Source organism: Mesorhizobium huakuii, assembly GCF_014189455.1.
Classification (GTDB): Bacteria; Pseudomonadota; Alphaproteobacteria; order Rhizobiales; family Rhizobiaceae; genus Mesorhizobium; species Mesorhizobium huakuii_A.
This window is the reverse complement of sequence record NZ_CP050297.1, coordinates 1-57671: the sequence shown is the minus strand read 5'-3', so window position 1 is coordinate 57671 and position 57671 is coordinate 1. Positions and strand designations below refer to the sequence as shown.

The window sequence follows — 57671 nt, the reverse complement described above, 5'->3', positions numbered from 1 at the left end:
AGTACGCCTCAGTGCCGTCGTTTCCCTTGCCAGGCAAGGCTACCTTTTCATACCCGCCATACTACTGTTTCCAGTCATTTGGGGCTTTAACGGACTGTTGGCCAGCCAGGCAGTTGCTGAGTTGGTGGCGGGGCTGATTGCTCTGTTTGTAATTCGCGGGCAGATCGGCGTTCTTAAAGGAATGCCCTCGCTGAGCTAGGGAATCGGGTCGACGCTGCTGACGTGAAGGGCGATCATTTCGGTTCTGCCCGCAGATCGTGGTTGAAGAGCCAGGTCGGCACCGTAAAGTTAACCGACGGCTGATGAAGATGTGCGAACATGGGCCATGTCAGAAGTTGCTCGTGATCCGCTTTATCGTCGCCACCGCTTTCCCGCCGAGATCATTGCGCACGCGGTATGGCTCTACTTTCGCTTTCCGCTCAGCCTGCGCATGGTTGAGGACATGTTGGCGGCCCGCGGCATCATCGTCACGCATCAGACCATTCGAAGCTGGGCGGAGAAATTCGGGCGGCATTTCGCCCGGGAGATCAAGCGACGGTCAGCCGGCTGCCTGGGCGACAAATGGCATCTCGACGAATGTGTGGTGGCCATCAATGGCAAGAAGCAGTGGCTCTGGCGTGCCGTCGATCAGGACGGCTTCGTCCTCGAAGTGCTGGTGCAAAGCCGCCGAAATGCCAAGGCGGCAAAGCGTCTGATGCGCAAGTTGCTGAAGGCTCAAGGGCGGACACCACGGGTCATGATCACCGACAAGCTCCGGTCCTATGATGCCGCCAGGCGCGACCTCATGCCCGGTGTCGAACACCGGTCGCACAAAGGCCTCAATAATCGAGCGGAAAATTCGCACCAGCCGACCCGACGACGCGAAAGGACCATGAAACGCTTCAAGTCGGCACGCCAGCTTCAGCGGTTCGTTTCCATCCATGATCCGATTGCCAACCTGTTCCACTTTCCCCGCAATACGCTGTCATCGGCTCAACATCGAGACCTGCGTAACGCCGCCATGCAAATCTGGAACAAAATCGCGTGTCTCGCCGCAGCGTGACAGCCGTCCCGGCCAGCTATCGCTGCATCAATCCGCTGATAACTTTACAGTGCCAGTTCTCCTCTTCGTAAGCGATGCGCCAAGGCACCTTTCCCGAAATAGTGCTCTATAGTAGATAGTAGGAAGCCGTTGGTCCGCGTCGCCGCCGATCACTGCGGATCGTCATAACGGGTGACGTAGTGGAGTTCGCGCAGGGCGGGGATGACGAGGGCGATGTCTTTGTAGGCCTCATGCTCGATGAAGCGCGCGGTCTCTGGCCCTGGCCTGGGCTTGCCGAGGACGGGCCGCCCCTTTTGTCGACGCAGTAGATCAGGATCGGCAGCAGCAGGCCGTGGTTGGGGTTGTCGAGGTCGAGTAGCCGTTTCCATTTTTTGATGTTGAGATTGATGGCCGCGTAGAACCCCTGGCACCACGGCCGCGGGTCGATGCCGCCGCTGGGCTTGGTGGCGAAACGGGGCGCATAATCCTGCGGTCTGTCGAAGAGCGTCTCGTTGATCCGGTTGTGGATCCTGGCGACGCTGGCAAACACGGCGTGATCGGTTGCAGATCCTTTGGCCAAGACGTCGCGCGGCAACCCCATGAGCGGGCACATCCAGTATTGCGGGTCCGGGAACCGCGGCCCGGTGACCGCCGCCGTTACGAAGCCATCCAGCGCCGACATCGTCCGCACCAGCGGGCGGGGGGCGGGTTTGATGGCCATCCAGGCCTCGAGCGCCTCGTCCGACAGCGCCATGTCATCGATTGCGCTCATGCCGCCAAGGAGAGCGGCATCGCTTGGCGGCGCACCCAATTCCACGGCATCAGCTCATCCCATCGCGAGGCTGGCCAGTCGTTCTGGATGCGCTCGGTGACATCGGCCATGTAGACTTCGGCATCGACGCCGCAGAGCTTGCAGGTCTCGATGATGCTGAGCATGACCGCTGACCGCTCCGCCGCGGCGAAGTTGCCCGAGAAAAGCCAGTTGCGTCGGCCGACTGTAAATCCACGAATGGCCCGCTCCGCGATCAGGTTGTCGGGCTCGAGCTGGCCATCGTAGAGGAAGCGATTGAACGCGCGCCATCGTCTGGTGCCATAGGCGAAGGCCTTCGCAATATCCGCATGGCGCGACAAACCGTTGCCCTGGCGCGTGAGCTGTCGTCGCAGCGCCCGGACCAGTGGTCGGGTCCGACTTCGTCGTGCGGCCAATCTCTCGGCGGGCGGGAGTCCCCGTATCTCTTCCTCGATCCGGTAGACCGCCTGGATACCGGCCATCGCCGTCGTGCTGAGCTCGGTCGGCTGGCTGTCGTGAACGTCGAATATCTTGCGACGCAGATGGGCCAGGCAGGCTGCTTCTCGAATGGCGCCGCCCTTGTAGAGCTGGTTATAGCCGCTGAATCCGTCGGCTTGGAGCGTGCCGGCAAATCCGGCGAGTTCGCTCATCACGCTCTCGCCGGCGCGGCCCATGGTGGCGCGATACCAGGCGATCGGCGGCTCCTTCGAACCCGAGTTGCGGTCGTCGGCGACATAAACCCAGAGCGCGCCCTTGTGTGTCTTGCCGGTGCCGGGCGCCAGGATCGGAAGCCGCGTGTCGTCGGTGTGAATCTTGCTGCGGGTACGGCCGATCTCACGGATGCGGTTGTAGATGGGATCGAGCAAAGCGGCGGCGTAGCCGGCGCTGCGCGCAAGCGTGGAACGCTCGATATCGACGCCCTTGGCGGCCATCATCTGTACCTGACGGTAGAAGGGCAGATGATAACCCCACTTGGCCATCATGATATGGGCGAGCGCAGCATAGCTGAGCTTACCGCGTGCAATGGCCTTGGCTGGTGCGGGCGCCTGGATGATTTTATCGCAGGTCCGGCAGCTGTACTTGGGTCTAATGGTCTCGATCACCTGCCAGGCCTGAGCCACCAGATCGAGCATCTCGTCGCCATCTTCGCCCATGGCGCGAAGATCGCCGCCGCAGCCCGGGCAACATGCGCAAGAGGGCTCGCGAACGACCCGCTTGCGCGGCAGGTTCGGGTTGAGCTTACGCACCGGCAACACCCGCACCTTGTCGCTGTCCGCGACGATAGGCAGTTCGAGATCGGGCACGCTGGCGGCGAAATCGGTCTCGAGATCTTCGAGTTCGAGCTGCATCTGGCCGAGCTTCTCGGAGGAGCGGCCGAAGGCCTTGCGGTTGAAGCGATCGATCCGCAGCTGCAGGCGCTGGATGCGAAGCGCGGCCTCGGCGCGCTCTCTTCGCAGCTGCTCATCCCGTTCGGCAATGGCGATGTCACGGGCACAAACCGCCGCCTCCAGAGTGGCGATCCGGGCGAGGAAATCAGCGATGGAGGGAGCTTGTTCCGACACCCAAATTACATACCCGAAAGACCTCGTCTACGGAAGCAAAATCGACACAAAATCAATGAGAACGGCCGAATTTAGCCGGCCAGACGTGGTCGATAAATCTTGTTCGGCCGGCGCCAATCGATCCCGTCCAAAAGTAGCGAAAGCTGTGCCTTAGTGAGCGACACGGTCACCTGATCCTTGGTGGTCGGCCAGGCGAAACAACCATCGGAAAGCCGTTTTGTAAAAGGCAGAACCCCTGGTCGTCATGCGCCAAAACCTTGATGATATGACCCTTGCGTCCACGGAAGCAGAAGATCGCGCCGGTATGCGGGTCGAGCGCGAGCACCTGCTGCACCATCCGCGCCAGGCTGTTGATCCCGCGGCGCATATCGGTCTCACCGCAGCACAAGTAAATCCGGTCGGTCGGCACCACTGTGATCAACTGGTCAACTCCGCCAGGACGATACGTAGCGCCGTCGGATCGACGGTCCCCTCGATCCGCAATCGCGCGCCGTTCGGAAAGGCCACGACGATCCTGCCGGCCGGGTCCGGGCAATCGGCGACGGGACGCTCGACCTCGGGCAGATCGTTCACTTCGATCCGCGCGAAAGTTGCCATCGCCTGATCGGCCTCGAGCTCGCCGCCGGCCATCTGCTTGCGCCAGGCATAGAGCTGTGACGGAGCTACGCCGAACGCCTCCGCGACCTCGGTCACCGACGACCCCGCCGCGCTCGCCAGATCGACCAACGCGCGCTTCTCAGTGCAACTCCACAGCCTTCGTTGCCGCACGCGCCCGCGCACCGTTGTAAGCTCTTCGGTCGCCGCGGCGCCGCTTAACTCGGCGACCATATCGCCCCTTGCATGTTCCAATGTCATGGCTCGAAAACTCCATGTTCATCGGCCTCTTGCAAGGTGCCTTGGCGCATCGCTTACTCCTCTTCCTCCCATTCGGCGTGATCAGATTGGCGCGAGTCTCCACCGACCAGATCGGCATCGGCGATATGCCACTTCTCGCCCCAGGCCGCGGCAATCGCCGCTTCCTGCCACGCCTGGTCGGGGCTGTCATTCTCCTGGAACAGGTAGAACAGCCGCATGTAGACCAGGCCGACCCGGTGGATGAGCGCGCCGGACTTCTGTTTCAGCTTCGTCAGCACATCGTCGAAGGCTTTCCTGTCGCCTTGTTCGAGCTCGACATTCTCGCTCGGCGACTCCGCCGCTACGTATTTTGCCAGGGAGGCGGCGGAAAGCGGCTCCAGCGCGAAGGGATAGGGGTCGAAACCTTCTTGCGGACTCTCGTCCTGGCGCCGAAGATAGGGCTCCAGACCAAGCAGCAGCCGTATGTTGGTCACCGTCAGAAGGTGGCCCATTTCCTCGACCGCTATGTCCCGCAGCAGCTTGTTGGGCTGTTGGCCAGCGGCAGATTGAACCGCGGCAAAACCGGCGTACAAGTACTGTACCATCAGCGAGTGCTCGATCTCGGCCGCCATGTCGAGCAACGCGCCAGCTTCCTGCAAGGCGTTCTGCGCACCGGGCACCTTCGGCAAATCATAGGCAATAACTGCGCGGCCGATCGCCGAAGTCGCGAGGCCTGGCGGCATTGCCAATTCGGGATGACTGCTTGTCGAGAGATTTTCGTTCCAGGAAGTCCTGGACGGAACCAATGCGTCCAGGGGAAACGTCTGAGAGCGTGAGCCACCGCTGCCCCATCGTACGCGCAGACGCCGCGACTGTTCCTGTCCCATACTTTCCCCTCTAAAAATATATTTACGATACAAACTCATCCATAGCAATCAACGCTTGGTAGGTACATCTATTCTCTGCGCATCGGAAAAACGCTTTTGTAGTGGCGGCAAACGGGCTGATTGAAGCGGCACCAACCTCAAGAGGCGTTCAAATCCAAGTGCCCAATGTTCTTGCGGCGGCAACCGTTTGGCAAGATGCACTTGCCCTCAAATCAGCCGTCGCTGTCTTTGGTTGATAAAGGCCGCGTGTCGCTGGGAACAGTTCTTGTTCCGACCCCATGATGTCCGGATCTGAGACGAAGTCATCGAGGACGGCGTTCCACTTTTCGGCCGAGCGGCGAGCATGGGGGAAGCATCTGTCTTAGCTCGAAGCCGGTGGTCAGGTCATCCCGCCAGCTGGCGCTCGCCCTCGGCGGCCAACCGCTGGACGACGGGCTGAAGGTTTTCGATAACGATGCGCGTAAGGAGTTCGATCTGGTGTTCCATGAAAAAGTGATCGCCGGCGCAAAAATGCGCCTTGAACTGCTTCGTGGTATGCTCTTTCCAGCCGATAATGTGGTCGCCCGTAACATAGGGGTCGATGCGGCCTCCTATCGCTGTGATTGGGGCGTCGAGCGGAGGATGGGAACCGTAGCGATAGGCGTTGTTGATCTCGTAGTCCGCTTGGATAATCGGAAGCATCATCGCGCGCATTTCGGGATCTTCGAACAGCGCCTTGTTGTTGGCGAAATTTACCTCCTTCAGCATCTCGACGAACGCGCTCTCGTCGAGTTCGTGTTCGGATTTGCCGGTCTCGTGATTGAACTGCTGGACGTCGATGGCGAACTGGTCGTTATTGTAAATCTGTGGCGAGCGACCACCGGCCACGAAGAAGTGTTCCGGCTCCAGCCCGTGATCGCGGCGCACCCGCTGGGCAATCTCGAAGGCCTGGACGCCGCCATAGCAAAACCCGAGGAAGGCGAAGGGTTTTTCCTTAAGGAAGGGCAGCATCTCCGGCACGATGCCGTCGACCATGTCCTCCATCCGCATCCAGAAGCCCTCTTCCAGGCGCGCGCTGCGGCCTGGCATCTGCAGGATGCCGAACTCTATGTGATCCGGCATCCTGTCGATCCAGCGCTGGAATACGAGCGGGCCGCCGCCGGCATAGGGAAAGCCGATCAGGCGGATCGGCGCGTCGGGCTTCGGACGCGGAATGATCACCGCGCTCTTGTCGTAGCCCTGGGCACTGTCGGCCAAGAACGGCGCGGTTGGTACCGCCTCGCCATCCGCATCGCCCCCGACAGCGGCGGTCACCTGCGTCTCAGTATCGGCCGCGATCTCCGCGATTGAGGCACCCATCACGAGCTTCTGGAGCGAGACCTTGATGCCGGTCTTGGCAAGTTCGTTGCGGAACTCAATTGTAGCCAAGGAGTCGAATCCCATCTGGTTGAGCGCTTCGTCCATCGGCAGGCAGTCCGGATCGGCGATGCCGAGCACACGGGCGACCTCTCCGCGTAGGAAGCTTTCGATCGCCTGACTGCGTTCGCTCGGTGCGACCGGGCCGAAGAGCCGCGCAAGTGGATCTGTCGCCTCGTCGTCATTGGCCGCCTGGGGATTCTTCTGCACATTCGACAGAGGCGTGAGCCAAGCCGGCGTCTGCCCGTACTGCTTCTTGCAGAAACGTCGCCACAGGATCGGCGCTGCGGTGAGCGTCCCAGTTGAGGCGCACAGGCTCTCCAGCCGCTCGAGCGCCTCCCGGTTGCGGATCGCGAGCAGGCCGAAATCGGTTAGGCGCTTGCGCAGACGCTCGTCGAGTCCGGATGCCATACCGGTTTCCGCCCACGGGCCCCATTCGATGCTGACACCTGGCAGCCCCTCGGCGTTGCGGCCCTCGACGATGCGGTTCATGGCGGCATTGGCCGCCACGTAAGCCGCCTGGCCCTTCATACCGAGAAGCGCGCTAACCGAGGAGAAGCAGACGAAGAAGTCGGGTGAGAAGCGACGGCTCGCATTGTCGAGAATGAGTGTACCCTGGAGCTTAGCCCGGAGTGCATGTTCGAGTTCGCTCGCCTCCTTGATCGATCCGAGCGTGGCGTCCTGAACGACGCCGGCGGTGTGGATGATCCCGCCGAGTTGATGGCCCGCCTCCGAGAGATCGCCCAGGATTCGCTCGACTCCGACTTGGTCGGCGATGTCAACCGCATGCGCCGCGATCTCAGCGCCTAAACGGCGCAGGGCTTCAAGCCGTTCCTGTTTGGCCCCGTCCGCGACGTCCCTGTTGAGAAGCACGAGGCGGCGCGCACCGCGATTGATCAGCCATTCGACCATTAGCGATCCGAGAGCGCCAAGCCCGCCGGTGACGAGATAGATCTTCTGCGGATCGACCGGGCAATCCGTACCGACATCGCCGCTTTCGCTGAGGCGCAGGACGTAGCGTTCCTCGCCGCGCACGGCGTAGGCGGTCTCCGACCCAGAGCCACCGACGAGAATGCCGATCGCGACCGCGATTTCTGCGTCGCTCGGCTCCGCGCCGAGATCGATGTCACCCCCCACAGATCGGGATGTTCGCTCGCGAGCACCATCGCCATGCCATGCAGTGAGGCGCTGACCAGTGAGGCTGGACGAGCGGCGTCCGGAATTGGTGTGTCTGTTTGCGGCACGGCACGGCCGGACTGGCCGACGACCCAAATCTTCGCCTTCGCCAGATTGCCATTCTTAGTGGCTGCCTGAACCGTCTGGACGAACTGCATGAGGGTGGCGGCGTGGCTGTGCGCCGCCTCGCCGATCTGTCCACTTGACGCGCCTTCCGCGCTCTCAGGGGTGATGATGATCCCCGCGACATGCGCGTCGAGCACACCGCCTGTGAGACCTGTGTCGACATTCGAAAGAACGACCGCTGTCTGTTCCGGCCCTTCCCGCTTCGTCTCGATCGCCTGAGCTAAGCGTCCGGCGAGACCAAGGGCATTGCCCAGGATAATCCAGAGGGCCTTGTCTTTCGGCGGTTGCGGCGCTGACTGCTTTTCCGCGTGCCATTCGCGGCGGCAGTGCCATGCCAGCCGGTCGCTCGCTCTCGTTTCGATCCAGTGATGCTGACGTTCGAAGGGATAGAGCGGAAGATCGACGAGCCGGCGTTCATTATCCGGCAGATCGATGAGCGTATTGATCGTAAGGCCGGCGAGGAAAAGGCGGCCCGCCGTCTCGGCGAGAACCTCTTCGTCGTTGCGGGTGCGATTGAGGCTCGAGACGAATTGCGACTGCGAGGCAATGCCATCTAGGGCCGCCTGCGCCATCGGCGTGAGGACCGGGTGCGGTCCGATTTCGAGGAAGAGATTCGCCCCAATTTCCTGCGCAGTCATCATGCCCTGATGGAACAGGACGGGCTGGCGAACGTGGTCGGTCCAATAGCGCGCATCGGCGACTTCCTCGCCGGCGACCTTGCCAGTCTTCGCGCTTATCAGTCGGCCGTCGGGCTTGGAAAAATCGAGGGTGCTCGCGAACGCCTCAAACTGTTCGAGGATTGGATCCATGAGATGCGAATGAAAGGCGTGCGAGACCTTCAACTGCGTCGTGCGGACGCCTTTTTCCTTGGCGACCTTGATCAGCGTTTCAAGTGCGTCAGTCTCGCCCGCGACCACCGTACTGGTTGGTCCGTTCTCGGCCGCGATGGCGAGCTCGACTTCGCTGTCCCGGATCATCTGAGTGGCTGTGTCCGGATCAGCCGTCAGGACGACCATGCCGCCATTGCGAGGAAGCCGACCCATCAGTTCGCCGCGCTTGGTGATCAGCTTCAGCCCGTCCTCGAGTGAGAACACGCCGGCAAGATGGGCCGCCACGTATTCTCCAATGCTGTGGCCCAAGACGATCTCTGGGACGAAGCCCCTAGCCTCGAGAACTCGGGCGAGTGCGAGTTCGATCGCGAACAGGGCGGGCTGGGTATATTCGGTGTCGTGAACGAAATGGGCGAGCGTCCCGTCGCCGTAAAGGATGTCGCCCAATCCGTGTTTGCGAAGCGGTGCGACCACCGCGTCACAGGCGTCGAAGACTTTGCGGAAGATCGGATCGCTCTCGTAGAGCCCGCGCCCCATAGCTTCGCCCTGGCCGCCCTGTCCGGTGAACAGGGCGGCGGGAACCACGTGTTTGGAGACATCGACGCGGGCATGATCGCTTGCGCGAAGACTCTCGGCCAACTCCCTAGTTGTCCGACCGGTCGCGAAACGCCGATACTCAAAAGCGCGGCGGGCGGTGTTCGCGGTGAAGCAGATGGTGTCGCGCTCGTCGGGCTGTGCCATATCGAGTCGCAAGGCAAAACTCTTGGCCACGGTGGCCAGGGCCTGTGGCGTGCGTGCCGAAATGTTCAGCGTACGAGGTACGTCGGGGGGGTGCGGCGCATCGTCCGGCTGAGATGAACCGTTCGTCTGGCCCGGTGCTTCCTCCAAAATGACATGGGCATTCGTTCCGCCCACGCCGAACGAACTGATGCCCGCGCGTCGCGGACCCTCGGACTTCCAGGGCACAGCGCTCGCCGGCACGGCGAAGGGAAGGCGATCGAAGTCGATTTCCGGATTGGGCGTCTTGAAATTGACCGCTGGCGGCAAGGTTCGCGACTTCAGTGCCATGACGGTCTTGATAACACCCGCGACGCCGGAAGCGGCGATCGTATGGCCGATATTGGCCTTCACCGAACCAAGGGTGATCGGTGCGACGTCCGCCGGAAAGCCGGCGAAGACTTCGCGGAGGGCTTCGATCTCGATCGGATCACCCAGTTTCGTGCCCGTTCCGTGCGTCTCCATGTAGGAAATCGTTTCCGGCGCGATTGAACTGTTCATCAGTGCTCTTGCGACGACGCTCGATTGGCCCTCGATGCTCGGCGCCGAGAAGCTGATCTTGTCGTTTCCATCATTGTTGATCGCCGAACCGCGAATAACAGCGTGAATGGTATCACCATCGGCAAGCGCGTCATCGAGTCGTCGAAGCGCAAGCACGCCGACGCCACTCGAAAACACCGTGCCGCTGGCATCGGCATCGAACGGACGGCAGTGCCCGTCGCGGGACAAGATCATGCCCTCTTGATAGCGATAGCCAGCACCGTCGGGAACGATTGCCGTGACACCGCCCGCCAGCGCCAGGTCGCATTCGCCGTTCTGAAGACCGCTGCAGGCTAGATGGAGACTTACGAGTGAGGTTGAACAAGCTGTTTGGACGTTGATGGCGGGACCGATGAGGTTGAGGCGATGGGCCGCCCGAGTCGCCAGGTAATCCTTGTCGTTTCCCAGCATGGCCTGGAAGCCGGACATGGAGTCGAGCATGCCTTCCTTGCGGAAATCATGCAAGCCGGCTACGCATCTGGCGAAATAGCTGCTCGGGCCGGAGCCGGCATAGATGCCCGTCGTCATCTCGGTCGAACGGACGGCGTAGCCAGCATCTTCGATGGCGTGCCAAATGTTTTCCAGGAATAGTCGGTGCTGCGGATCGAGGAGTGCCGCCTCACGAGGCGTGATGCTGAAGAAGTCAGCGTCGAAGTAGCCGAGGCCCGTAAGAGGGGCGCCGCGGCGGATATAATCGTCCGCTTCCCACTCCTCGGGCTCGACGCCCGCGCCGGCGAGTTCAACATCCGACAACTCACGAACGCTCTCGCGCCCGGCAACAATGTTTTCCCAGAATGCCTTGGGCGTATCAGCATTGGGGAACCGGCAGGCCATTCCAATAATCGCGATGGGGGTAGCTCTGTGAATGGGGCCGTTCATTTTTGCCTCGTCGCTGGTCCGTTTATCTGCTTTTTGGCTTCCGGAGCGCGCTAATCTGATCTGCTGGAGGGGTCATCGCTGCCCAGGATCAGCGCGGAGAAGCGCGTCTTTTGGTCGACACACGCCGGTTTGCGAGACCAGCCAACGTCGTGTTCAATGCATCGCCCTTCGCCGATCTTCGCGATAAAAAGTCTGCAAGCTCCCTCGGCGAAGGATGCCGGAAGACCAAGATCGCGGGCATGCTAATCCCGAATTGACGGCGAAGGCGGCGTTGAAGCTCCGGGACCATGATCGAACGCGCGCCAAAATCGAACACATTATCCGAGTCCGAGAGCAAGGGGTGGTCCAGGAGCTCCCGCCAGTAAGAGGTGATCGCGCCGCACAGATCGCTGTTCTTCACCGATCCGCTCGTAGTGGCACAGGCTGGCTTCTCGACAGGCGGTGCCGAGGGGTTGACCTTTTCGGCACACAGCCTTTCCGCGATTGATTTCCGATCGACCTTGCCACTCGCAGTTTTAGGCATCGCGCCGATGATCTGGACACGGTCTGGCGCCATGTAGCCAGGGAGCTTCTCACGGACATGGGCGCGAACTACTGTCTCGAGACAGTCGGTTGGCGCCCCATCTTTGTTCGTCAGGCAGGCGATCAGTCGTCCCGTTCCATTTGCATCACGATCGAAAACCACGGCGACTTCGGCTACGTCTGGGTGATCCGCTATAACGCTCTCAATTTCCCCAAGTTCAACCCTGTAGCCATCGATCTTGATTTGGTGGTCTCGGCGACCACAGAAGAAAAAACAACCACTTTCATCTGATGTCGCAAAGTCGCCGGTCCGATACAATCTCGTTGGCGTGCCGTTAATATCTATAGTCATGAACCGTTCGTCTGTTCGCTCCTTGTCCTGGAAATACCCCTGCGCGAGGCAGACGCCACCAATATACAACTCTCCCACCTCTCCTAACCTCACCGGTCGGCCATCTTCACCTAAAATGAACAGTACGACATTCGGTAGAGGCCGACCGATAGGCGGTAACCTAGGCCATTCCGCTGGATTGCTATCAAGCTCGTGACAGGTGACGACGTGTGTCTCGGAGGGACCATATTGATTGAAGAGCCGACACTGGGGGAGCTTGATGAAAAACTCGCGCAAAGCGGAAGAGACCACGAGTTGTTCGCCGGCGGTGTGGATCTCCCGTAGACTGTCGGGAAACAAATTGCGCTCCACACAATTCGACGCCAATTGTTGGAGAGCGATAAATGGCAGAAACAATCGCTCCACCCGGGCACGCAGTATCTCGTCCGAAAGCAAATCGGGGTCGATCCGCTGTTCATTCGCTAGGAGGACGATACTCCCACCAGAACAGAGCGTGGAGAATATCTCCTGAAACGATACATCGAACGAAATGGGGGCGAACTGAGCCGTTGCCGCATTGTCTGACAGCGTCGAAAGTTCGATCTGCCAGTCCACGAGGTTTTGAAGTGCTGCTCCTCCCATGTTGACTGCCTTCGGCTTGCCAGTCGAACCCGAGGTAAAGATAACGTAGCCACCGGACTTCGGCGGCAGCGCCAAATCTCGGCTCAACGATCCACGATCAGCTGCGCCCACTCCAACTTCCTCGACCATCACTGTCGGGCACGACGAGACCTCCTTGAGGATCGCCGAACAGATGGCCGATGAACTGAGGAGCACGCTCGGATCCGCTTGCGCAAGCATCTCGCGAATGCGACTCGCTGGAAGATTTGGTTCCACAGGAACGTAGGAAACACCTAGGATTTGACAGCAGAGGATCGCCGCGATCCGGTCAATACCGATGGGAAAATAAAGGGCCACGCGGTCCAAACCCGCTTCACGTCCAGTTTTTAGGACACGAGCTATCTCACAGGCTCGCAGCCACAAATCCATGTAGTTGATCGCCTCTGTTCCGAAAATGACAGCAGGACGACGAGGAAATTCGGATGCATACCAAAGCACGGAAGCTGCAATGGTCCGATCTGACGGACCTGCGGCCCTTGTTAAACTCTGCATCTTTTCACTCAGAATGCGAGGACACTGCCAAACAGCTTTGCTTCGGTGTATGCGTGACAAGTTACACAGTCAATCCTTTCAACAAAACTTCACATTTGTTTAACATCTTGGTCGAGGCGTGCGAGTTTCGCCGGATGCAGTAGTCCTTCCTCGGGCAGCTCGCTGCCGGTCTCGAAGGCATAAGAAAGACGCATCCGTATTTGTGGCTACGCCACAACCGCTCGGTAAAGACTTGTCTATCAGGTGGCCGCCCGTCCCATGGGTATGCGGATGCAGGCTTCAAACGACCGCATTTCCAGAGGGTGTGGTGCGGCGATGACGTTGCGATCAGCCTGACGTGCGGCGGCTGGATTTCGCCGAAATATCGGTTCCCCCATGCCCGCCGCATTCGACAGCCGCAATTGCGTGCATGGCCTTCGACGAGCAAGGGATACTAGCTGTTACCATCCCGAGGCACGCTTCCGCGTTCCTACCTAAGCTAGGCACCGACCCTATTTCCCGCACGATCCTTCAGGTCGGACTTGTCAAGAATCGCAAAAATCTGCTCATGCGCTTCTATGATGTTGCGCTCGAGGGCGTCGGCGGCTGCCAAGCCGTTGCCCTTCTCCAACTGGTCGATGATTTCGCGATGATTATGGTGGCCCGGAACAAAATTTGGTTCCTTACGCCTCAGGCTGAGGATCGGGCCCGCATGAAGCCAATGCGTCTCGATCGTGTTCATCAAGACTTTGTTTTGAGAGAGGTTGTAAACGGCAAAATGGAATAGTTGGTTCAGTTTCAGATACTTCTTCACTTCAGCGTTCTTCCCCAGATTGAGTTGATCCATCTTGACATTGATTTCTCTGATATAGTTCAGGCTCTTCCCGGTAGATTTCTTTGCCCCCCAGATGATGGCCTGCCTTTCATTCAGAAGGCGCACTTCCAGGAGATCGCGTAGGCCTTTAGCAGTGATTATTGGAACGCGCGCGGACTGACGCGGCGCCCGTTCGAGGATGTCGATGCCGCTGAGCCGGTTGAGCGACTCGCGGATCGGCATGTGGCTTGTGCCGAATGCGACAGCCAGTTCTCCGAGACGCATCGGCTGCCCGGGCGAAAATTCCCCGGACATCAAAGCGTTCTTCAGTTCGGCATAGACATGCTCAATCGCCGAACTCGGGGAAGCGTTCAATGGTGGTATCTGGTACTTCAAGGTTTTTGTCGCCATTTGGCATGATCTCCAAATACTGGGGATGACATCAGGAATGGGTGCTTCGAAAGCCTCTGTGAACACGTTTCACGCTGCATCAAAACGGCGGGGCACCAGCCCACCCGAACCCTGGTCCGCTGGTCCACGCACGAAGTGCGGCCGCATCGCAAACGCGTGGCACAGCAGGGCTGGCGGGTGCGAAGCGATCAAGTGGCGTAGCATCCGCCAGCCCGAGCATCTGCAGTGACGGCCAAGCGCGCTTGCCGGTTGACGGCCCGTGTGAGACCGCCGCGCGGCAGGTGCCGGGAGACCGCGACGGACCACAGGGTGAAGCGCCAGTGCTGGCCAGCAGAGCGCCTGTCAGTGAGCGATCCGTACGATCTCCCAGCTCGGGTGAGTTTTAAGCAATCCGAGAAGGTCATATGCCATTTCACGCAGGTTTGGACTGGGGCGGCGTAAGCCATGCCATGTGCGTTATTGACGGCGTCGACCCGGTCCTCGTGCGTCTCGATGTCCGCCACGATGCGGCTGGGCTGGCTGACATGGTAGCCCGGCCCAAGCGCGTGGCGGCGCCAGCCGAACTGCGTATTGCCATCGAGCGACCCGGTCTGGTCGTCGATACCTTGGTAGAGGCCGGGTATCCCGTGATCCCGGTCCATCCGAACGTCGTCAAGGCCTGCAGGCCGCGGTACCGCGCCGCCGGTGGCAAAAGCGATCCGGGCGATGCCTTTATGTTGGCCGACATCTTGCGCACCGACGGACATCGCTTCCGGCCTCTTGTGCCGGTCTCCGATGACTTCCGGGCGTTGCGCGCCCTGGTCCGCGGCCGCGACGACCTGGTGGCCCAGCGTGTCGCATTGGCAAACCAGCTCCGCAATCTGCTCGAAGGCTTCTGGCCAGGGGCAGTCGCCATTTTCGCCGCCATCGACAGCCCGATCGCGCTCGCCTTCGTCGGTCGCTATCCCACTCCCGACAGCGCCAGCCGCCTGGGCGAGAAACGTCTGGCTAGCTTCATGGCGCAACACGCCGACCGTGGGCGCCGTTCGCCGGCCGACCTGCTGGCCCGACTGCGAGCCGCGCCGACAGGGCTGGCCGGTGACGCCGAGGCCGGCGCCAAAGGCGAGCTGGCCGGCGCATTGGTCGCCATTCCCGAACGCCTCGTCTGCGAGATCGCCAAGCTGTCCTCGCACATCGAGCACGCCGTCGCCCAATTGCCCGACGGCAAGATCGTCATGTCGTTCCCGCGCGCAGGCCGCATTTGCGCCGCCCAGATCCTCCCTGAGCTCGGCGACGCGCGCGAGCGCTTCCTGATGCAGGACCAACTTGCCGCCGAGGCCGGCGTCTGTCCCGTGACCCACGCCTCCGGCAAAAGCCGAGGCGTTGTGTTCCGATGGGCCTGCAACAAGAACCTGAGATTGGCGTTCACCTGCTTTGCCGACAACTCCCGTCACGCCTCCGCCTGGGCGCGGCCGTCTATCGAAAAGCCCGTGACCGTGGCTGCAGGCACCCGCACGCTGTTCCAATTCTCGCCCGAGCATGGCTTCAAGTCCTCTGGAGGGCGTGGCGCAACAAGGCGCTCTACGACCCTCAACAGCGTCGCGCGGCCATCAAAATCACGGCGTGAAAAAAAAGGCTGGACACAAGGTATCTCATACCACCGCGTGGTATTGCTGGAGACGCGCTATCCTGATCGACGGGCGCGGCGGCGGACGGCAGCCGCCTAGGGCCCTGGTTCCGAAGCTTCTGGAGTCTTAACAATGTATCAGCCGGAGTCCGCTACATTGACACATGCTGGTGTGTTACTGCCAACCAGGTCAACACATGGCCAGCAGCGATGCTAAAACGAATGTCATAGTGCTGACCCTCGATCAATTCGGGACAGATAGTTTGTGTTAGATGCAGTCGTAGTTGCCCGTTTCTGGGCGTCGTTCGTAACTCTGCACAGTCGAATCCGAAAAAGCGCCTTGCCACAGGATAGAGCGCTTTGAAGAGTGTTTCTTTGGCCGAAAAAACCAGGCTCGCCAGCCAGTCTGGAGCGAGGACCACTTGTCTAGCGATCAAGGCACGCTCATCCTCATTGGTGGTCATGTTTAGAATCGCATCCAGAGCATCACCGCTGGCCAGCGCCTCAACGTCGACACCTACCCGCCAATTCCCACCGGCGATGGCGAAACAAGCGCAATGCCCACGCGTATGGGTTATTGAACCAGCGGAAGACGGGGGCCAGAGTGGAGCCCCGCCTGGGCCGATTGGAATCTCAGCAGCGGCCTGACCCAGCGCCCGCAATGCCGCGTATGCCATCGCTCGCCCGGCTAAAAACTCAGCACGGCGCATGGACACCGCTGCAGACAGACTGGCGGGGCAGTGTAACGCTAGCAGGTTAAACAGGTCATCCGTGTAGCTTTCGTGATCAAACCTGCCGCGCACCAAGATCGCATCGGGGAACCCGGGAGCAAATAACTCAGCGTGCGTGAAAAATCCACGTGAACGAGCAGAGAGAGTCACTAGTTCGGGATCGGAAATAGCAGCCATCCTCTCGCCTCTATTCTATACCTATGGCGCATTTCTATCATGATACTTTTTTAGCAAATATTATAACTTTGTTAATTTATGTTACGGATTTATTACGCTCGACTTTTTACGGTTAGTCCGAAGCAGCGGGCTTGTGCCATTGGCCCCGCGCCATGATGTGAGCCTGGTGATGTGTTCCAAGCGCCGGTTCGGCTGGTTAGGGTTTGCGGGGGGCGCGAACAACCGGATGAACTAAGGACGGCTGCTCATCGCCAACAACGTAAGCGCCCATTTCCCCGCACGCTGACACCGCCCTTGTCAACGACGGTCGCTTTCAGACGGACGCGTCCGGCAGATCAGGCTGCAGCGGTTTTGGCGAAGTTGAAGGGCAGCAGATCGTCGATATCAGTATCGAAAGCGCGATGAGGCAGTTCGGTGAGAACGTGGCGCAACCATGCGAGCTGCTCGACGGATGAGGCGCGTCAGGTCAGCACCAAGCTGTAGACGATGGCGCTGGCCCTGACTCTGTCGGCGGTATCGCTGAATTTCCGGCCAGTGGCGAAAATCCTGATGTCGCGCTCCAGGAGGTTGTTGTCGATCAGCATGCTGCCGTCCTCGGTGTAACGCGTCAGATATTCCCATTGGTTCAGGTGTAGGAGACGGCGTCGCCGAGCTTGCTGTCCGGCAAGACACTTGCGACGATGTCGCCGAGCCATACCTTGAGAGCATTGAGGATGGGGACACCATGTTGCTGGCGGAAGCGGCGATGCTGTGATCTCGCGTTTCCCCGTCGGCGGGGATTTCGTTCCGGGCCTGCCTTTCAACCCGGTAGAGCTGTTCGAAGAACCGGAGCGCCTGTCCCGGCCTGCCATCTCGGAATAGCCGTCGCTCATCGCTATGAGCGGTGATCGTCCAGGCAAGTCTGCGGGTGCACCGCAATGCCGAGAAACTTGACCGGCGTCGAAAACGGCGAAATCAATCATCCATGAACGCAACAAGGCACAAGGCACCCGAGAACCGACACCGTAAAACTGTCCGCGATTTTCCTTGTCTCAGTCTGGGGGTGCACTCCATCGTTGTCCGGCTTGTGCGAAATGCGCACTCCGAGGCTGCCGCGTCTCCGGCAGATTCGTCGCAGCTCGTGCCCTTTTCACATCCGCCCGGCCCCGTCAAAATTGTAAGACCTTATGTCCTTTCTGGTTGCCGGCTGTGAGGTGGTTCGCCCTACACTGGCAGTGTTGAAACGAGGGTTGCTCGTCGAGCCTATCCTCATGCCAGGAGGACGAACGTGTGCTGCAGGCACACATGAAGGGAGTTCAACATGAACAACTAACGTGTGGACAAGCTGCGTGAAAGATGAGGGTGGGCCCCTCGGGATCGGCTTTCAGGAGCAGGTTCCAAACCAGTCCGAGCTGCTGCGGTAAAGAGCCGTGGTGGTGAGCGTCGGATGAAAAGCTCATGGCATGACCATGAGCAGGTGCGTGTCCGAAAGACGAACAAACGTGAACCCTCGAAGACTCGTCGTAAACTGGTCAGTTACCGTCAAAATCAGGGGCGGTTCGTTCCCCTGAGACAAGTCCGTCAGGAGCCTGATTATCGGGCGGACGGCGGTCGGCGTTGAGAGGGCGTGAGTCGGACACAGGCTTTTGCGCGGAACTGCAGGAACCAGCTTTCTGATGCCAAGGGAGAAGCACAAGCGGCACATCACCGTGAGGCGAGAGTACCGATGCAGGAAGTTGGGGCGGACCGACCCGTAGTAGTGATGAAGGCGCTGTAATGGGGCTGGAGCAAAGGGGTCGGATCAGGTGGTCGTATTTTCGAAACAACTGGAGACAGGATGACGTCGGCGGATACGACAGACAAGCCGTTTAGGATCGATAAGCGGCTGGTGTACGAAGCTTATAAAGCGGTCAAATCCAATGGTGGTGCGGCCGGAGTGGACGGGCAGACGATCGAGCAGTTCGAAGCCGACTTGAAGGGTAATCTCGTAAGCGCCTAGCCGTGGCCGTTCAGTTTGCGTGATGATGCCAGGGCAGGAGTTGGTCGAGATCGCGGTTCGGCCAGCCGTTGGCGATGCGCTCAAGCGTTTTCGTGAGCCAAGCGAAGGGGTCGACGCCGTTCATTTTGGCGGTCTGCAGAAGCGTTGCGACGGTCGCCCATGTCCGCCCGCCGCCATCGGAACCGGCGAAGAGGGCGTTCTTGCGGGTGATGGTCTGGGGCCGGATAGCGCGCTCGACGGCGTTGCTGTCGATATCGAGGCGGCCATCGTGCAGGAAGCGTTCGAGGGCCTCGCGACGGCTTCTGGCATAGCGGATCGCCTCGGCGAGTTTCGATTTGCCGGAGATGCGGCCCAACTCCTTTTCCCAGAACGGCCAGAGTTCTGCGACGATGGCGGCTGACTGTTCTTGCCGCGCGGCGCGGCGGGCCTCGGGATCCTTGCCGCGGATGCTTTCCTCGATCGCCCACAGTTGCGTCATCCGCTCGATGGTCTCGGTCGCCACATGCGAGACGCCGGCAACGTGCAATTCATAGAACTTGCGCCTGAGATGCGCCCAGCATGCCGCCAGCGCTAGCGGGCCGCCGCTGCGGGTCGCTTCCGCGAGCCGGTTGTAGGCGCCCCATCCGTCGACCTGGAGCAATCCGCTGTAGCCGGCGAGATGGCGCTCCACGCACTCCCCGCCGCGGCTGTCCTCGAACCGGTAGGCGACCATGGGCGGCGCCGTGCCGCCAAAGGTTCGGTCGTCCCGCGCATAGGTCCACAGCCAAGCGGTCTTGGTCTTGCCGGCGCCCGGCGACAATGTCGGCAGCGTCGTCTCGTCGGCATAAACCCGCTCGCCTTGCTTGATCATTTCCAGGATGCGCTCGGCGAGCGGGGCGAGATGGAAGCCGACATGGCCCATCCAGTTCGCCATGGTGTTGCGGCTGATCTCGACACCGTCGCGGGCATAAATGCCCTCCTGGCGGTAGAGCGGCAGGCCGTCGGCATATTTGGAGACGGCGACATGCGCGAGCAGCGCTTCGCTCGGCACGCCGGCCTCGACGAGGTGATCGGCAGCCGGCGCCTGGCTGACGCCTTCCTTGCACTGCGCGCAGCCATATTTGGGCCGGCGGGTGACGATCACGCGGAACTTGGCCGGCGTCACGTCGAGCCGTTCGGAGACGTCCTCGCCGATCTTCACCGGCTGGCAGTTGCCGCAGCCGCAGGCGATGGTCTCGGGCTCGACGACGATCTCGACCCGCTGCAGATGCGCCGGGAATGCCTTGCGTGGCCGCGGCGGACGATGTCGATCGCCTGCCGGTTTCACCGCCTCGAGTTCGGCCTCGATCGCGCCGAGCCCGGTCTCGACCTCGTCGAAGGCAAAGGCCTGCTGCTCGGCATCAAGCTTCTCGGAGCTGCGGCCGAACCGGGCCCGCTCCAGCTGCTTGATGATTACATGAAGGGCGGCGATCCGCGCCTCGGCGCGTTCATTGGCTGTCGCAAGTCGGACGACCGCAGCCCTGAGTTCCGCCTTCTCGGCTTCAAGATCTGCCGTTTCGGCCTCCAGCTCAGCCTTTTGCGATGTCAGCGAGATGAGCATCGCCTTCAGCGTGCCGGCATCGTCGGGAAGGGCAGAAGCACTGCTCGTCATGGCTGCGACACAAGCACATTTTGACCGATTCGAGGCCCGCTTTCTGCTCCCTGAGTCACTTGGTCACGGGTCTATCCGGCCGAGGTCGGCCGTCGTCTCCGTTCAGCCTTGACGCGCGTCCAGTCCATCCCTTCCACCAGCGCCATCAATTGCGGCGCGGCAAGCCGGATCACGCCGTTCTCCACCCGCGGCCAGCGGAACTTGTCCTCGTCCAGCCGCTTGGCGAACAAGCAAAGGCCGGACCCGTCCCACCACACGATCTTCACCCGGTCGGCACGCTTTGCCCGGAACACGTAGAGCGCCCCGCAGAACGGATCAGCGCCGCCGTCACGCACCAGCGCCATCAGCCCGTCCGGACCTTTGCGGAAGTCGACCGGCCGCGTCGCCACATAGACCTTGGCTCCCGTCGGGATCATGCCGAGCGCACCGCGCGGATCGCCTCGGTCAGAAGGGTCGGGGCGACGTCATTGCCCACGCGGATCGTCGCATCGCCGATGACGATTTCCAGGCCGCTCGTGCAACCGCTATCTTCACGCGCCACTTCCAACGGTGCGAAGCTCTGCGCCTCTGCCTCCGACCCGCGCGTCTGGACAACGATCTCGCCGGATCGGATCGCCTTGCGCCTCCAGGCGAACACCTGCTGCGGGCTCACGCCATGCGTCCGCGCCACCGCCGAGACATTCGCCCCCGGCGCCAGCGCCTCCTCCAGAATCCGCGCTTTCGCCTCCGCGGACCAGCGCCGGCGCAGCAAGGGCGGGCTCTCCTCAAGTCGGTTCGCAACCGCCTCGATGACTGCAAATGTTTCAAGTCTGGACTTGGGTGCAGACTGCAATCAAACCTCCCGCGCAGTTCATCACGAGAGTGTCGCCGTCTTCACCGCTCAGCGAAACACGGGGTCACGTGGGCGCTTACGCTATGCGTCGCATTCTTGCATCTACATTCGACGAGCTGCGGCAGCTGGAGCTGCGGATTGCTGAAGTCAACCGCGAGATTGAGGCGATTGCCTCTCAAAGCGATACCGCACGTCGATTAATGACTATCCCGGGCATTGGTCCACTCGCGGCGACGGCGCTTTTGGCAGCAGCTGGATCTGCCCGACAGTTCAAAAAGGCCCGCGATATGGCAGCTTGGCTGGGTCTTGTTCCCAGAGAATACTCTACTGGAGGCAAAACGAAGCTGTTGGGGATAAGCAAGCGCGGCAACCGATATCTGCGCCGGATGATCATCCATGGCGCCCGCTCCTGCATGACACATCTTGATCGCTCGCGATATCACCTTGGCGCCTGGCTTGATGGACTTCAGGCACGCATGCACACTAACAAGGTCACCGTCGCCTTGGCGGCCAAGATTGCGCGGATCGCATGGGTAGTGACGACTAAGCCCGGCGCAAGCTACGAACGGCGGAATCCGGCCTTTAGCTGATCCCGTTTGTTCCAGACTGCGAGGCTCGTGAAAGTGATGACGAGACAGTCGATCGGCGCGCCGTAAGCCCCGTGCAAAAAAGCGGGTTGTGAGCCCGGACCATTTATCTGGGAACGGCACGCGCGGATCTCATCATGGCCTGGCCGCAACAGCGGCCCACTTGCAAGAGGCCGGATACATTTGTGCAGACTGCATCGTCCTGATCGAAACGACCCTTGCACGGGCGGGGCGGGTCATACATTTTTTGAAAGCAGCTCGCGAAGGGCGGCCGCGTCGAGCATCTGCTCGGCCAGAAGCTTCTTCAGCTTCGCGTTCTCCTCTTCCAAGGCCCTCAGCCGCTTCGCCTCGGAAACGTCCATGCCGCCGAATTTGGCCTTCCAATTGTAGATCGTCGCTTCGGAGATCCCATGCTTGGGAGCCAGGTCCAGCATGTCCGATCTATCCACATTACAAGTGCAACCCGTTTCGACGTTGACGCTTCAGAATTTTGGATATTCATTAAAGGACACGCTCCAATCGGCGCATTCGATATTGAACGGAGGTCCATTTGCCGCTCGGAAAACTTACATCATCTCACTCGGGGCTCAGTCAAAGTGGAAACAGCGTTCGGCTATCACGTGAACTGAGTGCGCTTCTGGACATTAATGCAGACGACTATGCACCGATGGACGATCCGATTCTGTTTCTGGAATCTCGTGAACGTCGGCTTATAGCATCGCTAAGAGCTGTTAAGTCCCGAGATGAAAAACAAACGAAAAAAATTGCAGCTGAGTATCCAGGTTTATTGAAGGATCGCTTACATGGCCGATGATGATATGTCCGACGTCGAGAATCCGGAGGTTTCTGCTGACGGAGTCGATGCTTCCGCTAGACGATTGTCAGCGCTTCGACTCAACGCAAATCGACGCTCCGACGCCGCCAGACTTCCCTCGAACGACGACCTTTTGATTGCGGTCAAGGATACCACACTTAGTCGTATCAAGAACATCTACATAGTGTCGTTGGATTTGAAAGGTTCATTCACGTCACTTGCTCAAACTCTGCAGAGGGCTGACTAAGAAAGGAATAAGGATAAAGCGCAGGATCTCCCAGCGAGCGTAACGGAAAGGCTTTCTGTCGCGTCGGGGGGGCGAGTCCGGCAGCACCAGCGAGCCGCAGCGGCCGCGAAGCAGCAGAGCTGGCCTCGACACGCGAACTGTGGCGAGCCTAGGTAGATGTTGATGTTGATCCTACCCTATCACAGGATTTCCGGTCACTTCTTCGGTCAAAGGAGCAGCCATGGCTACCGTGAAAGTCGATATCAATAACTTCCAGTCGGAAGTTCTGGAATCCGCGGCACCCGTCGTCGTCGATTTCTGGGCCGAATGGTGCGATCCCTGCAAGATGATTGCTCCGAGCCTCGAGGAAATCTCCGTCGAGATGGAAGGCAAGATCAAGGTCGCCAAGCTCAACATCGATGAAAACCCGGAACTCGCCGCCCAATTGGGCGTGCGCTCCATTCCGACGCTCGCGATCTTCAAGGGCGGCGAAGTGGCCGATTTCTCGGTCGGCGCCAAACCGAAGACAGCTCTTTTGAACTGGATTTCGAACGCTGCCTGATCGATATCGCTCAATCTGTACCGCAATGAAAAAACCGTAGATTCGCCCCGTAAAGCGGTAGGGTTCATAGTGATTTATGGGCGTTTTGTACAGGGCTCAGCCCTTTGAGCTTCAGCCTGATGTCGGAGCGATCGAGTGGCGAAGAAGCTTTTCATTGCGGCGTTGTCGAGGCAGTTGCCGTTGCGTGAATGCTGCGGCTTTCAAGCATGCCGTTGCAGGCTCGCGTGACCGCACTCAAACCAATGATGCCCTGTTGTTGACAGGCTTTAGACGATGCGTTTTGCTGGATCGGAGAGGGAATATGGGCAGCACCGGAGAGTTGGTCGGACAAGCAGGGCGTCCTGATAGCGAAGGAGGCCCGCACCGCATCTCCGACGCAATGTCGGACCAGCAGAAGACGCGCGAAGCGACGCTTGCCATTGCCGGCGCGGTGGTTGCCCGCGACGGCAATCTCGACGGATTTTCGGATTCAGAGTTGGCCGATTTGGTGAACCGCTTCAGCAGATGGCCGGACCAGCAGGAGACGCGTGAAGCGACGCTTGCCGTCGCCGGCGAGGTGGTTGCCCGCGACGGCAATCTCGACGGAGTCTCGGGTCAAGAATTGGCCAATCTGGTGAACGGTTTCGGCAAATGGCCGGAAGAAGAGAAAGCACGCAAGGCGATCGTTGCCATCGCCGGCGAGCTCGGTTCCAAGGGCCGTCGCTTCAGTACTTTCAGCACGCGTGCGCTAGTCATGATCGCCAACGGTCTGTCGCAGGGTATCGACGAGGGAGAGATCGCCGGCGAGGTCGCCGAACCCGCCTTGCTGAAGGACCGGCTGCATCAGCTGGCGCACTACCTCCAATATGCCGAGGATCGGCTGCAGCAGGCCGATGTCATTGAAATCGCGATTATATTCAAGGCGCTGGGCAAGGCGCAGTTGATGGACGATTTCGGTGCGCTGGCAGGGCCGGGGCTGGCCAGGCTCGAGGTGTTAAGTACCGCTCCAGGGTTTAAGCTCGACAACAACCTCGAGACGATGGGCAATCTTTGCTCCTCCCTGCTGCCACTGGTTCGCAGCCCGAAGACGGCGTTGCGCTGGCACCGTCAGCGGGCGCTGATCCTGCTCAACGCCATCCAGCCGGTGGTGGAACTTAAGATCGAGGCGCATCTCAATGCAGGCGAGGCCGAGCGAACCAGCGGCGCCAATGCAAGCCGCCGCCCGGGGCTGTCGATCTCGCAGGTGCTCAGGACCCGGGTGGTGCTGGAGACGCTCTACCATCAGCCCTATGTCGACGGCGAGAAGCCCGCCTTGCAGGCCAGGCGGGACGAGCTGCACGGCAAGACCCGGCAGATGCTGGAAAGTTCCCGCGGCCTCATCGAGGCCGACAATTCCTACATGGGCTGGAACGTGATCGCCGAGATCGAGGCGAAGGAGCCGCTCGAAGCGCTCGACACCTTCATTGCGCGGAACGCATCGATGGTCCAGGCCCAGCATGCAGCCGCCAGCTTCGATGTCCATCGGGTCCTTCAGGCCATGGACAACGAGCCGAGACCGCCGCAAGGCGATTCCGGACTGATGCGGCTGCAGGTGGTCGACATGCAAGGCCGGCCGCTGACCAGCGAAGCCGAGTTGCGCTATTCCATTTTCCACCGCTTGACCTCGGGCGCGGTGAAGGTGGTGGCGGTGCAACTAAAGGGAACTCCGACTAGCGCCATGCTGACACGCACGTTCGCCGTGAAGGGCGTGCCCTACCGCATGGACCTGTTCGGCGGCAGCAAACTGAAGCCGCCGAAAAAGAGCCTGAACCAGCTTGCCTCTCAGCTGCCCCGCGCGACCTCAGAGGCCCCTAGCGGCCAGCTTTTGGCGATCCCCTATGCCGAGACGGCTCCGGGTACGGCCTTTGAGCAGCTGTCGCGGGCCTGGGCGCCGTTCAAGGAAGCCTATTACTATACCCAGCGCCGCGGATTTGCCGCGCCGCCGAGCATGCCCGACGTTCGCCCGCAGGATTATGCGCTGGAAGGGTGCTTCAAGCTGTCCCTTCTGCCCGACCGCCCCGCAGGCGAAGTGCATCCCTTCCGGTTCGAGGGGCGAGACGGCGAGATCTCCTTGCGGCCGCATGACGGCTGCGGCTTCATCAAGGCCTCGCTGGCTGAGCGCATGCCGGCCATCGCCCGGGCTCGCCACGATGCCCCCGAGCAGTTGCCTGCCTTTGGCGATAAATCGGCGGTACCGCCCTCGGCGCTGCAACATTATCCGCGCAGCGTCGAGGTGGCACAGGAGGCCCGCGAGAAGGCGCTGGCTTGGCTCAAACCCAATCAAAGCCTCAACGCCGAGGAGCTGTACCGGACGGTCACGGGCGGGCGTATCGAGGGTTCGAGCGCTATCGCCGTGCCGTCCAGCGACGAATGCCTGCATGTGCCGACGGGCAAAAGCACGACCTTGACCGGTGAGGCTGGCGTGCTTGTCGGACGCGCCCCCTATGACAAGCCCAACCTGCGCCCGTTCGGCGCCGACCGGGTCAGGTCGGCCCGCGATGGCGATCGGACCGCGGCGTTCCTGGATCAGTGCGTGGCCTTCCAATACAGCTTCAACGTCGCGCACAGGTCGGGGGCTGAGCTTGCCGCCGACGATCCGACCTTCTTTGCCAAAGGCATCTTGATCGTTGTGCCTGACGCAATGTGGCCGGCGGACTTCGCCGAGCGCGGGGTGGTGATGTCTGCCGAGGACGTAAAGTGCCATTCGCGCTGGCTGGAGGAAAAGGACCGGGTCAAGGCCGACACCGCGCTCGACTGCGTCGGTATCCTGCAGGCGACGGAGGTGTTCGCGCCCGGCTCTTTGGTTGCGGTTCCGAGCGCCGAACAAAAAATGCTCGACGGCGATTTTGACGGCGACACCGTCGTCATCATCGGGGACCGGCCTCGCCTTTACGAGCATGTGCGCCAGTTCGACGCGCAGCTGCAGGCGCGCGGCATCGCCCCGATGAAGCCGCCGAAGTCGCACACGCCGGCCATTGAGAACGGCAGCTACCAGTTCAGCCGGTCCAAGCAGATCCTGTCGGCCACCGGGCTGGTGCTGGAGACCTACAGCACCCTGCAGCGCAACTTTTGGCGCAGCCGCTGGAGGCGCAACGCCGGTTTGCCGAGCGTGCCGTCTTCGGCACTTACGAGGGCATTCGTCATGAGCTCATGACCGACATCCGCGCCCTGTTGCACGAAGATCGGCCGGATGGCCAGACCCTCCATGAGCTCATCGACAGGGCGGAGGAAGGCCGCCAGGCCGCCAGGCATCCGGTGGCCTGCGAACTGGCCGCCTTGCTGGTGGCCGAGCTCCAGGACTGGAACCTGCAGCTCAATAGCGAGCCGGCTCATGAGCAGTCGGACGTCAAGCAGCAGTTGGCGCGATCCGTGGCCTCAACCGGCGCGAAGCCTGCCGTCAGCGCCGACGCCGGTGTGCTCTTCCCGGAACTCAGCGATTCCTATCCGGCAACCGCTGACGCCAGGAAGCGCATCGACTTCCTGCTCAACCACTACAAGCCGCGCATCGATCCGCGGCCCGACGGCTACAACCCGGACGATCTGCATGAAAGCGCCATCAATTTGTTGAGTGTCGGCATCAAGGTTGGCACGGATGCCTACAAGTCCGATACCGGTGCGCGGGTGTTCATGGAAAAAACCCCCGAATTGCAGCGGCTCTTGCAGCTGGGGCCGGGCTACAAACCGGCGCCCTATGCCAAGGCGCAGGTGAAAAATCTTTACCAGGGCCGGTTCGACATCGATGGCCGCCTGGCGGATCTGGAGGACAACCCCACGCTGGCGGCCTCGGTCATGGAGGCCTCGATTGGAGTCGCCGTCGAAAGGGACATCCTGCCCAGCGCCTTAGCAATCTCGGCCGACGACGACCCCGCCAGCAGGATAACGCTGAGCAGCGAACAGGCCCTGGAGCGCGCCAGTCTCGAAGCCGCCCCCGCCGAAGCGCAAGAAAGCGCGATTACCGAAACTGTGCATGCGGTTGCCGAGTTTTTGCGGCAGGCCGGCATCGAGGTAAACATGCCGCATCTTGACCAACGGTTGCGCGGGCAGGTCTCGATGGCCGACGAGCTCACCGGCCAGAGCGTGAGCGCGGCGCCGGAGGCCCAACTGGTCACCAATGCCGTGCGCCATGTCTTCGAGATCCCGGACGGGGCTTTTACGCGCGCCTTCAGGAAGGCGGCACTGGCCTTCGAGGCGCGGGACTGCAGCGAGGTCGAGACCACCAACTGGTTCCTGAGGAGCGACACGCCGCGGTTACGCGGCGTTCACACGGCGTTCAAAACCGCGCAGAACTATCGCTTCGAGGTCGAGTTCCATACGCCGGCCAGTTACCGGGCCGAGCTCGCGCAGCGCGCGCAGAGCGAATGCGAGCTGGTCCCCATTCCCCCTGGTGCCTGGGAGATATTACACTGGGGCTCGTCAGGAGAAAGCAGGTCGAGGGCGGCAGGGACCTCCAGGCCGCTCACCGTCGCAAGACAACAGATTGCGGTCGCTCACTCGCCGCAAGCCGGCGAGATCCTCGCGGCCCTCGGTACGCGGCCGGTCGTGCTCGTCGGCATGCCGGCGAGCGGCAAGTCGACCATCGGCCCCCGGCTTGCCAAGGAGCTGGGGGTGGAGTTTGTCGACATCGATAAGCTTATCGTCACCCAGCACGGCAATATTAAGGATATGTTCGAGCGCCATGGCCAGCCGTACTTCAGGGAGCTGGAGACTAGAGAGCTCGCCGAACAGCTGAAGAAAGGGCCCATGGTCATCGCAACCGGCGGCGGCGGCTTTGTCAAGCAGCACAATCGAGACCTGATCCGCGAGAAGGCGGTGTCGATCTGGCTCAACACCGAACTGCAAGAGATCGGCAGGCGCCTCGACCTGCAAGAGCGCCTCACGGGCGATACCGGCCGGCCGCTGCTGAAAGGCCCCGACATAAAGCAGCAGCTCGAAGAGATGTTTGAAAAGCGCAGGCCAGACTACCAACAGGCTGATATCAGGGTGGTCCCGCCCTTTAAAAAAGACAAGAAGAACGTCGGCACTTGCGTGAAGGAGCTCTACGCTTTCCTGTGCAGCAGGGAGAGAGAAGCCGCTCTGCCCGCTGCCGAGATATCACATGTCTCCGGTGCTTCCGGCACCGCCATCAGCATGTCCCCAACAGCGCAGCGCATGCACGATGATCATCACAACGGCTACGATTGCGGGGGCGGCGTCGTGGAAACCATCCAGGCGCCGGCGGCACCATTGAGTGAAGGGGAACGGCCGCCGCCCCTCGACACCCTCACCGCCGACCCGCAGCCTTTGCTGGCCGGCAGTAACGCACGAGCGGATTTAGCGTCTTCCACGAGAAGCAGAGAACGCTCAAGTCGAGGACGATAAGCTTTAGGCGGCAACAATCAAGGGTTCTTTCGCAGGTTTGGTGCAGGGTGCGGGTTCGCGCCGAATGCTAATAAAAGTGGGAATCGCATGCATAAAGTCGTGAGAAGCCTGATGGCCGAGTTGATCCGGCCTGGATGACACAGGAGGATTCGCCGCACAAAGACGAACCGCGGTGCCGGGTCGCGAGCCAAATCCTGGTGATAAACCGGGAAGAATCAGCTCCGAGTCTAAACGGCATCGTCAACTTAATGAAGCGTGGATACTGATGTGTGCGATGACGGGCTATGACAGAGCGTGACCCACTCTACCGCCGCGCCATCGCTTCCCGAGATCATCGCCCATGCTGTCTGGCTGTATTTCCGGTTTCCTCTCAGTTTGCGAATGGTCGAGGACTTGCTGGCGGCACGAGGGATTATTGTCTCGCATTAGACAGTCCGGCTTTGGGCAGAGTGCAAATTGGGGTCTGACGCACTCTCGATGAAGTTCGGGATCATACGGCACCGATCAGCCTGGCTTGCAGGAGGTCGAGCTTTCCGCGTCCATACATCTGCCGTTTCACAAGCTTGAGCTTGGTGATCTGTCCCTCTGTTTGACCGTTGGACCATGGTTCGGTGATCGCGGCGCGGACGGCAGCATGGTCACGAATAATGCCCTTGGCGAAAGACGCGATGAGGCTTTTGCCGGCGTCGGCGATCCACGGCTCGAGATCATCGGCAAGCTTCTTGCGGATCATGGAATGGAAACCGGCGATCAGGTTGCGTGCTTCCACCAGCAGGGGCACGCCCGCCTCGATGGCGGCGATCATGACCGTGTCGGCTTTGCTCAGATGATCATGGGCCGTCGTCATCAGCCGCGCGATCGTTCTGGCTGACGGCACCTTGTGGAGTTGCTGATCGGATTACGGCGCGGCAATCAACACTCAACTTAAGGAAGAGAGCAAGACGGACGATCTGACCATGGACCTGGTGCGGCTGTGCCAACGCAATAGGGACGGCTCTTATGGGACCCAAAACAACCGCCGGCGCGGCCTGACCGCAATGGCAAATGACCTCGCGGACCTCGGCTACAAGCTGCCGTCCGCCGGTTCCCTCAAACCCAAGCACGTTGAGGCCCTCGTCGAAAGATGGCTCGATTCCGACACCTCGGACGACAGTGTCCGCAACCGCCTCACCTGGCTGCGCTGGTGGGCGGAGATCGTCAACCGCAACAACGCCGCGTACGGCGTCGCCGAACGTGGCGAAGTCGCGCGCAACCGCGCCCAGATCCTCGACCACGCCAAGTACGGCAAGATCGAGTGTCCCATATCAAGGCCTCCGTTCTGCTCCAGGCGGCGTTTGGCCTGCGGCGCGAAGAAGCGATGAAGTTCCAACCGCAAGCGGCCGTCAGGGCGGACCATATCGCTCTCCAGGCGAACTGGACGAAAGGGGGCCGGGCTCGAACCGTGCCGGTGACCACGCTCGAGCAGCGACAGGTCCTCGAACACGTCATGCGCCTTGTTCCCGGCCGGGGGTCTCTGATCCCCGCGCAAATGAGCAACGTCGAACAGCTCAAGCGGTTCGAGTACCAGACGCTCAAGGCGGGGCTCCGCAACACCCACGGATTGCGCCATGCTTACTCGACGTCTCGGTTCGACAGATCGATCGTCTGATGAAATTGGACGGGAAGCCCCTGACCTTTTCTGAAACGCCGGGGTCAGACCATATCGGCCTTCGCTCGCCTCCCCTCTCGGCGCGCTCATTTGTGCGGCATGCAATAGACTCCCTCGGATTCCATCAGTACCGCGCCACCCTTCAACTCGCTCAGTGCACCGACCCACGCTTCCGAATAAGTGCGGCTGGCATCCACGGCGGTCAGCCAAAGAACGCGATTGTCGGCCAGTTCAACTTTAACTTCCTGCTGCAAAGGGCTCCCCTGCACGGTCTGTTGAAAGTGGCGTTTGATCCTGACATTGCTGGCCGGAAACTCAGCTTCGTTGCTGCCGTAGTTCAGCACAAATCCAGTGTGGTCCTCAGCCACTGAGCAACTGCCATCACGCTCACACACGATTTTGGCAGCGGTCTTGCAGTCCCATTTCAGTGAAGCGGGCCACATAGGATTGTCGATGCTTGATCGCGGCCTGTCGCTCTGACCAGCCGCCGCCAACACTGCGCCTGTGTTCATAATCATAGTGGACAGGAGAAGCGCCTTGAACACTACAAACCTCCCTGAATTGTGACCCTCATAGTGCCTCGTCCTGCGTGATCGCCTGGCTTATGGCATGTTGAGATTGAACCAGCTTTTCTGGCGCATGCCGTTCGCGTCGTCATACTCGATGACCCACGGCTTTCCGCGCATCGGCCGAGAGATGGTGTAGTAGGTGGGGCCATTACCAAGGGAATGCTCTTTGTCGTTGCCCGTTGTCTGGATTTTTGCCGTCACTAATTTGCCGTTGATTTCGATTTGGGCCTGTCGAGATCCGTTGTCATGATTCTGGCCGAGGCGACTATTCATCAAAGTGACGGGCAATGTGAGCCTCTCGGTCGCGATGCGGCAGATATTCCGTTCTTGCCCCATTCCGGGCCGGTCGGAGTTGGCGCCAACTGCTTGCCAGCCAGACGGACAATCCTCATACTTCTCGTATTTCGCGGCGCTGGAGTTTGCTTGGGGACAGGTCGGCCAGTTAAAACCCGGGGCTTCCATCGCCGCAATCAACTTGTAAATTGGCGGGTGGCACGAGGGGGTGCCTTGCCAGTCGCCGGACAGACATAGGAGGACCTGACAGCCCCATTCCGACGCTTTCGATTGGGATGGAAGAGCTGCGGCGCCCGCGATGGCGACGGCACCCACCAAAAGGAATTTGAGCATGGTCATAGCCTTTTCCTCGCTGCGGATTTTGATAGTTTACTATGGATGATCCGCGCAAAAAGGACAGATCGAAAAGGCAGGTTTGTGCGACTACACCGATTTATGAACCGAGACGACGCGGGCCTGGTCAACAACCCGTTGCGCGCCAACATTGCATTGACGCTTGAGCGGGAGAGAGCCAGACGCGGCCTATCCCATATGCACATGGCCGAACTGTTTCCGGACCGCCGAGGGCGAAAAACTGGCCTATCGAACCTACATTCAGACTGTGCGTCAGAAAAATAATGTCACGTTGACGACGCTGCAGATCATGGCAAACGGCTTGCAAGTGTCTTTTGCAGAAATGCTCGCCGGCGGTAAGAAAGTTCCGGAATGGGCGCATCGGTTGGACGACAATGCGATCCGCAAGCGGCTGGCGCACATCATCGATTTTGAGCGACAACGACGTACTTTGCACCGCTATGAGATGGCCGAACTCATCGGTGTGGCGGAGGCGACATTCACGAAACTGGAACGCGCGAGCGGCAACATCAGCGTGGACACGATTGCCGCGATAGCCAAGGCGTTGAAACTTGATCCAGCGACCTTCCTCTTTTCGGAAAAAATCCCGCCAACAGCTGATCTACCTGTTTCCGATCAGCCAGGGAGGTAGGCTTCCATTCGCGAGGATCCAGCGTCATTACCCTTCTAGCGGAGAGTACGGAATGACCTGGCAGGCTCTGACGGTGCTCGCGCAGACCGTGCATTTCGGGTCCAGATCGAGGGGAACTGACACCTAGCCGCCCCACGAGTGTTCCTTCGTTCGCCCGTACTTGCGAAATGATTGCCAAAAACTAGCTGCGGCGGAGGCCAGCGGGATTCTGACCACTACGGTTGTACCGACGCCGGGAGCGCTGTTGATGATGAGCTTTCCTCTGAGCGTCGAGACCATCTGCGAACATGCGGTCAGGCCAAGGCCAGTATGGTTCCCGGCTCGCGTTGAAAAGAAAGGGTTGGTTGCTTTTGCAGCGATCGCGGGCGGCATGCCTGAGCCCTTGTCGGCCACTTCAAGCACTAGATAGGTGCGCGGGAGGAATGGGTGTCGCTTGACCGTCGCGGAGACAAGAACTCGGGCGTCTTTGACGCCCGACGAAGCTGCCAGAGCGTTTTCGATCAGTTCGTTCACCACCAACCCGAACGGCGCCGAGGGCACGGGGTGCAAATGCGCTTTGGAATCGATCCGGATTTGCACCAAACCGCTGCGCTCTCCCATTATATCTTCTAGGAGTCGGCCGAGCGGCATAGTGCTGGAATCTTGTGGCGCATAGGCGATTTGGAGCACACTATTGGTGATCGATTCCAGTTCCGTTGCGGCGCTGCGCGCCGCCTCGAGCATCTCGCTGCTCGGCTGCCTATCTGGCTGTGAATGCTCAAGGAACAGCCTCAGGGCTGTAACACGAGATCGGGTCGTATGCGCAAAGAGCGACGCGAACGAGCGCATATGCTGGTCGCGGCGGTTGGCCAGAGCATAGCGCTGATGGATAACGAGATAGAAGGTGGCACCGAGGCCAAGCGCGATGGCGAAGATGAACCAGTTGCGTGAGGCGGCAATGTCGATGCTGGCGGTCTGCTGCAAGGTGGCGCTGTGATCAACGGTGGAGCTGGAGATCTCGTAAATTGACTGTTCCAGCTTGGCCATGTCGGCAATAGCCTGAGTGTAGTTTTTGCGCGCCGACACAAGGGGTGCGATTTTCTGTTCGAGGGTCTGGCGAATCCCGCCCAGGAGTGCGGCGTCATGATCGGGAAAAAAGCGGTTCAGATAGGGTAAGTTTTCCAACTGCGCGACGTTGACGCTCACCAGCGCCATTTGCCGATCGATGTCGGCATCAAGCTTGCCCGACTGGTCGGCAATGCGAAGATAGCCATACACCCTTATAAGGCGCTCGCGAATCTGCGCCGCGCGCCACTGAATCTCGAAAGTCTGATTGAGGATGGCATCCGTCTCCTGACGGTAGCAGTTCGATTGGATGAATGTCCACGCACTCAGGCCAAGCGCCGCCGCCATACCGAGATACGGCAGAACAGTGAACAAACGGCCGTTGAAGAACTTCATTGCGTGGCGCGCAGGATGACTGGGAAAAACACCCAGATCGAGTTTCTTGCGGGAACATATGAAGCAGGCAACTGGTCGAAGGGCCAAACAATGAAGATGGGGCCTTTCTCTACCATGCTGATCGGGCGGAAATCCTGGCCCGGGGGGCAAAGCGAGCCGGCCTTGTCGTTCTCGTTGCAACGACGCTCGACCGCCAGGATCGGATTATAGGACCGGATTTCGTCCATTCGAATATCGGAAACGAAGTTGTCATAGGCGACAACTTTCACCTCCTGCGCGGCGGTGATTCCAGCCTTGGCAAGCACGTTTGCAAGCAGCGGCCCACGATAATCGATTTTTTCGCTGTCGCTCGTCCAGGGTGTACGCGTGTCATAGGTCTGTTGCGGAAACTCTGCCCGCAGCTGCTTCACCGAAAAGACCGCGATGGTCTTGCCGCTGGCGTCTTGAACCGACAGTTCGTTGGGATCGAGCGGAATTTCCTCGGCGGCGCTGGCGAGCGGAAGGGCCACGGCAAATATGACGGCGAGAGCATTACGCAACATCTTCCACATCCTCGTATTCGCGGGGTCCATCGTTCTTGGCGAAGAGCACGCAAGGTCCTCGTGAGCCGCGCGGATCGTAGGCAAATCCCTTTTTTGCCAGGGCAAGCGTGATGTTGCGGATGCCGTCAAGGCCATAGAGATGGTCGTGCAGCTCAAGAAAGATGCGCTCGACGCCGGGCAGCTGGGCATCCTGCAGAAGTTCTTTCTCAGCACCTTCAATGTCCATGACGAGGGCGTTTATTCGATGATCGGTGATGAAACGATCGACGTCGGCCGAGACGATCGAAAGTTCGCGCTCGTAGGGTCCTTGGTCTTTGTCCGTGGAAGACATCCAAAGGTCGCGGCGAACGTAGAAGGTGAAGGACCGCGGCGGGCCCGCTGTGAGGATACCCTGGGAATATGTGACATTGTCGAGATCGTTGGCTGCTATCACGCGCATCGCTAGCTCCGCCGTTGCGGGGTTTGCTTCAAAAGCCCACACCTGAACGCCGGGAATTTTAGCGATCAGTGCGGTGATGATGCCGATACCCGACCCTAGCTCCAGTACGCGATCGCGCGCCTTGACCGCCCTGAAGATCCACTTCGCTTCCTTAGCCTCATAGCTCTGGCTTTGAAGGGCTCTCCAGATAACCGGCGAAACCTCCTGTGGTGCCACAGGAACCTTGATTCCATGGACGATCATGGGCTCCATTGGCTCACAGCCCCCGCGGGAGCCGATGGCCTTGCCGCATGAGCTTGGCGCGAGCCTGCTTGTAGTATTTCTCGGCCGAGCCAGGCGCAATGGCGAGGCGATCGGCCATGAGAGAAAATATCTCCGTGCGTTTCACGCCAGGTGCGCGGTGCGCCATCATGTCTATGGCCTCCTGCTCGCGCGGTGTAAGGGCTGAAAATCGGTAATCGGGTTTGGTCATGACAGCCCGCGACAGGCGCAAGGAAAATCCCTTGGTGGAAATATCGTCCAGCACTTCGCTGAATACGCCGGGCGCAAGGCCGGTTTTGCCGAGATATGCGGCGGCGCCGATTCGGCGGAAACCATCTGCCTCGCAACGATTGTCGGAACCGGTGACGACAACATGGATTGCACTGGGTGAAGCTTCGATGATCCTATCGACGACTGCGACGCGATCGCCCTGTGAGGTGGGATCAAAGCCGGGCAAGCCAGGGTCGATGACGACCAGATCGAAATGATTGTTTTGAAGCTCAGCAGTAGCGATCGTCAGCGTTTCCGCGCCCAGGACGACGCATTTTTCGAAGCTCGCCTGCACTTCATTCATCAGAGCCAGACGCATAAGCGTCTGGTCTTCGACCACCAGGGCACGAAACATCGGAAGCCAATCCTTCTACGCAGCCGCCCCCCGCCCTGTATTTCAGAATTGGTCGCTTCAAACTAGGGATGGGACCATCCCTAGTTTTCCTCTGTTCCACAGGTATCTGTATCTGACCGATATCCGCCAGGAGCAGGACGATGCCCATTCAAGTTGTCTGTAACAACGGAGTGATGGAAGAGGCCGATGCGGTCGCGACTCTGCTCGCGGCGCATCGTCAGGCAGTCGCCATCGTTGAACGTCTCGGCAAGCGATGGATGGGGGCCGAAGGGCCGGACGCGACCCTGATCGGCCGGCGATTGGATTCGGTCATGGCGGAAGAGGCTATCGCGCGCCGGCGCGCGGCCGCTGCGCCGGTGGCCGATGTCGTTGAGATGAAAATGAAGGCTGCTTATTTCCAACGGCTGACGGCTCATGGCTGGTGCGAGATTGACGTCGACGATTTGCGCGCGTTGCTCGGTTCCTTCACGAAACTGCAGTCCTAGGAGAAGAGTGCCGAAATCCATGAGGCCACGGTATTCCAGGCCACGTAGATTCCCGCCGGCACCAAGATGATCGCGATGAATGCGATAGCATCGCCGATGGCGCCGTCGGTGCGTCCTTCCACGGGATAGTAATATTTGTGCGCCTCATCGTCGTGTTTCATTGTGGACTCTCCGACCCTTGGCTCAGCAGCAGTTGCACAGGATGCTGAAACGTCGTGCCCCACAGGCCTGTGCGTTTCATCTTAGCGTTGATTTCGCGACAAGGTAGTTCTCATTGACGGCTTTGCCCTTTGCTGTTGTTGCGGCAAACGCGTATCCGGTCGCTATGAGCGCGGTGCCAACGTCAATTGTTTCGCCATTCAGCTGCGCACCGCAAACGACAAAAACCGCCTTGTCTAGGGCGTAGCCAATTGGCTGGCATGAAACCGCGGCGCTATCGAACAGGGCTGCCAGATGCGCCAGCGAGGTGTTCCCGCAATCGATTTTGTTCCCATTTGGCTCTTCGGCTGACGTGCCGCGAAGACATGACTGGACGCCATAGAGGCGGAAAAGCTGATCTCCGTCACGCCAGGTATCTCCGGTCAGCAGTTGAGCCGATTTCGATACCGCGACGGGAGTGGGTACCCTAGAGTTGGTGGCATCCTGCGCCTGTGCCGATGCGCACATGGAAAATGCGGCCAGCACTGCAAAGCTCGCCTGTTTCATTCCTGGAACTGTCCACCGAGCTCGGCGGAGTGCTCCAGGTCGGGGCGCAGGGACTTGCCGTCCTTGTTGCGTCCGATTGCCGCCATGTCGAAAAAGACCATTTCGTCATCGTCGTAGGCGACGTTGTACGGGTCGTTTGCGCTGCCCGCACCCACGAGAGAGAAACACGACACGGCATCGGGTTCACCCTTCTTGCTTTGCAGCACAAGTGTTTTGCAAAGCACGACGGATGCACGATCGTTGTAGATTCCTTCTTCATAGTCCTGCGCGGCGTGCGTGCAGTCCCACTGTTGGGTTTTGTAGGTAATCTTCGGTTTTGGGCAGGCCGCAAGGCCGCGCAGTCGATACGGCACGCCGTTGATGACGCGTTCGGTCGCCGACGGCACCTTGACCGGCGAGATGAGGGCGGCCGCGTCGCGCTGAAAGAGCGCGCCTTTCCCATCGTAGCGTTCATAGACGAACACCTTCTCGCCCGGCTTGGCAAACTGGAGCAGGTAGCGCTCCGACGGCTGCGCGAAGGCACTTGGGGCGTCGGCGCCGGCAGCATAAGCCACGGCACCCTGGAGCAGCAAAACGGTGCAAAGGGCAGTCTGTTTCATCGAAATCCGTCCCTGCGGCGCATATCGTGTTGACACTTTACTAGGGCTGCGTGTAGCCATAGTAAAGTGTTAAATTTTGGCGACAGTATGAACACTCGATTCGCTCTCCTGCTCACCCTGTGTGGCGCTACGATGCCGTTGGAAGCGCCCGGCCGGGACCTGGCATCAGACCGCGTAGCAGTCGCCTTTGCAACGCCGGCAAAAGCCATTGCCGCGGTCGGGGCGCCAAGGCCGGGGGAGTGTAGGACTGGAAATCGTGCTGAGGTCGCCCAACTTGTGCGTTCGATCGCGCAAGACGAAGGGTTCGACGCCGATCTGGCCGAGGCGATTGCATGGGCTGAAAGCGATCTCGGCGCCAGTCAGGGTCCGTCTAAGGCCGGAGCCCTGGGGATCATGCAGCTGATGCCGGCCACGGCGGCCGATCTCGGCGTGCGGGACCGTTGCGATACGCAGGCAAATGTCCAGGCTGGCCTTCGCTATCTCAAGTCACTCTATGACGAGTTCCAGGATCCGCTGCTGATGCTTGCGGCTTACAACGCCGGGCCCAACAGCGTCTACAAGGCGCAGGGCATTCCGGTGAATCCGGAGACGGCTGAATACATCGTGAAAATTTTGAACCGCTGGAAGTTCGGCGGTGTCGTGAAGAAGTCCGCCCTGACCAAATCCGAAATGCTCGCGGACGCTCCGCCAGCAAACGAGGACGCTTGGCAGGATGGTCATGTCATGGATTTCGGCAACTGAAAGGAGCCAACGGTGGAATACAGGAAAGCGGGCATGTTTGCCCTAAAACTGGCCTTGGCCTCAGTGGTCGGAATAGCGCTCGCGCCAGCCACTGCGTATGCCCAGTCGGCCGCGCCGGTCGAAAACGTACTGGAGTGGTTCGTCGGAGTTCTGCAGGGCAACATAGCGCGCTCATTCGCCATCATCGCGGTCTGTTTTCTCGGCTTCCTCGCCATGACGGGCCGGCTGGCGTGGATGATGGCTTTTTCCATCATCATTGGCATCGCTCTGATCTTCGGCGCTGCCCAGTTGGTGGATGCGGTTCGCGCGACCGCGGGAGGCAGTTGAGACATGGATGACGAGGAAGTCTATGTCGAGCCGGTCAGCCTGCCACTGACACGCCCCCCGATGAAATGGGGGTGCGCTACGAGGTTTTCGCGCTGAACGGCATCCTGGCGGTGATCGGTTTTATCGCCACAAGCAGCTTCATGCTCGGTCTCGGCGTGTTCGGCGTGGTGCATCTGGTCAGCGCCTATCTGTGCCAGCGCGACCCCTACATATTTCATATTTTCGAGCGGCGCATCTCCAAACGCGGAGCGGTGGCGAACATTACTTTTTGGGGCGCGAGGAGCTATTCGCCGTGAACCTCGATGCCGACCTGAAATTTGGCCGTGAGCGCCGCCGCGAAAAGCCCGCGGCGATGCACATCCCCTACCTTCGCCATGTCGATGACAATCTGATCGTGACGAAGAGCGGCTTTCTGGTCGGCGCCATCCAGCTCAGCGGCCTGCCGTTCCAGACGATGGACCAGGCCGAGTTGAACAGCCGCATGTTCAACCGCAACACCACGTTCCGCAATCTCTCGACCTCTCGCTTTGCGGTCTACACAACGATCATTCGCCGCCATGTGACACCGGAGATCGAAGGCGACTTTGACAATCCTTTCGTGGCCGAGCTCGACGCCCGCTACATGGATGAGCTTGGGTCGAAAAACCTTTTCGTCAACGAGGCGTATCTGACGGTTATACGGCGCCCCATGGTCGGCCGGGTCGGCTGGGTGGACAAGGCGCTCAACGCATTCCGCATCAGTACCGCAGGCGAAGAAACCCGCGAAGAGGCGATTGCCGAACTGCATGACATCCTTGACGGGATGGTCAAGGATTTCACCGCTTATGGGGGGCGCCTTCTCGGTGTCGTGAAGCGCCGCGACAGCTTCTTTTCCGAGCCCGCGGATTTTTTGGCGAAGATCCTCGCCGGCGGCGTCGACCTGGAAATGCCTTTGCCGCGCATGAGCCTTGGCGATGTGCTGGCGACGCGGCAGCTGTTTTTCGGCAAGTCCGCGCTGGAACTTCGCGGTCCGGACCAAGCCAAGCTCGGCGCCATGGTGTCAATCAAGGAATACCCGCCGTTCACCGCGCCGGGCTCATTGGACGGTCTGTTGCGCCTGCCGCATGAGTTTATTCTGACTCAAAGTTTCGCGATCGAAGACCGTGTAACGGCGATGCGCAGGATCAACACCATCGCCAACCAGGTTGAGGGTTCCGACGAGGCGGGCACGACGGTCGAGGAGTCCGTCCATGATGGCGCCGACAAGCTGGCCGGTGGCGAAGTCGTCTTCGGACAACATCACATGAGCGTCATGGCATTGGCGCCGGACATGAATGGCCTCAACCGTGCGCTATCCGACATCACGGCCGAGCTTTCGCGCATGTCGATCGTGCCGGTACGCGAGACTCTGAACACGGAACTGGCCTTCTGGGCGCAGTTGCCGGGAAATTTCAGCTACATCGCGCGACGTGCTTTGATCTCGTCCCTAAATTTCGCCGGCCTTTTTCAGGACACAATTTCCCGTCCGGCCAACGTGAGCGGCTGCATTGGAAACGGCCCATCGCTTTGCTCGAAACGACCAGCCAAACGGCATACTATTTCAATTTCCACGTTCACGATGTCGGGCACTTCACGGTGTTTGGCCCCACCGGCTCGGGCAAGACTGTGGTGCTGTCGTTCCTGATGGCGCAGGCGATGCGCATCATGCCTCGGCCACGATGCGTTTATTTCGACTACATGCGCGGCGCTGAAATTTTCGTTCGGGCGCTCGGCGGTCGCTACGAGGTGATGGAACCCTCTCAGCCGACCGGGTTCGCGCCATTGCAGCTTGAGGATACGGCGGAAAACCGTTCTTTCCTGGAAGATCTGCTCATCTACATTCTGACGCCGGAAGGCGGCGTGCTCGACGTGGCGGAGATGCGTGTCATCAACGCCGCCGTCGACATGGTCTATAAGATCCCGCGCCAACAGCGGACCTTCGACCTGCTCCCGGAAGTGCTGCGCGGCTCGCTCATGCCTGGCATGAATGATCTGGCGGCGCGCATACAACCCTGGCTCGACCCAAAGGACAAGGGCTGGCTTTTCAACAATCCCGTCGATCTGGTTGATTTCTCGAAACCCGTTGTCGGGTTCGACATGACCAGGATCCTGGGCGACCGAAAGCTGCGCTCGGCGGCGTTGCTCTACATCTTCCATCGTCTTGAAGACGTCATCGACGGCTCGCCGATCATGCTTTTTCTCGATGAAGGTTGGAAGCTGCTGGACGACGAGGTTTTCGCCGCCTTCATCAATGAGACGCTGAAGACCATTCGTCGCCGCAACGGCGTCGTCGGCTTCGGCACGCAGACAGCGGAAGACGTCGTCAGTTCCTCCATCTCGTCGTCGCTGATCGAGCAAACGAAGACCAATATTTTCTTCCCCAACCCCAAGGCGAGCAAGGACTCCTACATGGAGCGCTTCTCGCTGACAGCCAAGGAATTCGAGTTCGTGCGCCGAACCGCGAAGGAAACACGCACCTTCCTCGTCAAGCACGACAGCGACTCGGTCGTCGCCAAGCTCGATTTGTCGGCGATGCCCGATCTCATCAAGGTCCTGTCCTCGAACGAAGCCAACAGCAAGGAATGCGCACGGCTCCGGGAGACCTTCGGCGACGAGCCGCAGATGTGGCTGCCGTACTTCTGCGGATGGGAGGACGAGCATGACGAAGCGGCTTAGCAGCTTTTGTCTGGCCGTGGCTCTCGCGACGGCGGAAAGCATGACCGTGGCTGTCGCTCAGATCGCGGTCATCGACGGGCCGAACCTCGACAAGCGGCAAGAGGACGAGCAGCACAGCACGAAGTCGGATGAGGCCAAGAAGGACGAAACCGACAACAAGAAAAGCGTTGTCTGCACCTATTCGAACAAATATCGCTCACAGATGTTTCGCCGGTCGCCGACTGAGGCGTTGCAGCGCGACGCGGGCAACGTGAAGATGATCCGCTATTATGCGCAAAAATACGGCGTGCCCGAAGGCCTGGCGCTGTCCGTTGCCTATCAGGAATCGCGCTTTGACACATGCGCCGGGAGCCACACAGGCGTCAAAGGCGTCATGCAGCTAACCAAGGGCACCGGCAAGTCGATGGGACTTGACCGCGACGTGAACGAGCAGAACGTCGAAGGCGGTGTCAAATATCTCGGAATGGGCGTCAAGCAATGCGGGGCGACGAATTATAGCTGTCTCGCCTCCTTCTACAACGGATCGAACGCAGGCGAGCAGAACCAGTGGGCCGGCGGTGTCGGCCGTTGGAACAGCTACTTCAACGACTATGTATCGAGCGGCAAGGCTCCGGCCGCCGCACCGCCACCCTTCTCGATCGTCACCGCCGACGGCGCGGGCGGCTCCGCCCAGAACGACGCCATGGGTGCGGTGAGTAAGGCGGCTGGCGGCCTTGATGCAAGTGCATCGGAGATGGGCGCCAACGACGCGGCAATCGACGCGCTGTCGGGCTCTGTTGGCCAGGTGACCGAATACAAGGACGCTTGGGAGCTGAACTCGTCGGCTCGTGGGATCAACGCCGATGTCACCAACCAGTACCTCGCCCAGGCGGGGGGATTTTACGACGTTGCTGGCCCAACTTCTGTCGTTGCAGAACGTGCAGGCATCGCAGTCGTCCAAGCTGGTGCAACGGCCGAAGAGCGGCTCTCCAAATCCGTTCTCTTGTGATCCCGCCGAACTGGAACGTTTGAAGATCGATCGCGGCCGGTGGCTGCCATGCGCGGTTCAGAATGCGGCCGCAAGCTCGGCCGACAGCCGCTCGATGACCATCACCACCGACCCTGCTGGCGCTGCCAGCGTGATCGATTCCCTACAGCAATAGGAGGCTGACATGAAGAAAATCGCTATTGCTGCCGGCATGGCGCTTTGGACGAGTGCTGCCCTTGCACAGATTGCCGTCATCGATGGCGCCAATCTCGATGTCGCCCGCAAGAATGCAGAGAACACCAACTCCATCATGGATTCCAACAAGGATATCCTGAAAAAGAGCCAGGAGATCCTGCAGGCCCTCAGCGGCAGTCGTGACGGTTCGCTCGGCATCGGACAAATGGGCCTTGGCGGCAACATGTCGATTGCCCAGGCGCCGTCGTTCGGATCGATCCTGAACGGCGGCGCGCTTTCGTTTGGTGGTCTGTCGCCCGAAATCCAGAAAATCGCCGGCGCCGTCATCAATGGGCTGCAGCTGGTGAAGCAGCTGCAGCAGATTGCCGGCAAGGAGACGAGCGCCGTCAACACGGCCTATGGCGGCAGCGTCAACGTGGCCTCCCTGCTGAGCGCGCTGACTTCGCAGGCCTCGCAGGGCGTCACCCAGCGCCAACAGTCCCTGCAGTCCGCGAGCGGGCAGATCGGGCAGTCGCAGGACGTCAAGGGATCGGTGGACCAGAACACACGAATGCAGCTGGAAAACGCGCGCGCGGTCAACGAACTGATCGGCGTCCAGAACGGCGCAGTCGCGGCCCTGAATGAGAAGCTGAAGGGAGACCTTCTTCGCCAAAGCCAGGTGCAGAAGATGATGACGCCGCGCAACGTCAATCCGTTCGCCGAATTTGGCAAGAGCGGAGGCTAGCGCTTGTCGCGGCGAGTGTTGCGCATAGGCGCTGTGATTGGGCTCTGCGCAGTGCTTCTCGGATGCGCAAATCGCGAACGGAAAGCGCCGTGCGGGCCTTTGGCGTATGCCCAAACCGACCAATGCGGCGCGCTAAAACCGGTCAATTCAACGCCGTTCACCATCATTGACGAGGATCCATGAACGGTCTCGCCGCAAGCATTCTTGGTGGCATTGACAACATCGGTGAGGACTTCGTCCGCACCGTCTATATGCAGTTGGGCAATGCGATGGGCAACGTCTTCACCCTCATGCTGACCCTCTATATCGTGTGGTGGGGCTATTCGATCCTGAGCGGGCGAGAGTCGATCTCGCCGCTCGAAGCGGCCTATCGCCTCGGCCGCGCCGTCATCATCTATCTGTTGCTGACTGGATGGGGCACATTCTCCGCGACGATCTACCAGCTCGTTCAAAGCATTCCAGATGAGGTCGGCAAGGTGATCGTCGGCGCCGTGTCGCGAGCTACCGGCAATCAGCTCAGCGACCAGGCGGCAATTCCAGCGCTTATCGACAACCTCTACCAAGGGGCGCAGGACGTCGCCAATCAGGTTTATAGCGGATCCTTCTACGACATTTTTGGCGCGCTGCTGTCGTTACTCGTCTTGCTGTCGGCCATCATCTTCGCAGCGCTTGCCATTGCCGCGATCATCGCCGCCAAGGTGATGTTGTTCATCACGCTCGCCTTGGCGCCGATATGGATCATTCTCTGGCTTTACCGCTGGTCCTCGCGCATGAGCGAAGGCTTCCTTTCGCTCACCACCTTTCTGATGATCCAGCAAATCCTGATCTACGGCTTTCTCGGTTTCTACTTCTCGCTCGTCAATGCGGCGCTGAACACCGCCACATCCGGCGGAGCGACCATGGACAGCAAAATGTCGCTGGTGCTGCCCTTGGTGCTGGTGACGATCATCGGGATCTACGTTCTCATGCAGATCCCATCGATTGCTTCGATCCTGAATGGCGGCGGATATCTGAGCACCGTGGGAGCATACAACCCCTATCGAAACTTTGGCAGAAACGCCGTGCGCTACTCCGGTGCACGATGGGCCGCCGGCCGCGCCGCTCGGGGCGCCCGGCAGCTCGCAGCAAACAGTTTTCGATCTCCGAGAGCAGCAAGGGCGGACGATGCGGCTCGGTCCGCCATCCAGCAAGGTGCGCGGGATAACTCCCGGCCTCTGGCCTAGAACACAAGACCGATCATGGATCGCGACGCCGGACCAGCATGCGTATCGCAAACGAGGCAATAGTAAGTGTCAACACCATCGCAAAAAGCTGCTGACAGCGGCAACGAACTCGTGGACAGACGCTATTACAGGGCGGGCGCGACTTGGGAAGACGACACGCACAGGTCAATGCGGCGATCGCGTACATTGGCATGGATCGTCAGCGGCGTTTCCGGACTGGTAGCGGTGCTGTCGCTGCTGGCGCTCGTGCTGATCCTGCCGCTCCGCCAGTTCGAACCCTACGTTGTCGAGGTCGACAAATCGACGGGCTACCTCGAGATCATGCGCGCGCTGAAGCCCGGAGATCTGTCGCAGAACGAGGCCGTCACGGCGGCAAATCTCGTGCGCTACATTCGTGCCCGAGAAACCTACGATTCGCGTGAACTGAAACAGAATTACGATTTGGCGCAGCTCTACTCCACCGACGCGGCGTCGAAGGATTTGACATGGCTTTTCACGCCGGCAAATCCGCAATCGCTGGACAAGGCCTATGGCCGCAATGTCACCGTGGCGGTCGAGATCAAGTCGGTTTCCCTGCTCAATCGCAACACAGCCTCGGTGCGCTTTGCCACGACGACGCGGCGGGACAATTCGTCGACGGCCGACAATTGGGTCGCGGTGATAAAATTCCGCTACACCTCGACGCCGCTCAAGAACGAATGGCGTTTCGACAATCCGTTGGGATTTCAGGTTACGGATTACCGCCGCGACCAGGAAACGGCGCCAGCCGCGGGAAGCCTGCAATGAGATGGCGCGCGAGCCTGGCCTTGTCGGCCGCCCTTCTGCTCGGCACGATTCCCGGCGCAGCTGCGCGCGATGGCCGCATCCGATATGTCACCTTCAACAATGACGACGTGACGACGGTACGCGCCGCTCTTGGTATTTCAACGATGGTCGAGCTCAGCCCGACCGAAGTCATCGAAACTGTCTCGGCTGGCGACACGAAGGGCTGGTCGATCATCCCCAAACGCGGGTCGCGGTTTCTATTCGTCAAGCCGCTGGAGCGCGATGCCTGGACTAACGTCAATGTCGTCACCAACCGGCGGGTCTACTCCCTGCTGCTGCAGGGGACTGACAATGATCGGGACCGGGCATCCTTCCAGGTCCGGTTCAAATACCCGGACGAGGATGTCAACGCGCGCCTGCTCTCACAGGCCAAGGACAGCGCCGCCGATCCGGATTTGAAGGACCTGAACTATGCCGATCTCAATTACGACTATGCCTACAAGGGCGATGACAGCCTGAAGCCGCGCACCGTATTCGACGACGGCACCAAGGTGTTTCTGGAGTTCAAGGGTGACATTCCGGCGATTTTCGTGGTCGACGACAAGCGCCAGGAGTCGCTGGTCAACGTTCGCACGCAGGGCAAATACACCGTCATCGACAAGGTCGCGCGGCAATTCACCCTGCGAGCCGATGGCAAGACGCTCTGCCTCTACAAGCAGGCGCGACCCAACGCTGTCGACCCGGTCGAGCAGGTCTACGGTCCAACGAAACTGACACGCGGTTCCACCCTGTTCGGATCCAGCGGAGGACGGTGATGACGCAGATCGACTATAACCAACTGGACGGCAGCCCAACGGTTGCGCGCCGCGGTGCGGGTGTGGGTACCAGGATTGCGCTGGTCAGCCTCGGCGTGGTGCTGGTAGGCGCGCTGATATGGCTGAACTGGCCTCGGGAGCCGGTATCGCGCGATCTTCGCAGCGATGGCGAGGAAAACTTCAACCCGCCGGAGTTTCGCCCGCCGGCGCTGAACGAACCGCCGCAACCTGCGGACGGCACGATCGACCAGATCGTGGTGCCCCCGCCGGCCGACGCTCAGGGCGGCACGCAGCAGGCTGACAACGTCGACCAGACCGTCCAGGAGGGTGCGGATCTCGATGCGCAGCGGCGCGCGCTGGAGGCGCAAATGGCGGCCGAGGAGGCTCGCCGCAAGGCCGAAGAGGACGAAGCCCGCCGCAAGGCCGCGGCTGAGGACGAGGCTCGCCGCAAGGCCGAGGCCGCCGAGCACGAAAAGGCAGTCTGGGAACGCCTGCGGTCGAACCAGATGGTGACAAATGGTGAAACCGGCTCGACGGATGCCGGCGCCCAGGCGGCACAGGTCGAAATCGCGCCCGACGGTCAGATCATCCCGGTCCCCGGCGCCGACAGTGATCCCAACAAGGCATTCCTGGCGCAGTCCGAGGCAAGCTCTTCCGGGATCGTCCAAGCCAGGGCTTTTCGACGCATCGATGCGTTGATCCCTGAAGGAACCATCCTTCGCGGCTATTTGGAAACCGCCATCAATACCGACCTTCCCGGTGCCGTGCGCGCTGTTGTGCGTGAGGATGTCTTCTCGCTCGACGGCAGGCGGATCCTCATTCCAAAAGGCTCGCGCCTGACGGGGGAATACCGCTCGGGGCTTGCGCGCGGACAAAAGCGTGTTTTCATCGTCTGGAACAGGGTCATTCGCTCGGACGGCATTTCCGTCGACATCAAGTCACCCGGTGCAGATGCCCTCGGCCGTGGCGGCATGGGCGGCCGTGTCGATACGCACTGGGTTGAACGATACGGCAACGCCATCATGCTTTCCGTCGTTGGCGGCGTCTCTGAATATCTGTCCTCGCTTGGCGACAGCAGCCAGGGTGGACAACAGCGCCAGGTGTCGACGATCGATCCCGTGACCGGAGAGACCACGACCGTAACTTATGGTGGCAATGGTTCGCAGCGCGACGCCCGCGGCATCGCGTTTGACAAGTCATCGACCGCCCTGCAGCAACTCGCGCAAGAGGCGTTTCGCGACACGCAGAACATTGGCCCGACAGTCTATGTCGACCAGGGCACATCCATTGTCGTGCTGGTGCGGCGAGATCTCGATTTCTCGGATTTGTACGCCGATCCCGTCCAGGAAGAAGTGGCGCGCCTGAAGGCAGGTGGAAGGCCGAAGACCGCGATCGATCCGACGCCCCCTTTACGCGACGCCAAAGGATCATTTTTATCCCGGCTATGGGAGCCCGGTGAAATGAATGCCGTGCATCCCCTCCCCGACCCTTGGGCGAGAGCCCCGGTCCTGCGCGCGCACCTGGAGCCGATCTGGCCCTATTTGAGCGAAGATGCGGTATCCGAGATTGCCATCAACAGGCCGGGCGAATTGTTCATCGAACGCCTCGGCGCGAAGGAAATGGAGCACGTCGTCAAGCGCGAGGTCACGCCCGGCTGGATTCGAAACATCTCGACTGGCGTTGCCTCGGCGACAAATCAGGTCATCAACGAAGAAAGGCCGGTCCTGTCGGCCGCGCTACCCTCAGGCGAGCGCATCCAATGCATCTTGCCGCCGGCGGCCCCCGAAGGCGGGGCGATCTCGATCCGCAAGCAGGTCATCATGGATATGAGCCTTGATGCCTACAAGGCTCTCGGCGCATTCGAGAATACGGCGATGGGCAGCGGCCTGGCGCTTTCAACCGAAGAAAAGCGACTTGTCGAAATGCTGCACGACACGTCGCCGATGGAGTTCCTGCAGTATGCGGTGCGCAACCGCGTCTCGATCGTCGTTTCCGGCGGTACGTCCACGGGCAAGACGACGTTCTTGAATGCGCTCTTGAAGGAGATCCCGGCCCATGAACGGATCATCACGATCGAAGACACCCGCGAGCTGAGGCTGCCGGCCCCCAACAACGTCGCGCTGATAGCCTCGAAGGGCGACCAGGGCCTTGCCAAAGTCTCCGCGCAACAGCTTCTCGAGGCCTCGCTTCGCATGCGACCCGACCGTCTGTTGCTGGGCGAGTTGCGCGGCGCTGAAACCTTCGCGTTTCTCCAGGCGATCAACACCGGCCACCCTGGTTCGCTCACCACCGTTCATGCCAATTCCGCCCGGTCCGCCTACGAGCGGCTGGCGCTCATGGTCATGCAGGGCAGCTCGGGCCTCTCCCGAAGCGAGATCCTCGACTATCTGCGCGAGGTCATTCCGCTGGTCGTACAGATGGTCCGCACTGAAGGCGGACGGCGCGGCATCAGCGAGATCAAGTTCACCAAGGCGGAAACAATCTAGCGGGGCCGTCCATGCAGAAAGTCGCAACAGCAATTTTCATGATGCTTATGGCGATGGCCCTGGGTGTCCTGCTCTTCACGGTCGCCTATGCCGCGACGGATTGGTACCGGACCGGCGCCCACGTCCTGTTCGACCAGCTGAACGACAATCCCTTGCCGGTTGTTCGTCAGGCCTGGTCGGACACGATGGCGAGGAATTTTGGCCGGGTGCAATATGCCGTTGCGGCGGGATTTTTTGGGTTTCTCTTGCCGCTGGTAAGCTTGTTTCTCATGCGTCCGAGAAAGCGCAATGACTCTCGCTTCATGACCATGAGCGACGTATCGAAAACCGGCCTGACAAAAGTTGGCGGCGTCTTCGTCGGTCGAGCCGGCGGCAGGCTTGCCGAAATTTTGTCGCCTGGCCGCGATCAGCGGTCCGGCAAGATTCACTTGACCCGGCGTAAGCTGATTGGTGGCAAGAAATTGTGGATTGATGGCGATGATATCGGCGGCTTCGTCATAGGGCCGCCGCGCTCTGGTAAGGGCACGTCTCTCATCATCCCGAACGCCTTGACCTGGCCGCATTCGCTCGTGGTTCTCGACCTGCGAGGCGAGACCTATGCGGCGACCGCTGGTTACCGTTCGACCATGAGCCGCGTGGTGCGTTTCGCGCCGGCTGATCCGGACGGCAATACCGCATGCTACAATCCGATGGACTTCATTTCGCTGGACTCAGCACAGCGCGACATCGACCTTCGCAACATCGCTGCGGCATTGTTTCCGCGCCCCCCTTCGAACGCGGATCCCTATTGGGTCAACGATGCCCGACTCCTCTTTACCGGCATAGCATCCTTCATAATGGAATCGCCTGCGATCCCGAACGAGAAGAAGACCTTCTCTACAATCCTCGAGATTATGAACGGTGCCGAGCAGCCACTCCTCGAGTTCATCGGCTCTCTCCGCGAGGAACGCCGCCGCGAATGTTCGCATTTCACGCTGCAAACCCTGTTGCCGTATTTCGAAATGTCCGAGCGGCAGTTTTCCGGAATCTACGCCGGCGTGCGGACCGGCATGGCCCCTTTTCTGAACGAGCGCCTGATGCGAGCCACGTCGCACAGCACGTTCGATATTCGCAATCTCAAACGCGACCGGATTTCTCTTTATCTCGACGTGCGGCGCGAGCAGATCACGTCGCTCGGACCGTTGTTCAACGTTCTGATTACGCAGATGATGAACTTCATGTCGGAAACCATGCCGCGCCCGGGCGAGCATCCGGTGCTTGTGCTGCTCGACGAGTTCCAGAACCTCGGCAAGCTCGAGAACGTGACCGAAATGGCGAGCGTGCTCGGCGGCAACGGCGTTTCCATGTGGTTTTTCGTGCAGTCGCTGAAGGCCGTAGACGAGATCTATCGCCAGGAAGGGCGCAAGACGCTCATCAACGCCGCTCGCGTGCAGATCTTTTTCGGTGCGCAGGACGCCGACGATCTGCGCTATGTTTCCGAGCAGGTCGGCGAAACGTCGGACGTGCAAAAGGACGTGACGCGCACCAAGGCTACGTTGTTCGACACTTATTACACGCGCTCGGAGCACCGCAAGCAAGTGCGGCGACCCCTCATGCGGCCGGATGAAATCCGTACCCTCGACAAGAACAGGGTCATCATATTGCCGCGCGGCGAACTGCCAATCCTCGGCACGCGCAATTTCTATTTCGCCGACGGCCAGCTAGCCAAACGCGCGTTCATGCCCCTGCCCGGCTCTGTCGAGGTTTCGCGCACGAAAAGACCTGCGTTGGACGCTTCCGCGCCGGTTCCATCTCCTGCGCTCCCGACGATTGTGCCGACAGCACCCGCGTACCGCTCAGGCCTCTTGCAGACCCGCCTGCGGCGCGGCGCGACATTTGCCGCAAAAGCAGCCCCTATGGCTCCGCCGCCGGGCCGGCGCGTAATCGCAAAAGAACGGCCGAAAGCAATCGACGCTGCAACCGTACCGGCTTATGCCGCCATAGATTTTTCCGCTTTGGCAGCCAAAGCGGTGACAACACGCGTAGCGCCCGACAAAGAAGCGGCGGTTGCCGCGATCCTGAACAAGGTGCGGTCTCTACGCGCCAACGCATCCGATATCGAAGCTTTCGATAAGAATTTGAGCGTCGTCGAAGACACTTTGCCTGAGGTAGTCGATGGGTAGGCTAGCATTTCGATGCGGCGGAGAGGTCATTGTTTACCGTGACCTTGCCGCACACGTCATGGCGGCGGGGCCGCGCGTTTCGGGCAGTGCCGAGGTCTCAATCGAGTTCAAGCGCAAATCCCGCATCGACCGCGCTTCGCGCAATGAGATCGCCAAGTTCCCAGTCCGTGAGTTCGCAAAGGGGAAGCATTCTCCTCACGGTGTGGCTAACCTCGGATATCGAAATAATCGGGCTGCCGATATTGTCGATCAGATGACGGACAATCGCTTGGCGAACGTCCGATAAGGTAGGCGTCTGCGCGAGCGCGGGCAATCTCCGGCCTATGAATGGAGACGTGGTTGTGCGGCCACAGCTGTGTTTAAATCGAACGCGACGGGCACACCGTGAATAATGGATGCTTCCGCCAGTAACTCCTCCAGGTCGCGATCGGTAGCTTTGCATGCCGGCATGAGCGTTCGGATGGCGCGGATCGCCTGTGCGATGGAGAGGAAGTGGGCTTTGCCTCTAGAGCGCACATAGGCTTCGGCGGCTCTTTCAACCGTGACGGTGTGAAAAGTGTCGGTCATGCGAGTTCCTCCCTGAAACCCACACCAACACGATTTATGGCACCAATTCGGCAGCCTGCAAGGGTTTGCCCTATTCCGAACAGTTAGGCGGAGGCTAGGCCGAAGTGACTTTGTTCTTCCTCGCCGTAAGCACCGTGTGTGAGTTTATCATTCCAACGCGATCGACAATTGTGATCTCGCCGCGTTTGGCGTGAACGAGCCCCGATATTCAAGCATTTGCAGGGCGATGGTAACGCCAGGGCGCCGGGCACCAAGCATGGTCGCCAGAAATTCATGCGTCAGGTAGATCTTGTTTCCATCGGCGCGGTCTTGGACCATCAGTAGCCAGCGGGCCAACCGCTCCTCGATTTTTCGAATGGCCGTTGACCAGTGCGGTCCGGGACGACTGGACGAGGAATGCGTGGGCATAGCGAAGCAGTGACTCGCGAAGAGACTGGCTGTCTATCTCGTGCTCAAGCGGCACACGTGCCTCTGGCGCGGGATATCCTTTCGCTACTATAACTTTCGATTTACAAATGGGTGCCGCGCCCGCCGGGCACGTATAGGATGTAAAAATCTTCTTGATTCGGGGTGATACTTGGACATAAGGCAAGATCTCCTCAAGGAGCCTCAGCGCGAGCAGGGCGGCAAGCTTGCGGTGGAAAGGTTCGAATACCAAGCGGCCTGGGGCCTGTCCCGGATAATCCAGCTCCATAAGAGCGGCGCCGACTTCGGGATCGCATTCGAATTTCATGACGACGTTCTCGAACTCGACAGCATCAGCAGCCCCACGAAGGTCACGTTCTTTCAGGTGAAGACGCAGAAGATCGGCTCGTGGACGCTTTCCAGCATTTCGGCATCCTTGGGCGCGAAGGGGAAGAAGACGAAGGAAAAGCCCGGCGACCCGCCGCTGGAGAAGAAGCTCTCGTACGCCGCCAAGATGTACGACAACTTCAAGAGATTTCCGGACCATACCGACAGGCTGGTCTTCGTCACCAATCAAATTTGCTCAGACCTCGCAGCCGGTCACGACGAAACGAATTTCGACACCGCCGCGACAGCCAAGATCCAAGCTTTTCGGAAGCGTCTGAAGGAGCAAGATCCCGACTTCCAAGACGAGCATTCGAAGCTTTTCCACTTCTGCTGCTCCAGTATGAATCTCGCCAGCTTCAGCGACACGATCATGGGCGCCGTCCAAAAGTTCGTGATCGAGCAGACCGGTATGACGGAGACCAGCACCTACGCCTTCGCTCTCATGCTTCTTGAGGAATGCCGCCAGCGGGAGCGCATGAACGTCGATTTCACCAGCTTCGCCACCATGTCGGATTCCTTCGTGACACGAAAGCTGATCGACGACCGTCTGGAGGAGTTCAAGAAGAAGCGCGCGGAGGCGGTCGATTGGGTGGAAATCGCGCCGCAGATATCTAACATCGTCCGACGGCGCGACATCGGTGCCGCCTGGAAGCTCTACGTCAACGACCGTCGTTCCCGCTACGGACCTGGGCCGCAAAGATTCAAGAAGGCCGTTCGGGAAGTTGTTGCGACCCATATCGCGGGACTCCACGATCTCTTGAAGGAGGTAGACGCTGCTCTTCCGGAGGTTCGGCAACTCGCTCCCCTCTGGGACACGACCGTGAGCGACGACTACCTCCGCGCCGTCATCCTTTACGAGTTCCACGATGTCTAGCAGCGAACGATTTCAACAGCTCGTGAGAAATCTCAGATTGAAGAACCATGAAAAACTTGCGCTTCGAGAAGTTAGAACTCCTGTCGACCGTCGAGCGCAAGGGAAGGACAGTCAAGTTTCATCCCCGACTGACGGTGATCATCGGCGAGAATGACGTCGGAAAATCTTCGGTCATAAAGAGCCTTTACTGGGCTTTTGGCGCGCCGGTCAGGATGCATCCGGAGTGGGTTAAGGCGAAGGTGAAGGCCCGCGTGTCTTTCTCGATCGACGGCGAACGCCGCTCGATCATCAGGGACGGCTCGGCGTTCGGCGTTTTTGACGAAAATGGCAATCTGCTCATCGCGACGAGGAGCGTCACATCGAAACTAGGTCCGTTTCTGGCAAAAATGCTTGATTTCGGTCTTGTGCTGCCGAACAAGTCCGGCGTGACGGAGACGCCGCCGCCCGCCTACATGTTCATGCCGTTCTGTATCGACCAAGACAGCGGCTGGAAGCAGTCCCTCGAATCCTTTGACAACCGAGGCCAGTACAAGAACCCTCGCAAGTCCGTCGTCGAGTTCCATTCCGGCATTAGGCCGAACAGATACTATGAACTCCAGGCAAGGAAAACCGCTGTCCAGTTGGAGATTGCTGAACTTGGCCGCGATCGGCAGGTGCTGGAAAAGGCCGTCGCCAAGCTGAATCTCCAACCGGCTTTCACCGGGACGGAATTCACCGAGCTCGAGCATCGCGAATCCGTAGACCGCCTTCTCGTGGAGCTTCGCAAACTCCGGGCGGCAAGGCTGAAGAGCACTGCGGAGCTCGCCGACATCGTTGACGAACGAGAACTCGTGACGGAGCAGATGAGGATCGCTCGCCTCGCGATGGAAGAACTTGGCAAGGATTATATCTACGCCTCGAAGGCCGAGGCAGAGATTTTTTGCCCTACCTGCGGAACCGTCCACGACAACGATTTCACGCACAAGTTCTCCATCCTCGACGACCGTGAAGCCTGCGCTCAATTCCTTCGCGACCAGCATGACCGCCTGGTCGTTGTTCGGAAGAGGGCAGAAAAGGTAGAGACGCGCCTTCACGACACTGACGCGCTTATCGAAAAGGTTTCGGGAACTCTTGCGGAGAAGGGTAAGCGGTGCGCCAAGGCACCTCCCAATATCGTCTTGTGATGCGTCTATGGTAGGTCAGCCGTTAGTCGGCGCGCCGGCGGCGATCACTCCGGGTTGCCATAGCCATAGCGGGTGACGTAGTGGAGTTCGCGCAGTGCGGGGATGACGAGGGCGATGTCTTTGTAGGCCTCATGCTCGATGAAGCGCGCGGTCTCGGGCCCCGGCCTGGGCTTGCCGAGGACGGGCCTCCCCTTTTGTCGACGCAGTAGATCAGGATCGGCAGCAGCAGGCCGTGGTTGGGGTTGTCGAGGTCGAGTAGCCGTCTCCAGCTTTTGATGTTGAGATTCATGGCCGCGTAGAACCCCTGGCACCACGGCCGGGGGTCGATGCCGCCGCTGGGCTTGGTTGCGAATCGGGGCGCATAATCCTGCGGTCTGTCGAAGAGCGTCTCGTTGATCCGGTTGTGGATCCTGGCGACGCTGGCAAACACGGCGTGATCGGTTGCAGACCCTTTGGCCAGGACGTCGCGCGGCAACCCCATGAGCGGGCACATCCAGTCTTGCGGGTCCGGGTAGCGCGGCCCGGTGACCGCCGCCGTTACGAAGCCATCCAGCGCCGACATGGTCCGCACCAGCGGGCGGTTGGTCTTGGCGGCCATCCAGGCCTCGAGCGCCTCGTCCGACAGCGCCATGTCATCGAGCGCGCTCATGCCGCCAAGGAGAGCTGCATCTCTTGGCGGCGCACCCAATTCCACGGCATCAGTTCGTCCCAGCGCGAGGCTGGCCAATCATTCTGGATGCGCTCGGTGACGTCGGCCATGTAGGCTTCGGCATCGACGCCGCAGAGCTTGCAGGTCTCAATGATGCTGAGCACGACCGCTGACCGCTCTGCCGCGGCGAAGCTGCCCGAGAAGAGCCAATTGCGCCTGCCGACCGTAAATCCACGAATCGCCCGCTCCGCGATCAGGTTGTCGGGCTCGAGCTGGCCATCGTAGAGGAAGCGATTGAACGCGCGCCATCGCCTGGTGCCATAGGCGAAGGCCTTGGCGATATCGGCATGGCGCGACAAACCCTTGCCCTGGCGCATGAGCTGTCGTCGCAGCGCGCGAACCAGTGGTCGGGTCCGCCTTCGTCGTGCGGCCAATCGCTCGGCGGGCGGGAGCCCCGTATCTCTTCCTCGATCCGGTAGATCGCCTGGATACCAGCCATGGCCGTCGTGCTGAGCTCGGTCGGCTGGCTGTCGTGAACGTCGAATATCTTGCGACGCAGATGGGCCAGGCAGGCTGCTTCTCGAATGGCGCCGCCCTTGTAGAGCTGGTTATAGCCGCTGAATCCGTCGGCTTGGAGGGTGCCGGCAAATCCGGCGAGTTCGCTCATCACGCTCTCGCCGGCGCGGCCCATGGTGGCGCGATACCAGGCGATCGGCGGCTCCTTCGAACCCGAGTTGCGGTCGTCGGCGACATAAACCCAGAGCGCGCCCTTGTGGGTCTTGCCGGTGCCGGGCGCCAGGATCGGAAGCCGCGTGTCGTCGGTGTGAATCTTGCTGCGGGTACGGCCGATCTCACGGATGCGATTGTAGATGGGATCGAGCAAAGCGGCGGCGTAGCCGGCGCTGCGCGCAAGCGTGGAACGCTCGATATCGACGCCCTTGGCGGCCATCATCTGTACCTGACGGTAGAAGGGCAGATGATAACCCCACTTGGCCATCATGATATGGGCGAGCGCGGCATAGCTGAGCTTACCGCGTGCAATGGCCTTGGCTGGCGCCGGCGCCTGGATGATTTTATCGCAGGTCCGGCAGCTGTACTTGGGTCGAATGGTCTCCATAACCTGCCAGGCCTGGGCGACCAGATCGAGCATCTCGTCGCCATCTTCGCCCATGGCGCGCAGATCGCCGCCGCAGCCCGGGCAGCATGCGCAAGACGGCTCGCGAACGACCCGCTTGCGCGGCAGGTTGGGGTTGAACTTACGCACCGGCAACACCCGGACCTTGTCGGTGTCAGCAACGATGGGCAGCTCGAGATCCGGCACGCTGGCGGCGAAATCGGTCTCGAGATCTTCGAGTTCGAGCAGCATCTGGCCGAGCTTCTCGGACGAACGGCCGAAGGCCTTGCGGTTGAAGCGATCGATCCGCAGCTGCAGGCGCTGGATGCGAAGTGCGGCCTCGGCGCGCTCTCTTCGAAGCTGCTCATCGCGTTCGGCGATGGTGATGTCACGGGCAGAAACGGCCGCCTCCAGAAGGGCGATCCGGGCGAAGAAATCAGCGGTTGAGGGAGCTTGTTCCGACACCCAAATTACATACCCGAAAGACCCTCGTTACGGAAGAAGAATCAACACAAAATCAATTAGAAACATCAAAATCAGCCAGCCAAACGCGGTCGATAAATCTTGCTCGGTCGGCGCCAATCGATCCCGTCCAAAAGCAGCGAAAGCTGCGCCTTGGTGAGCGACACGGCGACCTGATCCCTGGTAGTTGGCCAGGCAAAACAACCATCGGTAAGCCGCTTGGTGAACAGACAGAACCCCCTGGTCGTCATGCGCCAGAATCTTGATGATATGACCCTTGCGTCCACGGAAGCAGAAGATCGCGCCGGTGTGCGGGTTGAGCGCGAGCACCTGCTGCACCATCCGCGCCAGGCTGTTGATCCCGCGGCGCATGTCGGTCGCGCCGCAGCACAGATAAATCCGGTCGGTCGGCACCACCGTGATCACCTGGTCACCTCCGCCAGAACGATGCGCAGTGCTGTCGGATCGACGATCCCGTCGATCCGCAATCGCGTGCCGCTCGGAAAGGCCACGACGATCCTGCCGGCCGGGTCCGGGCAATCGGCGACCGGACGCTCGACCTCGGGCAGATCGTTCACTTCGATCCGTGCGAAAGTTGCCATCGCCTGATCGGTATCGAGCTCGCCGCCGGCCATCTGCTTGCGCCAGGCATAGAGCTGGGATGGAGCTACGCCGAACGCTTCCGCGACCTCCGTCACCGACGACCCCGCCGCGCTCGCCAGGTCGACCAACGCGCGCTTCTCGGTGCAACTCCATAGCCTCCGTTGCCGCGAGCGCCCGGGCATCGTTGCACGATCTTCGGCCGCCGCGGCACCGCTTAACTCGGCGACCAGATCGCCCCTTGCATGTTCCAATGTCATGGCCCGAAAACTCCATGTTCATCGGCCTATTGCAAGGTGCCTTCGCGCACCGCTTACGGAGAAGGAAGGGGACCTGACGCTTAAAGAGGTTATCGAGAACGCCAGCGCAAACATGGCGAGAGGTCTTTTTTGACTCGCAGCTCAACGACATCCGTGCGGAAGTCGACAAGAGGGCTGGTGAGATCGTTGAGATCGACGCCGAGGTGAAGAAGCTTGACGACAAGAAGCGTAGAAAGGAGATCGAGGCCTACTACGCGCAGCTCATGATCGGTTTCCTGCGCACGCTCAATGTTCGCAAGATCGACCTCGACAGCGCGAGCAAAATCGTCCGCAAGGTCAACGACACGGGAAGCGACCAGCCCCGCGCAGTCCTCGCTTATCATCTCGCGCTTATGAAGACTGTCTTTAAGTTTTCGTCTGCCCTCACGGCGCCCATGATCATCGATAGCCCGAACCAGCAGGACCAGGACACCACAAACGTGGCAGCGATGATTGCGCTCATCCTCAGCAGCCGTCCGGACAACGGGCAGACGATCCTGGGCACAGTGAGGCTTCACGATCAGGTGGTGGAAGACGGCGATGTGATCGAACTCGTCGACGAACTGTCGGCCTTGTCGCCGGATCAGTACCCCGGAATCCTTGATACCATAAATCCGTTCCTTGCCATGATGTAGCCCAGCGCCACGAGTCGGCTGACCCTATTTTGCTCCAATGCAGCCGCACTCTCGGCACCACGCAAAGTCAGCCTTCGGGAGGACATCATGGCTGACTGCCGACCGTCCAATCTGTCTGACTAAACTGTCCGCTTCCAGGAGGAGGCACATTGTACCCGAACGTCGGACTTGCGGCGCATTATTGCCATGCAGCCTGATCATTCTGTGACGAATGCGTCGTTTTGATAAACCACCGCGCGAGGACGCTAGGTTGGCCCTT

General features: G+C 60.2%; 48 protein-coding genes and 12 pseudogenes (1 of these 60 running past the window's edge). 28 read left to right on the top strand and 32 right to left on the bottom strand.

Annotated features, from left to right (window positions below; all coding sequences use genetic code 11):
• Together HB778_RS35085 and HB778_RS35080 are read left to right on the top strand one after the other, a co-directional pair.
• Positions 1-199, top strand: the 3' portion of a protein-coding gene (locus HB778_RS35085; RefSeq protein WP_183465453.1) for an MATE family efflux transporter. Its footprint begins 1154 nt before the window's first position; the window shows 199 of its 1353 coding nt (coding positions 1155-1353); the start codon falls outside the window, past its left edge; it ends in the stop codon at positions 197-199.
• Positions 200-325: 126 nt separating this feature from the next.
• The gene (locus HB778_RS35080; RefSeq protein WP_183465491.1) at positions 326-1042 is read left to right on the top strand and encodes an IS6 family transposase; all 717 of its coding nucleotides are present in this window, start codon (positions 326-328) and stop codon (positions 1040-1042) included.
• 106 nt (positions 1043-1148) lie between these two features.
• Here the strand turns inward: HB778_RS35080 and HB778_RS35075 are convergent, their stop codons facing one another.
• The 9 genes and pseudogenes from HB778_RS35075 to HB778_RS35040 form a co-directional block, all read right to left on the bottom strand.
• Complete coding sequence (locus HB778_RS35075) at positions 1149-1793, bottom strand: UPF0149 family protein (RefSeq protein ID WP_244662062.1); 645 nt, start codon at positions 1791-1793, stop codon at positions 1149-1151.
• On the bottom strand, positions 1790-3373 hold the full coding sequence (gene tnpC, locus HB778_RS35070; RefSeq protein WP_183465452.1) for an IS66 family transposase: 1584 nt from the start codon (positions 3371-3373) through the stop codon (positions 1790-1792). The genes HB778_RS35075 and tnpC (HB778_RS35070) overlap by 4 nt, the downstream gene beginning before the upstream one ends.
• 71 nt (positions 3374-3444) lie before the next feature.
• A pseudogene (gene tnpB, locus HB778_RS35065) lies at positions 3445-3794 on the bottom strand (IS66 family insertion sequence element accessory protein TnpB).
• On the bottom strand, positions 3791-4228 hold the full coding sequence (tnpA, locus tag HB778_RS35060; protein WP_183454925.1) for an IS66-like element accessory protein TnpA: 438 nt from the start codon (positions 4226-4228) through the stop codon (positions 3791-3793). Before tnpA (HB778_RS35060) ends, tnpB (HB778_RS35065) begins: the two are co-directional and overlap by 4 nt.
• A gap of 53 nt (positions 4229-4281) precedes the next feature.
• Positions 4282-4950 (bottom strand): ferritin-like domain-containing protein, encoded by a 669-nt coding sequence (locus HB778_RS35055; protein ID WP_210308091.1) that lies wholly within the window; start codon positions 4948-4950, stop codon positions 4282-4284.
• A gap of 528 nt (positions 4951-5478) precedes the next feature.
• Entirely contained in the window at positions 5479-7401 is a 1923-nt protein-coding gene (locus HB778_RS42070) for a KR domain-containing protein (protein WP_244662077.1), read from the bottom strand.
• Complete coding sequence (locus tag HB778_RS35050) at positions 7401-10817, bottom strand: type I polyketide synthase (RefSeq protein WP_183465450.1); 3417 nt, start codon at positions 10815-10817, stop codon at positions 7401-7403. The genes HB778_RS42070 and HB778_RS35050 overlap by 1 nt, the downstream gene beginning before the upstream one ends.
• A gap of 88 nt (positions 10818-10905) precedes the next feature.
• Complete coding sequence (locus HB778_RS35045; RefSeq protein ID WP_244662061.1) at positions 10906-12843, bottom strand: amino acid adenylation domain-containing protein; 1938 nt, start codon at positions 12841-12843, stop codon at positions 10906-10908.
• 478 nt (positions 12844-13321) lie between these two features.
• Positions 13322-14047 carry a GntR family transcriptional regulator gene (locus HB778_RS35040; RefSeq protein WP_244662060.1) on the bottom strand — a complete coding sequence of 242 codons (726 nt, stop codon included), beginning with the start codon at positions 14045-14047 and terminating at the stop codon, positions 13322-13324.
• A gap of 422 nt (positions 14048-14469) precedes the next feature.
• Between HB778_RS35040 and HB778_RS35035 the strand changes: the two genes are divergently transcribed.
• Positions 14470-15753: an IS110 family transposase gene (locus HB778_RS35035; RefSeq protein WP_244662059.1), complete on the top strand. Its 1284-nt coding sequence runs from the start codon at positions 14470-14472 to the stop codon at positions 15751-15753.
• A 52-nt stretch (positions 15754-15805) separates the two neighbouring features.
• On the opposite strand, the gene HB778_RS35030 is transcribed toward HB778_RS35035, so the two are convergent.
• On the bottom strand, positions 15806-16561 hold the full coding sequence (locus HB778_RS35030; RefSeq protein ID WP_183465448.1) for a 4'-phosphopantetheinyl transferase family protein: 756 nt from the start codon (positions 16559-16561) through the stop codon (positions 15806-15808).
• 335 nt (positions 16562-16896) lie between these two features.
• A pseudogene (locus HB778_RS35025) lies at positions 16897-17410 on the bottom strand (IS66 family transposase); the annotation flags it as partial.
• A 967-nt stretch (positions 17411-18377) separates the two neighbouring features.
• On the opposite strand from HB778_RS35025, the pseudogene HB778_RS35020 reads away from it, so the two are divergent.
• Positions 18378-18527: pseudogene (locus HB778_RS35020) on the top strand (group II intron reverse transcriptase/maturase); the annotation flags it as partial.
• A 22-nt stretch (positions 18528-18549) separates the two neighbouring features.
• Here the strand turns inward: HB778_RS35020 and tnpC (HB778_RS35015) are convergent.
• From tnpC (HB778_RS35015) to tnpA (HB778_RS35005), 3 genes are all read right to left on the bottom strand, one after another.
• Positions 18550-20169, bottom strand: a complete 1620-nt coding sequence (gene tnpC, locus HB778_RS35015) for an IS66 family transposase (RefSeq protein ID WP_183465368.1) — start codon at positions 20167-20169, stop codon at positions 18550-18552.
• Positions 20170-20240: 71 nt separating this feature from the next.
• A complete protein-coding gene (gene tnpB, locus HB778_RS35010) occupies positions 20241-20585 on the bottom strand; it encodes an IS66 family insertion sequence element accessory protein TnpB (RefSeq protein ID WP_183465369.1) in 345 nt (114 codons plus the stop codon).
• Positions 20582-20920: an IS66-like element accessory protein TnpA gene (tnpA, locus tag HB778_RS35005; protein ID WP_183465370.1), complete on the bottom strand. Its 339-nt coding sequence runs from the start codon at positions 20918-20920 to the stop codon at positions 20582-20584. The genes tnpB (HB778_RS35010) and tnpA (HB778_RS35005) overlap by 4 nt, the downstream gene beginning before the upstream one ends.
• 161 nt (positions 20921-21081) lie before the next feature.
• Here tnpA (HB778_RS35005) and HB778_RS35000 point away from each other — a divergent pair.
• A pseudogene (locus HB778_RS35000) lies at positions 21082-21591 on the top strand (IS110 family transposase); the annotation flags it as partial.
• 236 nt (positions 21592-21827) lie between these two features.
• Here the strand turns inward: HB778_RS35000 and HB778_RS34995 are convergent.
• A pseudogene (locus HB778_RS34995) lies at positions 21828-22016 on the bottom strand (transposase); the annotation flags it as partial.
• 375 nt (positions 22017-22391) lie between these two features.
• Between HB778_RS34995 and HB778_RS34990 the strand changes: the two are divergent.
• The 4 genes and pseudogenes from HB778_RS34990 to HB778_RS34975 form a co-directional block, all read left to right on the top strand.
• On the top strand, positions 22392-22649 hold the full coding sequence (locus HB778_RS34990; protein WP_183465446.1) for a hypothetical protein: 258 nt from the start codon (positions 22392-22394) through the stop codon (positions 22647-22649).
• Positions 22650-22869: 220 nt separating this feature from the next.
• A complete protein-coding gene (gene trxA, locus HB778_RS34985) occupies positions 22870-23190 on the top strand; it encodes a thioredoxin (protein WP_183465445.1) in 321 nt (106 codons plus the stop codon).
• Between the two features lie 301 nt (positions 23191-23491).
• Positions 23492-28566: pseudogene (locus HB778_RS43605) on the top strand (shikimate kinase).
• A 294-nt stretch (positions 28567-28860) separates the two neighbouring features.
• Positions 28861-28992: pseudogene (locus HB778_RS34975) on the top strand (IS6 family transposase); the annotation flags it as partial.
• A gap of 64 nt (positions 28993-29056) precedes the next feature.
• Here HB778_RS34975 and HB778_RS34970 read toward each other — a convergent pair.
• Positions 29057-29446 (bottom strand): annotated as a pseudogene (locus HB778_RS34970) (transposase); the annotation flags it as partial.
• 76 nt (positions 29447-29522) lie between these two features.
• Between HB778_RS34970 and HB778_RS42055 the strand changes: the two are divergent.
• Both HB778_RS42055 and HB778_RS42050 read left to right on the top strand, forming a co-directional pair.
• Complete coding sequence (locus HB778_RS42055) at positions 29523-29927, top strand: phage integrase N-terminal domain-containing protein (RefSeq protein ID WP_244662056.1); 405 nt, start codon at positions 29523-29525, stop codon at positions 29925-29927.
• Positions 29861-30214 carry an integrase domain-containing protein gene (locus tag HB778_RS42050; protein WP_244662055.1) on the top strand — a complete coding sequence of 118 codons (354 nt, stop codon included), beginning with the start codon at positions 29861-29863 and terminating at the stop codon, positions 30212-30214. Before HB778_RS42055 ends, HB778_RS42050 begins: the two co-directional genes overlap by 67 nt.
• Before the next feature lie 86 nt (positions 30215-30300).
• Here the strand turns inward: HB778_RS42050 and HB778_RS34960 are convergent, their stop codons facing one another.
• The gene (locus HB778_RS34960) at positions 30301-30759 is read right to left on the bottom strand and encodes a hypothetical protein (RefSeq protein WP_183465444.1); all 459 of its coding nucleotides are present in this window, start codon (positions 30757-30759) and stop codon (positions 30301-30303) included.
• Between the two features lie 57 nt (positions 30760-30816).
• Positions 30817-31416: a hypothetical protein gene (locus HB778_RS34955; RefSeq protein WP_183465443.1), complete on the bottom strand. Its 600-nt coding sequence runs from the start codon at positions 31414-31416 to the stop codon at positions 30817-30819.
• 286 nt (positions 31417-31702) lie between these two features.
• On the opposite strand from HB778_RS34955, the gene HB778_RS34950 reads away from it, so the two are divergent.
• A complete protein-coding gene (locus HB778_RS34950) occupies positions 31703-32062 on the top strand; it encodes a helix-turn-helix domain-containing protein (RefSeq protein WP_244662054.1) in 360 nt (119 codons plus the stop codon).
• A 123-nt stretch (positions 32063-32185) separates the two neighbouring features.
• On the opposite strand, the gene HB778_RS34945 is transcribed toward HB778_RS34950, so the two are convergent.
• Genes HB778_RS34945 through HB778_RS34930 form a run of 4 tightly spaced genes read right to left on the bottom strand, consistent with a single transcriptional unit; the run spans position 32186 to position 35369 of the window.
• Positions 32186-33502, bottom strand: coding sequence for a sensor histidine kinase (locus HB778_RS34945; protein ID WP_183465442.1), 1317 nt, complete (start codon positions 33500-33502; stop codon positions 32186-32188).
• Positions 33499-34053 (bottom strand): hypothetical protein, encoded by a 555-nt coding sequence (locus HB778_RS34940; RefSeq protein ID WP_183465441.1) that lies wholly within the window; start codon positions 34051-34053, stop codon positions 33499-33501. The genes HB778_RS34945 and HB778_RS34940 overlap by 4 nt, the downstream gene beginning before the upstream one ends.
• Positions 34034-34735 carry an FkbM family methyltransferase gene (locus HB778_RS34935; RefSeq protein WP_183465440.1) on the bottom strand — a complete coding sequence of 234 codons (702 nt, stop codon included), beginning with the start codon at positions 34733-34735 and terminating at the stop codon, positions 34034-34036. The genes HB778_RS34940 and HB778_RS34935 overlap by 20 nt, the downstream gene beginning before the upstream one ends.
• A gap of 4 nt (positions 34736-34739) precedes the next feature.
• The gene (locus HB778_RS34930) at positions 34740-35369 is read right to left on the bottom strand and encodes a response regulator transcription factor (protein ID WP_183465439.1); all 630 of its coding nucleotides are present in this window, start codon (positions 35367-35369) and stop codon (positions 34740-34742) included.
• 140 nt (positions 35370-35509) lie between these two features.
• Between HB778_RS34930 and HB778_RS34925 the strand changes: the two genes are divergently transcribed.
• The gene (locus tag HB778_RS34925) at positions 35510-35854 is read left to right on the top strand and encodes a hypothetical protein (protein ID WP_183465438.1); all 345 of its coding nucleotides are present in this window, start codon (positions 35510-35512) and stop codon (positions 35852-35854) included.
• On the opposite strand, the gene HB778_RS34920 is transcribed toward HB778_RS34925, so the two are convergent.
• From HB778_RS34920 to HB778_RS34910, 3 genes are all read right to left on the bottom strand, one after another.
• A complete protein-coding gene (locus HB778_RS34920) occupies positions 35851-36015 on the bottom strand; it encodes a hypothetical protein (protein WP_171026564.1) in 165 nt (54 codons plus the stop codon). The genes HB778_RS34925 and HB778_RS34920 overlap by 4 nt on opposite strands.
• A 76-nt stretch (positions 36016-36091) precedes the next feature.
• Positions 36092-36559, bottom strand: a complete 468-nt coding sequence (locus tag HB778_RS34915) for a thermonuclease family protein (protein ID WP_183465437.1) — start codon at positions 36557-36559, stop codon at positions 36092-36094.
• Positions 36556-37158, bottom strand: a complete 603-nt coding sequence (locus HB778_RS34910; protein ID WP_183454803.1) for a hypothetical protein — start codon at positions 37156-37158, stop codon at positions 36556-36558. The genes HB778_RS34915 and HB778_RS34910 overlap by 4 nt, the downstream gene beginning before the upstream one ends.
• Before the next feature lie 276 nt (positions 37159-37434).
• Between HB778_RS34910 and HB778_RS34905 the strand changes: the two genes are divergently transcribed.
• The 12 genes and pseudogenes from HB778_RS34905 to HB778_RS34855 all read left to right on the top strand — a co-directional run bounded on the left by HB778_RS34905 (position 37435) and on the right by HB778_RS34855 (position 50257).
• Entirely contained in the window at positions 37435-37899 is a 465-nt protein-coding gene (locus tag HB778_RS34905) for a lytic transglycosylase domain-containing protein (protein ID WP_183465436.1), read from the top strand.
• Positions 37900-37932: 33 nt separating this feature from the next.
• The gene (locus HB778_RS34900; protein ID WP_183465435.1) at positions 37933-38226 is read left to right on the top strand and encodes a TrbC/VirB2 family protein; all 294 of its coding nucleotides are present in this window, start codon (positions 37933-37935) and stop codon (positions 38224-38226) included.
• Positions 38227-38297: 71 nt separating this feature from the next.
• Positions 38298-38522 carry a VirB3 family type IV secretion system protein gene (locus HB778_RS34895; protein WP_183465434.1) on the top strand — a complete coding sequence of 75 codons (225 nt, stop codon included), beginning with the start codon at positions 38298-38300 and terminating at the stop codon, positions 38520-38522.
• Between the two features lie 56 nt (positions 38523-38578).
• Positions 38579-40920 (top strand): annotated as a pseudogene (locus HB778_RS34890) (VirB4 family type IV secretion/conjugal transfer ATPase).
• Positions 40904-41908 carry a transglycosylase SLT domain-containing protein gene (locus HB778_RS34885; protein WP_183465433.1) on the top strand — a complete coding sequence of 335 codons (1005 nt, stop codon included), beginning with the start codon at positions 40904-40906 and terminating at the stop codon, positions 41906-41908. Before HB778_RS34890 ends, HB778_RS34885 begins: the two are co-directional and overlap by 17 nt.
• Before the next feature lie 163 nt (positions 41909-42071).
• On the top strand, positions 42072-42806 hold the full coding sequence (locus HB778_RS34880; protein WP_183465432.1) for a type IV secretion system protein: 735 nt from the start codon (positions 42072-42074) through the stop codon (positions 42804-42806).
• Positions 42807-42985: 179 nt separating this feature from the next.
• Positions 42986-44029, top strand: a complete 1044-nt coding sequence (locus tag HB778_RS34875) for a type IV secretion system protein (RefSeq protein ID WP_183465431.1) — start codon at positions 42986-42988, stop codon at positions 44027-44029.
• Between the two features lie 66 nt (positions 44030-44095).
• Entirely contained in the window at positions 44096-44815 is a 720-nt protein-coding gene (locus HB778_RS34870) for a virB8 family protein (protein WP_183465430.1), read from the top strand.
• A complete protein-coding gene (locus HB778_RS34865) occupies positions 44812-45609 on the top strand; it encodes a TrbG/VirB9 family P-type conjugative transfer protein (RefSeq protein ID WP_183465429.1) in 798 nt (265 codons plus the stop codon). The genes HB778_RS34870 and HB778_RS34865 overlap by 4 nt, the downstream gene beginning before the upstream one ends.
• Positions 45609-46931 (top strand): annotated as a pseudogene (gene virB10 / locus HB778_RS43600) (type IV secretion system protein VirB10); the annotation flags it as partial. The gene HB778_RS34865 and the pseudogene virB10, both read left to right, overlap by 1 nt.
• 138 nt (positions 46932-47069) lie before the next feature.
• Entirely contained in the window at positions 47070-48095 is a 1026-nt protein-coding gene (gene virB11 / locus HB778_RS43595; RefSeq protein ID WP_432421281.1) for a P-type DNA transfer ATPase VirB11, read from the top strand.
• Positions 48096-48106: 11 nt separating this feature from the next.
• Positions 48107-50257 (top strand): type IV secretory system conjugative DNA transfer family protein, encoded by a 2151-nt coding sequence (locus HB778_RS34855; protein WP_183465427.1) that lies wholly within the window; start codon positions 48107-48109, stop codon positions 50255-50257.
• Between the two features lie 97 nt (positions 50258-50354).
• Here the strand turns inward: HB778_RS34855 and HB778_RS41090 are convergent, their stop codons facing one another.
• From HB778_RS41090 to HB778_RS42045, 3 genes are all read right to left on the bottom strand, one after another.
• Entirely contained in the window at positions 50355-50570 is a 216-nt protein-coding gene (locus HB778_RS41090) for a hypothetical protein (protein ID WP_210308090.1), read from the bottom strand.
• 8 nt (positions 50571-50578) lie between these two features.
• Entirely contained in the window at positions 50579-50824 is a 246-nt protein-coding gene (locus tag HB778_RS34850) for a hypothetical protein (protein WP_183465426.1), read from the bottom strand.
• A gap of 147 nt (positions 50825-50971) precedes the next feature.
• Entirely contained in the window at positions 50972-51160 is a 189-nt protein-coding gene (locus HB778_RS42045) for a helix-turn-helix domain-containing protein (protein ID WP_244662053.1), read from the bottom strand.
• A 241-nt stretch (positions 51161-51401) separates the two neighbouring features.
• On the opposite strand from HB778_RS42045, the gene HB778_RS34840 reads away from it, so the two are divergent.
• Positions 51402-52490, top strand: a complete 1089-nt coding sequence (locus HB778_RS34840) for a dsDNA nuclease domain-containing protein (RefSeq protein ID WP_183465425.1) — start codon at positions 51402-51404, stop codon at positions 52488-52490.
• Positions 52491-52537: 47 nt separating this feature from the next.
• Complete coding sequence (locus tag HB778_RS34835) at positions 52538-53653, top strand: ATP-binding protein (protein ID WP_183465424.1); 1116 nt, start codon at positions 52538-52540, stop codon at positions 53651-53653.
• 22 nt (positions 53654-53675) lie between these two features.
• Here the strand turns inward: HB778_RS34835 and HB778_RS34830 are convergent, their stop codons facing one another.
• The 4 genes and pseudogenes from HB778_RS34830 to tnpA (HB778_RS34815) form a co-directional block, all read right to left on the bottom strand.
• The gene (locus HB778_RS34830) at positions 53676-54302 is read right to left on the bottom strand and encodes a UPF0149 family protein (RefSeq protein WP_244661595.1); all 627 of its coding nucleotides are present in this window, start codon (positions 54300-54302) and stop codon (positions 53676-53678) included.
• A pseudogene (tnpC, locus tag HB778_RS34825) lies at positions 54299-55881 on the bottom strand (IS66 family transposase). The gene HB778_RS34830 and the pseudogene tnpC (HB778_RS34825) overlap by 4 nt, the downstream one beginning before the upstream one ends.
• 71 nt (positions 55882-55952) lie before the next feature.
• Positions 55953-56304: pseudogene (gene tnpB / locus HB778_RS34820) on the bottom strand (IS66 family insertion sequence element accessory protein TnpB).
• Positions 56301-56738 carry an IS66-like element accessory protein TnpA gene (gene tnpA / locus HB778_RS34815; protein WP_183457562.1) on the bottom strand — a complete coding sequence of 146 codons (438 nt, stop codon included), beginning with the start codon at positions 56736-56738 and terminating at the stop codon, positions 56301-56303. Before tnpA (HB778_RS34815) ends, tnpB (HB778_RS34820) begins: the two are co-directional and overlap by 4 nt.
• Before the next feature lie 203 nt (positions 56739-56941).
• On the opposite strand from tnpA (HB778_RS34815), the gene HB778_RS34810 reads away from it, so the two are divergent.
• Entirely contained in the window at positions 56942-57412 is a 471-nt protein-coding gene (locus HB778_RS34810; protein ID WP_183465423.1) for a hypothetical protein, read from the top strand.
• Positions 57413-57671 lie beyond the last annotated feature (259 nt).

Coding starts and splice junctions, on each gene's coding strand:
- HB778_RS34875 (WP_183465431.1), top strand. CDS start 42,986: ATGAACGGTCTCGCCGCAAGCATTCTTGGTGGCATTGACAACATCGGT.
- HB778_RS34955 (WP_183465443.1), bottom strand. CDS start 31,416: ATGACCATGCTCAAATTCCTTTTGGTGGGTGCCGTCGCCATCGCGGGC.
- HB778_RS35045 (WP_244662061.1), bottom strand. CDS start 12,843: ATGCAGAGTTTAACAAGGGCCGCAGGTCCGTCAGATCGGACCATTGCA.
- HB778_RS35030 (WP_183465448.1), bottom strand. CDS start 16,561: ATGGCTGCTATTTCCGATCCCGAACTAGTGACTCTCTCTGCTCGTTCA.
- HB778_RS34940 (WP_183465441.1), bottom strand. CDS start 34,053: ATGTGGAAGATGTTGCGTAATGCTCTCGCCGTCATATTTGCCGTGGCC.
- tnpA (WP_183457562.1), bottom strand. CDS start 56,738: ATGACATTGGAACATGCAAGGGGCGATCTGGTCGCCGAGTTAAGCGGT.
- HB778_RS35055 (WP_210308091.1), bottom strand. CDS start 4,950: ATGCCGCCAGGCCTCGCGACTTCGGCGATCGGCCGCGCAGTTATTGCC.
- virB11 (WP_432421281.1), top strand. CDS start 47,070: ATGAATGCCGTGCATCCCCTCCCCGACCCTTGGGCGAGAGCCCCGGTC.
- HB778_RS34910 (WP_183454803.1), bottom strand. CDS start 37,158: ATGAAACAGACTGCCCTTTGCACCGTTTTGCTGCTCCAGGGTGCCGTG.
- HB778_RS34830 (WP_244661595.1), bottom strand. CDS start 54,302: ATGAGCGCGCTCGATGACATGGCGCTGTCGGACGAGGCGCTCGAGGCC.
- HB778_RS34855 (WP_183465427.1), top strand. CDS start 48,107: ATGCAGAAAGTCGCAACAGCAATTTTCATGATGCTTATGGCGATGGCC.
- HB778_RS42070 (WP_244662077.1), bottom strand. CDS start 7,401: ATGGTCGAATGGCTGATCAATCGCGGTGCGCGCCGCCTCGTGCTTCTC.
- HB778_RS34935 (WP_183465440.1), bottom strand. CDS start 34,735: ATGGAGCCCATGATCGTCCATGGAATCAAGGTTCCTGTGGCACCACAG.
- HB778_RS35050 (WP_183465450.1), bottom strand. CDS start 10,817: ATGAACGGCCCCATTCACAGAGCTACCCCCATCGCGATTATTGGAATG.
- HB778_RS35040 (WP_244662060.1), bottom strand. CDS start 14,047: ATGGCGACAAAAACCTTGAAGTACCAGATACCACCATTGAACGCTTCC.
- HB778_RS34915 (WP_183465437.1), bottom strand. CDS start 36,559: ATGAAACAGGCGAGCTTTGCAGTGCTGGCCGCATTTTCCATGTGCGCA.
- HB778_RS34865 (WP_183465429.1), top strand. CDS start 44,812: ATGAGATGGCGCGCGAGCCTGGCCTTGTCGGCCGCCCTTCTGCTCGGC.
- HB778_RS34900 (WP_183465435.1), top strand. CDS start 37,933: ATGTTTGCCCTAAAACTGGCCTTGGCCTCAGTGGTCGGAATAGCGCTC.
- HB778_RS34930 (WP_183465439.1), bottom strand. CDS start 35,369: ATGTTTCGTGCCCTGGTGGTCGAAGACCAGACGCTTATGCGTCTGGCT.
- HB778_RS42055 (WP_244662056.1), top strand. CDS start 29,523: ATGGACCTGGTGCGGCTGTGCCAACGCAATAGGGACGGCTCTTATGGG.
- tnpB (WP_183465369.1), bottom strand. CDS start 20,585: ATGATCCCGACGGGAGCCAAGGTCTATGTGGCGACGCGGCCGGTCGAC.
- HB778_RS34885 (WP_183465433.1), top strand. CDS start 40,904: ATGACGAAGCGGCTTAGCAGCTTTTGTCTGGCCGTGGCTCTCGCGACG.
- HB778_RS34945 (WP_183465442.1), bottom strand. CDS start 33,502: ATGAAGTTCTTCAACGGCCGTTTGTTCACTGTTCTGCCGTATCTCGGT.
- tnpA (WP_183454925.1), bottom strand. CDS start 4,228: ATGACATTGGAACATGCAAGGGGCGATATGGTCGCCGAGTTAAGCGGC.
- HB778_RS34880 (WP_183465432.1), top strand. CDS start 42,072: ATGAAGAAAATCGCTATTGCTGCCGGCATGGCGCTTTGGACGAGTGCT.
- HB778_RS34835 (WP_183465424.1), top strand. CDS start 52,538: ATGAAAAACTTGCGCTTCGAGAAGTTAGAACTCCTGTCGACCGTCGAG.
- HB778_RS34925 (WP_183465438.1), top strand. CDS start 35,510: ATGCCCATTCAAGTTGTCTGTAACAACGGAGTGATGGAAGAGGCCGAT.
- HB778_RS34990 (WP_183465446.1), top strand. CDS start 22,392: ATGGCCGATGATGATATGTCCGACGTCGAGAATCCGGAGGTTTCTGCT.
- HB778_RS35080 (WP_183465491.1), top strand. CDS start 326: ATGTCAGAAGTTGCTCGTGATCCGCTTTATCGTCGCCACCGCTTTCCC.
- HB778_RS34920 (WP_171026564.1), bottom strand. CDS start 36,015: ATGAAACACGACGATGAGGCGCACAAATATTACTATCCCGTGGAAGGA.
- trxA (WP_183465445.1), top strand. CDS start 22,870: ATGGCTACCGTGAAAGTCGATATCAATAACTTCCAGTCGGAAGTTCTG.
- tnpC (WP_183465368.1), bottom strand. CDS start 20,169: ATGACGAGCAGTGCTTCTGCCCTTCCCGACGATGCCGGCACGCTGAAG.
- HB778_RS35075 (WP_244662062.1), bottom strand. CDS start 1,793: ATGAGCGCAATCGATGACATGGCGCTGTCGGACGAGGCGCTCGAGGCC.
- HB778_RS34850 (WP_183465426.1), bottom strand. CDS start 50,824: ATGACCGACACTTTTCACACCGTCACGGTTGAAAGAGCCGCCGAAGCC.